The organism is Halobellus rufus, assembly GCF_000739575.1.
Lineage (GTDB): Archaea > Halobacteriota > Halobacteria > Halobacteriales > Haloferacaceae > Haloquadratum > Haloquadratum rufum.
Map to the genome: position 1 here is coordinate 1 of NZ_BBJO01000005.1, position 55,998 is coordinate 55,998.

Annotated in this window: 52 protein-coding genes, 2 tRNA genes and 1 pseudogene (1 of these 55 only partly in view); 23 read left to right on the forward strand and 32 right to left on the reverse strand. The window is 67.1% G+C overall.

Features of this window, described 5'->3' with window-relative positions:
• Positions 1-109 precede the first annotated feature (109 nt).
• Positions 110-185: transfer RNA gene (locus ACP99_RS03265), tRNA-Cys, on the forward strand.
• Between the two features lie 189 nt (positions 186-374).
• Here ACP99_RS03265 and ACP99_RS03270 read toward each other — a convergent pair.
• Positions 375-1,430 (reverse strand): two-component system sensor histidine kinase NtrB, encoded by a 1,056-nt coding sequence (locus tag ACP99_RS03270; protein ID WP_049985232.1) that lies wholly within the window; start codon positions 1,428-1,430, stop codon positions 375-377.
• Between the two features lie 185 nt (positions 1,431-1,615).
• Here ACP99_RS03270 and ACP99_RS03275 point away from each other — a divergent pair, with 185 nt between their 5' ends.
• The 3 genes from ACP99_RS03275 (at position 1,616) to ACP99_RS03280 (ending at position 3,351) form a co-directional block, all read left to right on the forward strand.
• Complete coding sequence (locus ACP99_RS03275) at positions 1,616-2,422, forward strand: hypothetical protein (RefSeq protein ID WP_049985348.1); 807 nt, start codon at positions 1,616-1,618, stop codon at positions 2,420-2,422.
• A gap of 87 nt (positions 2,423-2,509) precedes the next feature.
• On the forward strand, positions 2,510-2,671 hold the full coding sequence (locus ACP99_RS19810; RefSeq protein ID WP_156105584.1) for an HVO_2142 family zinc finger protein: 162 nt from the start codon (positions 2,510-2,512) through the stop codon (positions 2,669-2,671).
• Positions 2,672-2,736: 65 nt separating this feature from the next.
• The gene (locus tag ACP99_RS03280) at positions 2,737-3,351 is read left to right on the forward strand and encodes a VOC family protein (protein ID WP_049985233.1); all 615 of its coding nucleotides are present in this window, start codon (positions 2,737-2,739) and stop codon (positions 3,349-3,351) included.
• Between the two features lie 24 nt (positions 3,352-3,375).
• Here ACP99_RS03280 and ACP99_RS03285 read toward each other — a convergent pair whose 3' ends face one another.
• A complete protein-coding gene (locus tag ACP99_RS03285) occupies positions 3,376-4,416 on the reverse strand; it encodes a zinc-dependent alcohol dehydrogenase family protein (RefSeq protein WP_049985234.1) in 1,041 nt (346 codons plus the stop codon).
• A gap of 147 nt (positions 4,417-4,563) precedes the next feature.
• Between ACP99_RS03285 and ACP99_RS03290 the strand changes: the two genes are divergently transcribed.
• A complete protein-coding gene (locus ACP99_RS03290; protein ID WP_049985235.1) occupies positions 4,564-5,394 on the forward strand; it encodes a DUF7260 family protein in 831 nt (276 codons plus the stop codon).
• Between the two features lie 45 nt (positions 5,395-5,439).
• On the opposite strand, the gene ACP99_RS03295 is transcribed toward ACP99_RS03290, so the two are convergent.
• From ACP99_RS03295 to ACP99_RS03340, 10 genes and pseudogenes are all read right to left on the reverse strand, one after another.
• A complete protein-coding gene (locus ACP99_RS03295) occupies positions 5,440-6,432 on the reverse strand; it encodes a ribonucleotide-diphosphate reductase subunit beta (protein ID WP_049985236.1) in 993 nt (330 codons plus the stop codon).
• An 11-nt stretch (positions 6,433-6,443) separates the two neighbouring features.
• Positions 6,444-8,921: a ribonucleoside-diphosphate reductase subunit alpha gene (locus tag ACP99_RS03300; protein ID WP_049985237.1), complete on the reverse strand. Its 2,478-nt coding sequence runs from the start codon at positions 8,919-8,921 to the stop codon at positions 6,444-6,446.
• Between the two features lie 187 nt (positions 8,922-9,108).
• Positions 9,109-9,570 (reverse strand): annotated as a pseudogene (nrdR, locus tag ACP99_RS03305) (transcriptional regulator NrdR); the annotation flags it as partial.
• Positions 9,571-9,806: 236 nt separating this feature from the next.
• A complete protein-coding gene (locus ACP99_RS03310) occupies positions 9,807-10,037 on the reverse strand; it encodes a DUF7542 family protein (RefSeq protein ID WP_049985238.1) in 231 nt (76 codons plus the stop codon).
• A gap of 55 nt (positions 10,038-10,092) precedes the next feature.
• Positions 10,093-10,386 carry a DUF7552 domain-containing protein gene (locus tag ACP99_RS03315; protein WP_049985239.1) on the reverse strand — a complete coding sequence of 98 codons (294 nt, stop codon included), beginning with the start codon at positions 10,384-10,386 and terminating at the stop codon, positions 10,093-10,095.
• A 31-nt stretch (positions 10,387-10,417) separates the two neighbouring features.
• A complete protein-coding gene (locus tag ACP99_RS03320) occupies positions 10,418-11,287 on the reverse strand; it encodes an ABC transporter ATP-binding protein (protein WP_049985240.1) in 870 nt (289 codons plus the stop codon).
• 31 nt (positions 11,288-11,318) lie between these two features.
• Positions 11,319-12,461, reverse strand: a complete 1,143-nt coding sequence (locus ACP99_RS03325) for a FecCD family ABC transporter permease (RefSeq protein WP_049985241.1) — start codon at positions 12,459-12,461, stop codon at positions 11,319-11,321.
• Positions 12,458-13,513: an FAD-dependent oxidoreductase gene (locus ACP99_RS03330; protein ID WP_049985242.1), complete on the reverse strand. Its 1,056-nt coding sequence runs from the start codon at positions 13,511-13,513 to the stop codon at positions 12,458-12,460. Before ACP99_RS03330 ends, ACP99_RS03325 begins: the two co-directional genes overlap by 4 nt.
• Positions 13,510-14,682 (reverse strand): ABC transporter substrate-binding protein, encoded by a 1,173-nt coding sequence (locus tag ACP99_RS03335; RefSeq protein ID WP_049985243.1) that lies wholly within the window; start codon positions 14,680-14,682, stop codon positions 13,510-13,512. Before ACP99_RS03335 ends, ACP99_RS03330 begins: the two co-directional genes overlap by 4 nt.
• A 1-nt stretch (position 14,683) precedes the next feature.
• Entirely contained in the window at positions 14,684-15,805 is a 1,122-nt protein-coding gene (locus ACP99_RS03340; RefSeq protein ID WP_049985244.1) for an ABC transporter substrate-binding protein, read from the reverse strand.
• 175 nt (positions 15,806-15,980) lie between these two features.
• On the opposite strand from ACP99_RS03340, the gene ACP99_RS03345 reads away from it, so the two are divergent.
• Positions 15,981-17,243: an MgtC/SapB family protein gene (locus ACP99_RS03345; RefSeq protein ID WP_049985349.1), complete on the forward strand. Its 1,263-nt coding sequence runs from the start codon at positions 15,981-15,983 to the stop codon at positions 17,241-17,243.
• A 59-nt stretch (positions 17,244-17,302) separates the two neighbouring features.
• Here the strand turns inward: ACP99_RS03345 and ACP99_RS03350 are convergent, their stop codons facing one another.
• The 11 genes from ACP99_RS03350 to glpK form a co-directional block, all read right to left on the reverse strand.
• Complete coding sequence (locus ACP99_RS03350) at positions 17,303-18,046, reverse strand: glycerophosphodiester phosphodiesterase (RefSeq protein WP_049985245.1); 744 nt, start codon at positions 18,044-18,046, stop codon at positions 17,303-17,305.
• 1 nt (position 18,047) lies between these two features.
• Positions 18,048-19,187, reverse strand: coding sequence for an ABC transporter ATP-binding protein (locus tag ACP99_RS03355; RefSeq protein WP_049985246.1), 1,140 nt, complete (start codon positions 19,185-19,187; stop codon positions 18,048-18,050).
• A 6-nt stretch (positions 19,188-19,193) separates the two neighbouring features.
• The gene (locus tag ACP99_RS03360) at positions 19,194-20,063 is read right to left on the reverse strand and encodes a carbohydrate ABC transporter permease (RefSeq protein WP_049985247.1); all 870 of its coding nucleotides are present in this window, start codon (positions 20,061-20,063) and stop codon (positions 19,194-19,196) included.
• A gap of 106 nt (positions 20,064-20,169) precedes the next feature.
• Positions 20,170-21,060, reverse strand: coding sequence for a carbohydrate ABC transporter permease (locus ACP99_RS03365; RefSeq protein WP_049985248.1), 891 nt, complete (start codon positions 21,058-21,060; stop codon positions 20,170-20,172).
• A gap of 21 nt (positions 21,061-21,081) precedes the next feature.
• Positions 21,082-22,503: an ABC transporter substrate-binding protein gene (locus ACP99_RS03370; RefSeq protein WP_049985249.1), complete on the reverse strand. Its 1,422-nt coding sequence runs from the start codon at positions 22,501-22,503 to the stop codon at positions 21,082-21,084.
• A gap of 569 nt (positions 22,504-23,072) precedes the next feature.
• A complete protein-coding gene (gene phnE, locus ACP99_RS03375; RefSeq protein ID WP_049985250.1) occupies positions 23,073-23,864 on the reverse strand; it encodes a phosphonate ABC transporter, permease protein PhnE in 792 nt (263 codons plus the stop codon).
• Complete coding sequence (gene phnE, locus ACP99_RS03380) at positions 23,861-24,670, reverse strand: phosphonate ABC transporter, permease protein PhnE (protein ID WP_049985251.1); 810 nt, start codon at positions 24,668-24,670, stop codon at positions 23,861-23,863. The genes phnE (ACP99_RS03375) and phnE (ACP99_RS03380) overlap by 4 nt, the downstream gene beginning before the upstream one ends.
• A 2-nt stretch (positions 24,671-24,672) precedes the next feature.
• Positions 24,673-25,503: a phosphonate ABC transporter ATP-binding protein gene (gene phnC, locus ACP99_RS03385; RefSeq protein WP_049985252.1), complete on the reverse strand. Its 831-nt coding sequence runs from the start codon at positions 25,501-25,503 to the stop codon at positions 24,673-24,675.
• A gap of 55 nt (positions 25,504-25,558) precedes the next feature.
• Positions 25,559-26,770, reverse strand: coding sequence for a phosphate/phosphite/phosphonate ABC transporter substrate-binding protein (gene phnD / locus ACP99_RS03390; protein WP_049985253.1), 1,212 nt, complete (start codon positions 26,768-26,770; stop codon positions 25,559-25,561).
• 127 nt (positions 26,771-26,897) lie between these two features.
• Entirely contained in the window at positions 26,898-28,064 is a 1,167-nt protein-coding gene (locus ACP99_RS03395; protein ID WP_049985254.1) for a Cdc6/Cdc18 family protein, read from the reverse strand.
• A 1-nt stretch (position 28,065) separates the two neighbouring features.
• Positions 28,066-29,580 (reverse strand): glycerol kinase GlpK, encoded by a 1,515-nt coding sequence (glpK, locus tag ACP99_RS03400; RefSeq protein ID WP_049985255.1) that lies wholly within the window; start codon positions 29,578-29,580, stop codon positions 28,066-28,068.
• 385 nt (positions 29,581-29,965) lie between these two features.
• Here glpK and ACP99_RS03405 point away from each other — a divergent pair, with 385 nt between their 5' ends.
• From ACP99_RS03405 to ACP99_RS03425, 5 genes are all read left to right on the forward strand, one after another.
• Positions 29,966-30,631 carry an HAD hydrolase family protein gene (locus ACP99_RS03405; protein ID WP_049985256.1) on the forward strand — a complete coding sequence of 222 codons (666 nt, stop codon included), beginning with the start codon at positions 29,966-29,968 and terminating at the stop codon, positions 30,629-30,631.
• A 26-nt stretch (positions 30,632-30,657) separates the two neighbouring features.
• The gene (locus ACP99_RS03410; protein WP_049985257.1) at positions 30,658-31,539 is read left to right on the forward strand and encodes a hypothetical protein; all 882 of its coding nucleotides are present in this window, start codon (positions 30,658-30,660) and stop codon (positions 31,537-31,539) included.
• Between the two features lie 99 nt (positions 31,540-31,638).
• A complete protein-coding gene (locus tag ACP99_RS03415; RefSeq protein WP_049985258.1) occupies positions 31,639-32,820 on the forward strand; it encodes a hypothetical protein in 1,182 nt (393 codons plus the stop codon).
• 14 nt (positions 32,821-32,834) lie between these two features.
• Positions 32,835-33,251, forward strand: a complete 417-nt coding sequence (locus ACP99_RS03420; RefSeq protein ID WP_197052341.1) for a hypothetical protein — start codon at positions 32,835-32,837, stop codon at positions 33,249-33,251.
• A 109-nt stretch (positions 33,252-33,360) separates the two neighbouring features.
• On the forward strand, positions 33,361-36,243 hold the full coding sequence (locus tag ACP99_RS03425; RefSeq protein ID WP_049985260.1) for a hybrid sensor histidine kinase/response regulator: 2,883 nt from the start codon (positions 33,361-33,363) through the stop codon (positions 36,241-36,243).
• An 18-nt stretch (positions 36,244-36,261) separates the two neighbouring features.
• On the opposite strand, the gene ACP99_RS03430 is transcribed toward ACP99_RS03425, so the two are convergent.
• Positions 36,262-36,714, reverse strand: a complete 453-nt coding sequence (locus tag ACP99_RS03430) for a DUF6653 family protein (RefSeq protein ID WP_049985261.1) — start codon at positions 36,712-36,714, stop codon at positions 36,262-36,264.
• 150 nt (positions 36,715-36,864) lie between these two features.
• Between ACP99_RS03430 and ACP99_RS03435 the strand changes: the two genes are divergently transcribed.
• Positions 36,865-37,272: a DUF2267 domain-containing protein gene (locus ACP99_RS03435; protein ID WP_049985262.1), complete on the forward strand. Its 408-nt coding sequence runs from the start codon at positions 36,865-36,867 to the stop codon at positions 37,270-37,272.
• Between the two features lie 224 nt (positions 37,273-37,496).
• Here ACP99_RS03435 and ACP99_RS03440 read toward each other — a convergent pair.
• The 4 genes from ACP99_RS03440 to ACP99_RS03455 form a co-directional block, all read right to left on the reverse strand.
• Positions 37,497-37,569, reverse strand: a tRNA-Arg gene (locus ACP99_RS03440).
• A 66-nt stretch (positions 37,570-37,635) separates the two neighbouring features.
• Positions 37,636-38,223 carry a 2Fe-2S iron-sulfur cluster-binding protein gene (locus ACP99_RS03445; protein ID WP_049985263.1) on the reverse strand — a complete coding sequence of 196 codons (588 nt, stop codon included), beginning with the start codon at positions 38,221-38,223 and terminating at the stop codon, positions 37,636-37,638.
• Positions 38,224-38,513: 290 nt separating this feature from the next.
• Positions 38,514-39,416, reverse strand: a complete 903-nt coding sequence (gene gnd, locus ACP99_RS03450; protein ID WP_049985264.1) for a phosphogluconate dehydrogenase (NAD(+)-dependent, decarboxylating) — start codon at positions 39,414-39,416, stop codon at positions 38,514-38,516.
• A gap of 56 nt (positions 39,417-39,472) precedes the next feature.
• On the reverse strand, positions 39,473-40,360 hold the full coding sequence (locus ACP99_RS03455) for an ATP-grasp domain-containing protein (protein WP_049985265.1): 888 nt from the start codon (positions 40,358-40,360) through the stop codon (positions 39,473-39,475).
• 61 nt (positions 40,361-40,421) lie between these two features.
• Between ACP99_RS03455 and ACP99_RS03460 the strand changes: the two genes are divergently transcribed.
• The 7 genes from ACP99_RS03460 (at position 40,422) to ACP99_RS03490 (ending at position 47,420) form a co-directional block, all read left to right on the forward strand.
• Positions 40,422-41,522 carry an aminopeptidase gene (locus ACP99_RS03460; protein WP_049985266.1) on the forward strand — a complete coding sequence of 367 codons (1,101 nt, stop codon included), beginning with the start codon at positions 40,422-40,424 and terminating at the stop codon, positions 41,520-41,522.
• A gap of 148 nt (positions 41,523-41,670) precedes the next feature.
• Positions 41,671-42,144, forward strand: a complete 474-nt coding sequence (locus ACP99_RS03465; RefSeq protein WP_049985267.1) for a 30S ribosomal protein S6e — start codon at positions 41,671-41,673, stop codon at positions 42,142-42,144.
• Positions 42,145-42,150: 6 nt separating this feature from the next.
• Positions 42,151-42,579, forward strand: coding sequence for a DUF7112 family protein (locus tag ACP99_RS03470; protein ID WP_049985268.1), 429 nt, complete (start codon positions 42,151-42,153; stop codon positions 42,577-42,579).
• A gap of 79 nt (positions 42,580-42,658) precedes the next feature.
• Positions 42,659-44,455 carry an oligoendopeptidase F gene (gene pepF / locus ACP99_RS03475; RefSeq protein WP_049985269.1) on the forward strand — a complete coding sequence of 599 codons (1,797 nt, stop codon included), beginning with the start codon at positions 42,659-42,661 and terminating at the stop codon, positions 44,453-44,455.
• A 207-nt stretch (positions 44,456-44,662) separates the two neighbouring features.
• The gene (locus tag ACP99_RS03480) at positions 44,663-46,060 is read left to right on the forward strand and encodes an FAD-binding oxidoreductase (RefSeq protein ID WP_049985270.1); all 1,398 of its coding nucleotides are present in this window, start codon (positions 44,663-44,665) and stop codon (positions 46,058-46,060) included.
• Positions 46,061-46,147: 87 nt separating this feature from the next.
• Positions 46,148-47,233, forward strand: coding sequence for an aldo/keto reductase (locus ACP99_RS03485; RefSeq protein ID WP_049985271.1), 1,086 nt, complete (start codon positions 46,148-46,150; stop codon positions 47,231-47,233).
• A 1-nt stretch (position 47,234) separates the two neighbouring features.
• Entirely contained in the window at positions 47,235-47,420 is a 186-nt protein-coding gene (locus ACP99_RS03490; protein WP_049985272.1) for a hypothetical protein, read from the forward strand.
• Positions 47,421-47,544: 124 nt separating this feature from the next.
• Here the strand turns inward: ACP99_RS03490 and ACP99_RS03495 are convergent, their stop codons facing one another.
• Complete coding sequence (locus tag ACP99_RS03495; RefSeq protein ID WP_049985273.1) at positions 47,545-49,125, reverse strand: heme-binding protein; 1,581 nt, start codon at positions 49,123-49,125, stop codon at positions 47,545-47,547.
• Between the two features lie 116 nt (positions 49,126-49,241).
• Here ACP99_RS03495 and ACP99_RS03500 point away from each other — a divergent pair, with 116 nt between their 5' ends.
• A complete protein-coding gene (locus ACP99_RS03500) occupies positions 49,242-49,505 on the forward strand; it encodes a HalOD1 output domain-containing protein (protein ID WP_049985274.1) in 264 nt (87 codons plus the stop codon).
• A gap of 13 nt (positions 49,506-49,518) precedes the next feature.
• Here the strand turns inward: ACP99_RS03500 and ACP99_RS03505 are convergent, their stop codons facing one another.
• On the reverse strand, positions 49,519-51,336 hold the full coding sequence (locus tag ACP99_RS03505) for a site-2 protease family protein (RefSeq protein WP_049985275.1): 1,818 nt from the start codon (positions 51,334-51,336) through the stop codon (positions 49,519-49,521).
• Between the two features lie 260 nt (positions 51,337-51,596).
• Here ACP99_RS03505 and ACP99_RS03510 point away from each other — a divergent pair, with 260 nt between their 5' ends.
• Positions 51,597-52,136 carry a hypothetical protein gene (locus ACP99_RS03510; RefSeq protein ID WP_049985276.1) on the forward strand — a complete coding sequence of 180 codons (540 nt, stop codon included), beginning with the start codon at positions 51,597-51,599 and terminating at the stop codon, positions 52,134-52,136.
• Between the two features lie 174 nt (positions 52,137-52,310).
• Here ACP99_RS03510 and lysS read toward each other — a convergent pair whose 3' ends face one another.
• Entirely contained in the window at positions 52,311-53,957 is a 1,647-nt protein-coding gene (lysS, locus tag ACP99_RS03515; RefSeq protein ID WP_049985277.1) for a lysine--tRNA ligase, read from the reverse strand.
• Positions 53,958-53,960: 3 nt separating this feature from the next.
• Positions 53,961-54,680, reverse strand: a complete 720-nt coding sequence (gene pyrH, locus ACP99_RS03520; protein WP_049985278.1) for a UMP kinase — start codon at positions 54,678-54,680, stop codon at positions 53,961-53,963.
• 180 nt (positions 54,681-54,860) lie between these two features.
• On the opposite strand from pyrH, the gene ACP99_RS03525 reads away from it, so the two are divergent.
• Both ACP99_RS03525 and ACP99_RS03530 read left to right on the forward strand, forming a co-directional pair.
• On the forward strand, positions 54,861-55,646 hold the full coding sequence (locus ACP99_RS03525; protein WP_049985279.1) for a molybdopterin synthase: 786 nt from the start codon (positions 54,861-54,863) through the stop codon (positions 55,644-55,646).
• A gap of 300 nt (positions 55,647-55,946) precedes the next feature.
• Positions 55,947-55,998, forward strand: partial view of a DUF7123 family protein gene (locus tag ACP99_RS03530; protein WP_049985350.1) — the start only. The gene runs 218 nt beyond the window's last position; only the first 52 of its 270 coding nucleotides appear in the window; its start codon is at positions 55,947-55,949; the stop codon falls past the right edge of the window.

Genomic DNA, 55,998 nt, shown 5'->3' on the forward strand with positions numbered 1-55,998 from the left:
ACCCACAACACTCCCTACACCCAATCACACGGGCTAACAGCGTACTCCCCTCCTGACGCTCGTAGCGGACCGCTAGGCTTAAACGCCGAAACGGAATAGAACTAACCGCGCCAAGGTGGCAGAGTTCGGCCGAACGCGTCCGCCTGCAGAGCGGATCATCGCCGGTTCAAATCCGGCCCTTGGCTTTTCAGTTTTCGCCGTTTCCGGAGCGTCGAAGCGTGATCTTATCGTAGCGTTTGCAAGTCTTCGCTCACGCGATCGCACGCCAGCGTGCGATCGGATGTGCAACCAGTTGCAAACGCTACTATAGCCGTTGCGTTCTTGTCGGTGCCCCACCGTCTCGGTGGGAGTGAGCACCGAGACAACAGTCAGTGTCAGTCCGCGAGTTCGATGCCTGCGATCTCGAACCGCGCACCGCAGGTCTCGCTCTCGGAGACTGACACCGTCCACCCGTGAGCCTCCACGAGCTGTTTCACGATCGAGAGGCCGTAGCCGGTGCCCGAAGACCGCGTCGAATACCCGTGTTCGAATATCGAATCGGTGATCGAGTCGGGAATCCCGCGACCGTCGTCGGCGACGTAGAACCCGGTTCGGTCGTCGAGCGGTCCAACCGTGATCGTCACGCTCGCTGTCGCCTCGGCGTCAGCGGTCCCGTGTTCCACCGCGTTTCTGAAGAGGTTCTCGAACAGCTCCTCCAACCGACCTTTGTCGGCCGTTACCGTGCCGAGATCGGACTCGACGTGGAGTACGGCTGCGGCAGTTTCGACGTTGTGCCACGCGTCTCGAACGGCTCCTTCGAGATCGACCGGTTCGGTGTCGCCGATGATCCGTCCCTCCCGCGACAGCGCCAGCACGTCGTCGACGAGGTGGTCGATGCGCCCGAGGGCTTCGAGAACCTGCTCCAGTTCGGGTTGCCTCTCGCGTTCGTTCGCTAGTTCGGTGTAGCCTCGCGCCACCGACAGCGGATTTCGAATGTCGTGTGCGAGAATGTCGGCGAACTCGTCGAGCCGTTCTTTCTGGTCTCGGAGTTCGTCCTCGCGTTTTCGGCGCTCGGTCACGTCGCGGATGATCCCGGTGAAGTACTGGTCGCCGTCGTGGGTGTGTTCTCGGAGGCTGATCAGCGTCGGGACTTCGTGGCCGTCTTTGTGTAAGGCCGGCAGTTCGACGCCCTCCCAGTCGATGTTCCGCTCGCCGGTTTCGACGTAGGCCGCGAGCGCAGCGCCGTGGACCGGGCGCAGTCGCTCCGGGATGATCGTCATCTTCGAGCTCCCGATCAGCTCGTCGGGGGCGTATCCCAGAATCGATTCGATCGCGGGGTTCGCGTACACGATCGTGCTCTCCTCGTCGATCGTCAGCATTCCCTCCGCGGCGCTCTCGACCAGCGTCTGGTAGAACTCGTCGGGGCTGGTCGGCAGCGCGTTCGGTTCCATTGATGCTCTGCGGAGGCGTATGTGCCCGGCCCGTAAACACTTGCTGCCGAACGGGCGCGCGGCGTTCGCGTGGCCGTCTAGCGAGTCTGCGTCTCGGGGCCGTGGGCAACGTCGTCGACGCGCCACGGGCCCGTGCGTCCACGAAAACGGTAACCGTTATACGCCACGTGGTCAAACTCGGAGATATGCAACGACGCGCCGCGGCGATTTACGTCGCACTCTTCATCGTTATCGGTGCGGCTTCGTACTCGCTCATCGCGACCGCGCAGACGCCGACTGTCGAGTTCGACAACCCCGAGTACGAACTCGAACAGGGGGACCAGTTACAGGTGGGAGACCGGACCTACACCGTTTCGAGCGTCTCCGAGACGAGCGGTGAACTCCAGTACACCGAGGAGTCGTCGGAGTACACCGCCACGTGGGAGAACGACTCGACGCAGACCGTCGACGACGAGGAGTGGCGAGTGCTCGTCGACGAGGGAGAGGAACCGTCGGGGTTCACCCTCCAAGAGGAGATAAACGAGACGGCGATCCTGCAGGAGGACCCCGACGCCAGTGAGGAGACGGTCGAACAGAACGGCACGCGCTACGTCGTGATCAACGAGTCCGAACTCGTCCCCGCCGATGAGTACTTCCCGGACCCCGAGACCCGCTCGTACGCCGAGGGCGACACCATCGACTACGAGGGCAACGCCACGACCGTCGACTCGGTCACGACCGACGCAGTGCAGTTGACGTGGACCGCGCCGCGGACGAACACGATCTCCGCCGAGTCCGAGGCGAACGTCACGCTGGGCGAGGAGACGTACCTCGCGTACTTCCCCGACGGGTCGACGATGCAGTTGACTCAGAACTTCGAGAGCTACGACCGCCAGACCGCCGAGATCGACCGCGTCCAGACGCAGACGAACGGCCTCTGGGGCGTCAGCATCGTCTCGTTCCTCACGGCCGTCTTCATGATCGGCTTCGCGTACCTCCCCTCGCGGTACTGAACGCCGCAGCGCCGTTCTGTTCCTTTTCTGTACTATCGTTCGTTATGGATCGACAGAGTGATGTACTGCCACGGGTTCCCTCAGCGTATGTCGACTCAGCGGCCGTCGGATATCCAATCGAAGACGTGTCCGGACTGCGGCGAGGAGATGTCGTTCAACGGGATCCAGCCCGCGGGTTACGCGCAGTTCTTCTGTGAGCGGTGTCGCTACCGACGGGACACCTTCGTCGGCAGCGACGTCGACACGTGAGGTCGGGGTCGGAGTGACACGGGTGTCACTCCGATACTTATCCCGGTGGCCGTCCTACGGGGCGTATGAGCGACGAACCTGAAGTCACCGCGGAGCGACCGGACAGCCCGTTCCACACGACCGGCACGGACCACATCACCATCTGGGGCAGCAACGAGGAAGACACGCTCGCGTTCTATCGGGACCTCCTCGGGATGCCGTTGGTCCTGAGACAGCCGAACCTCGACGATCCCTCCCAGACGCACCTGTTCTTCGACACCGGCGACGGCCGGATCCTGACTGTCTTCGTCGGCGACCGCGCCTCGAACCGCGGCCCGCAGCGCGGCGGCACCGGCTCGGTGCACCACCTCTGCTTCAGCATCCCGCCGGAGGACTTCGAGGACGTCGCGAGCGCGCTCGACGACGCCGGCCGCAACTACAACGTCTTCGATCGGGGGATCTTCTTCTCCCTCTACACCCACGACAACAACGGCCTCGTGATCGAACTCTCGACGGACAAGTACGACATCCCCGACGACCGCCGCGGCGAGGTGCTCGCGAAGGCGCAGGAGCTACGCGTCGAAGACGGCGCGGAGTACGCCAAGGACGAACACCTCGCGGCCGCGCTCGAAGCACTCGGACTCGACGCCGAGCCCTACGACCTCCCGGACGCGTCGTCGGGCGTCGGCGGCGTGAACTGACCGGCGGCGTCCCGTCCGGCCGTCCTATTCGACCTCGACGAGCACCTTGATCGCCTCGCGCTCGTCCATCGCGCGGTAGCCCTCGGCGACGTCGTCGAGTCCGACGGTCTTCGTGAAGATCGGCGCGGGGTCGAGCGTCCCCTGCAGCACGTCCGCCATCAACTCCTCCGCGTACGCGCGGACGGGCGCGACCCCGCCGCGGAGCGTGATATTGTCGCCGAAGAAGTCGAAGAGGTCGAGCCCGCCGTCGAGCCCGTGGGGGACGCCCACGTAGCCGACCATTCCGCCGGGCCGACAGACCGCGGCGGCCGTCTCTATCGACGACGCGGCCCCGACGCACTCGAGGACGTGGTTCGCGCCGCCGTTGGTCAGCTCGCGGACGCGCTCTATCGCGTCCTCGCCGCGTTCTGCGACGAGGTCCGTCGCGCCGAACTCGGCGGCGAGTTCGAGGCGGTCCTCGTGGTGACCGACCGCGACGATCCGCTCCGCGCCGAGACGGCGCGCCGCGAGGACGCCGCAGAGCCCCACCGCGCCGTCGCCGACGACGACGCAGGTGTCGCCGGCGTCGACGCCCGCGTTCACCGCCGCGTGGTGGCCCGTTCCCATCACGTCCGTCAGCGGGAGCAGCGAGCGGAGCGTCTCCTCGTCGTCGGCGTGGCGGTCCGGCACGCGGACGAGCGTGCCGTCGGCGTGGGGACAGCGGATCTTCTCGCCCTGTGCGCCGCCGTTGTCGCCGCCCCAGCCGTCGCCGTTCACACAGGAGGTGTGCAGGCCCTTCCGACAGAACTCGCAGGAGCCGCAGCTGATCTTGAACGGCGCGAAGACGCGATCGCCCGGCTCGACCGAGCGGACGTCGTCGCCGACGGTCTCGACGACGCCCATCGGCTCGTGGCCGACCGTCGATCCCGGGTCGCGGTCGCTGTCGCCGCGGTAGAACCACAGGTCGGAGCCGCAGACCGCGGTGTGAGTCACGCGGACGATCGCGTCCGTCGGCGATTCGAGTTCGGGTTCGGGAACCTCTTCGACGCGGACGTCGCGGGGGCCGTGATAGACTGCGGCGCGCATATCGGGAGTGCGTTCGGCGCGAGCAAAAGGCGTGCGGCTTCGCGCGCGTCATAGCGGTCGTCGACGACGTCTCTGACGGCTCCGCTCCCGACTCCATCGACCGGGCGCGGTCGTAATCGTTATAGTTTTTTAGGCATACCTAAAACTATGTCTGAGGTCGAGTCTGCGATTCGAGATCTGACGGCGGCTCGACGCGCCGTTCGCGACGAACTCCGCGAGACCGAGCGCCAGCAGCGCGGGTTCGAGGGGTTCCGCGGCACAGTCGCCGGGATCGACCCCGACCGGGGCGTTCCGAACGGATCGAGCGCCCCGACGGCGACCCCGTCGGCCGGATCCGGACCGGGGTGGTCGACGGGCGCTTCAGCGGCGACAGCGACGGCTGCGACGCCCGACGACCGCTGCCGCCGCGTCCGCGCGGCGTTCGAGGAACTAGTCCTCCCGCACGTCGAGACGGAGACCGGCGGGGTGCCCGCGACGATCGCGGCCGAGTTGAGCGCCGAGGTCGCGGTCGCGCTCGCCGCGGAGGGCGGCGGCAATCAGTTCACCGAGGCGCTTCGCGAGGCCGTTCTCGAACACGTCGACCAGCGGCTCGCGGAGGGTCGGGTGATGCTTCGCGCCCTGACGCGCGAGCGCGACTCCCTCGACGACGCGATCGCGCTGCTGAAACGCGTCGATCGGGAGCTTCCGGCCGTCGACGACTCGGTGGTGCTGCTCTCGACCGACGAGGAACTGTGGGATCGCCGTCGGCGCGTCGCGTCGCTCGAAACCGATCTCGAAGCGGCCCTCCGCGATCGACAGTCCACGCTGGGGGACGTCGTCGCCTCGGAGGTGAAAGCCGGCATCGAACACGACACCGTCGTCGAGTACCTCTTCGGCGAGCGCGACGTCACCTATCCGGCCCTCGACGCGCTCGCTCGCGCGGTCGGCGAGTGCCGCCGCCGGACGGACCGGCTCGATTCGGCGCTCGAAGCGGAGTGAGCCGGTACGATCGTCACCGTCGCGGTCGAGGGCTCGACGGCGACGTCACCACTCCAGCGACCCGCCGCTCTGGTACTCCGTGACCTGCGTCTCGAAGAAGTTCTTCTCCTTGTTCAGGTCGACGGCCTCGCTCATCCACGGGAACGGGTTGTCGGTCCCGTAGCTCTCGTCGAGGTCGAGCTGTCCGAGCCGGCGGTCGGCGACGTGTTCGACGTACTCGACGAACTGCTCGGGTCCCATCCCGAGGACGTCCTCGGGGCAGGCCTCTCGGGCGTACGTCGCTTCGAGGTCGACGGCGGTCTCGATCAGGTCGCGCACCTCCGCGCCGAACTCGTCGGTCCACGCCTCGGGGTGCTCCTTTCGGATCTGGTTGATGAGGTCGACGCCGAAGCCCACGTGCAGCGACTCGTCGCGCATGATGTACTCGAACTGCTGGCCGATGCCGACCATCCGGTTTCGGCGCTTCAGCGCGAGCATCATCGCGAACCCGGCGTAGAAGAACACGCCCTCCATCACGACGTAGAAGCCGACGAGGTCTCTGAGGAGGTCGCGGACGTCCTCGGTGTCCTCCAGTCGGAACTCGGGGTCGTCGATGTTCCGCGTCAGGTCGACGACGAACTGGTCCTTCTCGCGGATCGAGGGGATCCGGTCGTACATCCCGTAGAGGTACTCCGGCTCGAACCCCAGCGAGTCACAGCAGTAGATGAACGTGTCCGTGTGGATCGCCTCCTCGTAGGCCTGTCGCAGGAGGTACTGGCGGCACTCCGGCGCGGTGACGTACTCGTAGATCGCGAGCACGATGTTGTTCGCCGTCAGCGACTCCGCCGTCGAGAAGAAGCCGAGGTTCCACTCGACGAGTTGTCGCTCCGAGTCGGTGAGGTCGTCGCCGTTCCACTGGGTGATGTCCTCCTGCATCGGGATCTCCTCGGGCACCCAGTTGTTGGCGACGCCGTCGCGGTAGTACTCGCGGGCCCAGTCGTAGTCGATCGGCAGGATCTTGTTCGGGTCGTGTTCGGCGTCGTGGTTGAGTAGTGGCATCCTCGATCACCTCACTGACAGGCCTCGCAGGTCGGATCCTCGAACCCGGGGAGGTCGCTGTCGCGGTCGTCGGTCGCGTCGCTTCCGTCCGCCTCGGCGTCGTCCGATCCGTCGCCGCCGGAACCGACGCCTCGACGCTGCGTGCGACCGTACTCGTCCATGTCCAGCGTCGACTTCTCGATCTGTGAGGCCCCGAGCGTCCGGAGGTAGTAGGTCGTCTTGATCCCGAGTTCCCACGCCGTCTTGTAGACGTCGTCGAGCAGCGAGCCGTCGGTGCTCGGGAAGAACACGTTGTGCGAGACCGACTGGTCGATCCACTGCCCGCGGTGGCCGGTCAGGTCGAGCTGGTGTCGGGGGTCGATCTCGAACGCGCTGCGGTACAGCTCCCTGAGGTCCTCTGGGATCTCCTCGATCTCCTGGATCGAGCCGTCGTGGAACTTGATGCGGTCGCGCATCTCCGCGTCCCACAGGCCGCGCTCCTTCAGGTCCGCGACGAGGTGGTCGTTGACGACGGTGAAGTCGCCGCTCATGTTCGACTTGACGTAGAGGTTCGAGTAGATCGGCTCGATCGACGGCGTCGTCCCGTTGATCGTCGAGACGGTCGCCGTCGGCGCGACGGCCATCGTGTTCGAGTTCCGCATCCCGTGTTCGGCGACGTGCTCGCGCACGCGCTCCCAATCGAGCGTCTCGGTCCGATCGGTCGGGATCTCGCGGCCGCGCTCTGCTTCGAGGAGGTCGACGGTGTCCTGCGGGAAGATGTCGCGATCCCACTTGCTCCCCTGGAAGGTCTCGTAGGGCTCGCGCTCTTTCGCCAGCCGCGAGCTGTTGAGGATCGCGTGATAGGAGACGAACTCCTGCCAGCGGTTCGCCCGCTCGATCGCTTCCTCGCCGCCCATCGGCGTGCCGACGTCCATCAGCGCGTCGTGGAACCCCATCACGCCGAGGCCGATCGGGCGGTGGCGCATGTTCGAGCGCTCGGCCCGGTCGGTCGGGTAGAAACAGAGGTCGACGACGTTGTCGAGCATCCGCATCGCCGTCTCGATCGTGTCGGCGAGGGCGTCGCGGTCGAGTTCGGTCGCGGAGACGTGGTTCGCGAGGTTGACGCTGCCGAGGTTACAGACCGCCGTCTCCTCGGCGCTGGTGTTGAGCGTGATCTCCGTACAGAGGTTCGAGGAGTGGACGGTGCCGACGTGGTCCTGCGGCGAGCGGACGTTGCAGGGGTCCTTGAACGTGATCCACGGGTGACCCGTCTCGAAGAGCCGCGTGAGCATCGTCCGCCAGAGATCGGCGGCGTCGACGCGCTCGTACTGCCGAAGCTCGCCGGCGTCGGCCTTCGCCTCGTACTCGCGGTACAGCTCCTCGAACTCCTCGCCGTAGGTGTCGTGGAGTTCGGGCACCTCGTCCGGTGAGAAGAGCGTCCACTGTTCGTCGGCCTCGACGCGCTTCATGAAGAGGTCCGGCACCCACGCCGCGGTGTTCATGTCGTGAGTCCGCCGGCGTTCGTCGCCGGTGTTCCGCCGGAGGTCGAGGAACTCCGGGAAGTCGAGGTGCCACGACGCCAGGTACGCGCAGGCGGCCCCGCGGCGCTTGCCCGAGCGGTTGATCGCGGCGGTGACGTCGTTACTGATCTTCAGGAAGGGGACCGTCCCGGTCGACTCGACGCCCGTGCTCTCGATGAGCGCGCCCGCCGCGCGGAGGTTCGTCCAGTCGTTTCCGAGGCCGCCGCTCCACTTCGAGAGCTGCGCGTGGTGCTTGTAGGAGTCGAAGATGTGTTCGAGGTCGTCTTCGACGGTCGTGAGATAACAGGACGACAGCTGGGGGTGGGTCGTCCCGCTGTGGAACAGCGTCGGCGTCGAGGGCGTGAACAGGAGCCGCGAGAGGACGTCGTAGAACTCGAGGGCCCGCGCTTGGGGGTCGTCCTCCTCGATCGCCAGCCCCATCGCGACCCGCATCCAGAACGCCTGCGGCAGTTCGAGCGGCTCGCCGTCCTGCTCGACTCTGAGGAAGTACCGCTGGGTCAGCGTCGAGGCGGCGAGGTACTCGAACTTCCGGTCGCGCTCCAGCGCCAGCGCCTCCGCCAGCGCGTCGAGGTCGAACCGGCCGTCGACCAAGCGCTCGTCGAGGCGGTCGACGTCGACGCCGCGCTGGACGTTCTCGACGAACGTCTCCCTGTACAGCGACTCGTAATCGACATCGGCACTGTCTTCCAGTTCGATCGGCTCGTGGCCGGTCACCTCGCCGAAGTACCGATCGAAGTGGAGGTCGGCGGCGACGCGCTTGTACGCCGGGTCGCGCTCGATCCGCGCCGTCGTCACGTTGATGAGCGCCTCGTAGACCTCCTCGCGGGAGGCCCCGTCGTAGAGGTCGCGCTCGGCCTCCTGTTGGAGTTCGTCGGCGGTGTCGTCGTCGACGACGTCGGTCTGTCCGCGTCGCGCTCTGTCGAGTATCGATCGTAGCTCTGCGTGTCGTGTCGTTGATGCGCTAGCCATCTGTGAGTGAATCTTGATCCGCGTCGGGATCGAGCGCCGCGCCCGACCCCGACTCGTCGTCTGTTTCGCGTGCGTCTGCAGCGTGGTCTGTGGGCTGTTCGTCCTCTGCCGGCTGTTCGTCCGACTGTCCGTCTCGTTGTCCGCCCGTTCGTTCGTCCGGCTGTCCGCCCGCACTGACTCCGCCGACATCGTCCAGTTCCTCGCCGAGAATCCGATCCAGTTCGTCGAGGAACTCCTCGGGGTCGGAGAACGCCTTGTACACCGAGACGAACCGGACGTAGGCGACGGGGTCGATCTCGCGGAGCCGCTCGGAGACCAGTTCGCCGACGAGCTTCGAGGAGACGATGCGCGTGCCGCGCTCGCGGAGTTCGGCTCGGAGGTCCTCGATCAGCCTGTCGACGTCGGCGTCGCTCACCGGCCGCTTCTCGACGGCGCGCTCGACGCCGTCGCGGACCTTCTCGGGGTCGAACGGCTCGATCGAGCCGTCGCGCTTCTTCACCTGCAGGGTCTCCCACTCGGGTCGCTCGTAGGTCGTGAACCGGAACGAGCAGCGGCTGCACTCGCGACGCCGTCGGACGGTCGTCCCGTCCGCGCCGCTTCTGGTGTCCACCACGCTCGTCCGGTCGTGACCGCAGTCCGGGCAGTCCATCGTTGTCACTCCTCGTCCCTCCAGGCGGATAATCCCACATATCGTGGGTCGATTATCTCGACCGCACTATGTCGTATCTGACGACCCCTGCATAAAACTTACCCAATCAAATTGATGTAATACAAATAAAATTGTATTCAATCACAGTGTACCGGATCACCGTCGGTTCGATCGAGGGCTCTGAATCGACTCCGCGAAAATCAGCTCGGTGCGTAGGACGCCGCGGCCGACCGTCCTCAGTCCAAGTACAGCGGCGAGTCGGCGTTCGTACACTCGGGGCTGCCGCAGACCCCCGCGTCCGCGCCGGCGCGTTCGACGCCCGCCGAGAGGCGGTGGAGCTCCCACGTGGCCTCGTGGCCCGTTTCCGTGCGGTGGTCCTCGATGAACGCCCGCGCGTCCCCGAGCTTCTCGAACGTCTCCGTGCGGTCACACGCCGGGCACGTGACCGTCGCGCGCGTTTCGGGCATTACGTCGTCGTACGCGGCGAACCGTACTCAATCGCACGGTTCGACCCGCGGTTTCTCAGCCGGTGTGTGTCACCGGCGTCGACGGACTCACCGCCTCCCACTCGCGCCTCACCGGACGGTCCTCGACGACGATCAGGTCGTAGTGCGGCAGCGCGGGGTCGTAGCGCCGGAGGGCCGCCCGGTACTCCTCGGCGACTCTCGCGGCGCGCGTCGCCTGCGCGCGGGTCTCGAATCGCCACCCGCCGACGGGGACCGGCCGCTCGCCGGTCCGCCCGCAGACGACGAACGCGCCGTCGCCAGCGAGGGATTCGATTCGGGATCGAAGCGTCGTGAGCGTCGGTTCGGTCATTGTGGGGCTTCCTCTCCGATGGCGTCGACGGCTACTCGTCGAGCGCGCGGTGCGGGGCGATGTGCGGGCCGGTCGGGCTCTCGGCGTCGACGCTGGCGTCGACGCGGAACACGTCCGAGAGCAGCTCCTCGGTGACGACCTCCCGCGGCGGCCCCCAGTCGTAGGGCGCGCCGTCCTTCATCGCGATGAGGTTGTCGGCGAAGCGCGCGGCCTGCCCGATGTCGTGGAGGACGATGCCGACGGTGACGCCGTCCTCGCGGTTGAGTTTCCGGACGACCTCCATCACGCGCAGTTGGTGGTGGAGGTCGAGGTACGTCGTGGGCTCGTCGAGCAGCAGCACGTCGGTCTCCTGGGCGAGCACCATCGCGATCCACGCGAGCTGTTTCTGCCCGCCGCTGAGGTTCGCCATCGACTTCCCGCGGAGGTGCTCGACCCCCGCCAACTCGATCGCGCGCTCGACCGCCCGCCGGTCGTCGTCGCCGACGGACTCGAAGAACCCGCGGTGGGGATAGCGGCCGTGGTACGCGAGTTCCTCGACTGTGAGGCTGGCCGGCGAGTCGTGCTCCTGTGAGAGCAGGCCGAGCCGCCGGGCGAGTTCCTTCGAATCCAGCGACTGCACCTGCTGGCCGTCCAGACGTATCGCGCCGGACTCGGGTGCGAGCTGGTTCGCCATCGCTTTCAGCAGCGTGCTCTTGCCGCTGCCGTTCGGGCCGACCAGCGCGGTCACCTCGCCGGCGGGGAGCAACACCCGCTCGCACTCGACGACCGGTTCCGTCGTCGTCGGATAGCCGATTTCGAGCTCTTCGCCCTGTAGCTCGACGGCGTCGATCGACGGCTCGGTGGAGGCCTCGCCCGATTCCGACTCCGCTTCTCCCCGCTCGAACTGCCCGTTTTCGCGCATCACGTCCCACCTCGCGTGGCTCGACTCCGCGTCATATCTCTCCTAGTGCCTCCTGTTTCCGCATCAGATAGAGGAAGTACGGTCCGCCGACGAGGCCGGTGACGATCCCGACCGGCACCTGCGTGGACGCGCCGAAGAGCAGTTCGAGGCCGAGACGCGCGCCCACGTCGGCGGCGACCATCAGGGCCGGGCCGGCGAAGAGACAGCCGACGATCAGCTTACGGTACTCGCTGCCGACGACGTTGCGGACCATGTGCGGGACGATCAGCCCGACGAAGCCGACGATGCCGGCGACGGCGATGCTCGCGGCCGCGGCGAGGACCGCGACCCCGGAGAGCGCGAACCGGACCTTCTCGACGGACATCCCGAGCGACCGCGCCGTCTGCTCGCCGAGGAGCAGGACGTTCAACTGTCGCGCCCCCAGGAGCGACAGCCCTATCGCGACGACGGTCCACGGCAGCGCCATCCGCACCTGCTCCCAGTCGGTCCCGGTCAGCGAGCCGGTCGTCCACGCGATCGCGGACTGGACCACGCCGATGTCGTCGGCGAAGAAGAACAGTCCCGTCTGCAGGGACTGGAACACCGTGCCGACGATTACGCCCGCGAGGACGAGTCGCACCGGCGAGGTGCCGTTCTTCCACGCGATGGCGTAGACGACGAGGAACGCGGCCGCCCCGCCGAGGGCGGCGACCAGCGGGAGAAGCGCCGACAGCCCGGAGAACACGACGAGCGTGAGCAGGATCAACAGTCCCGCGCCGGAGGAGACGCCGAGGATGAACGGGCTCGCCAGCTCGTTGCGCGTCACGGCCTGGAAGATCGCTCCCGACACGGCGAGGTTCATCCCGACGACGACGGCGACGAACACGCGCGGCAGCCGGATGTTCCAGACGATGAGGCTCCGCTGGTTCATCTCCGGGAGCTCCGCCCCGAAGAGGAACGCCTCCCACGCGCGGAGGTTGAAGAGCACTTGGGGATCGAACACCGCCGCCCACGCCTGCCAGACGGTCATCGAGTACGACCCGAAGCTCACTTGGACGAGTCCGCCGGCGACCACGACCGCGACGCTCGCGAGACAGAGGCTCACGAGCGCGCCGTCGACGCCGTCGAGGAACCGTCCGGTCGTCGCCGTCGGCCCGGATCCGGATTCGGACTCGGAGACGGGTTCGGTGCTCATCGGTCTCCGGCCTCCACCGTCGATTCCGGTTCCGCGTCGATCTCTCGGGCCGCAGCGAGGATGCGCTCGTCGTCGACGTGGTCCAACAGTCGGTCGTCGTCGAGGTGAGCCATCACGCGCTCGTCGTCCAGATGTGCGAGGAGGCGGTCGTGTCCGCGTTGGGTTCGCCGCGCCACCTCCGCCTCGGCGACGTACGCGTCCAGTCGGCGGTCGATATCGCGTTCTCGGAGCGTCGCGTACCGTTCGCTGTCCCCGTCGGCCGCGTCGCCGGCGCGCTCGTCGAACCACTCGCGCAGCCGGTCGCGGTCGGCCCACTCGTCCGGGCGCGAGGCTTCCCGGCGGAGCCAGTCCCAGTGTTCGGCGAGGTCCTCGGGGTACCCCCGCTCCCGGCGCACGTCGGCGATGACCGTTCTGGCCACGCGCGCGCCGTGGCCCGCGGCGACGAGCGCCTGCGTGTCCGCGTGCGTCGACGGCGACGCCACGTACAGGCCGTCGATCGGGGTCGACCCGTCCGGGTTCGGGTAGTCGCGGTCGAAGTGTTCCGTCGTCTCTCCCTCGTACTCGCGCGTCTCGAACATCGCGTCGTCGCCGAGCGGTCGGAGGTAGGCGGCGTCGTATCTGGCGGCGGCGACGACCCGAGCCGTTCTGCGGACTCGCCCGTCCTGCGTCTCGACGACGAACCGGCCCTCGCTTCCGTATTCACCGTCGCTGCCGTCTCCGGCGTCGCTCACGCCGCGCTCGGGGTCACTTCCGACCGTCCCCGCGGTCGTGACCGACTCGACGAGGTCGTCGACGACGTCACAGCCCGCCTCCGCCGCGTGGTCGTGTAGCAGCGCGTAGAACGTCTCCACGTCGATCCCGGCGGGGAAGCCGAGGTAGTTTTCGAGGTACGCACACCGCCGCAGCGAGGAGTTCCCGCGGTCGAAGACGGCGACGTCGAGGCCGTAGCGGGCGAGAAAGACCCCCGCCGCACAGCCGGCGGGACCGCCACCGACGACGACGACGTCGGAGTCTCCCGCGTCGGACCGCTCGGCGACGCCCGTCTCGGTCATCGCTCGATATCTCCCGTAACGACGTCTGCGACCCGCTGCCTGTCGAACAGTTCCTCGTCTTCGAACTCCTCGGGGTACAACCCCTGTGCCGCCTGTTCGAGTTGGAACAGGTGGATGATCGGCCCCTGGTAGGTCAACCCACCGTAGAACACTCGTCCCTCCTCGACCGCGGTGAGCTCGCTCGCGACGTCGTGGGACTCCATGTGCGAGACGACGTTCTCCTCGAAGTACTCCTCGGAGATCTCGCCTTGGATCCGCACGGCGATCGCGTCCGGATCGATCTCCAAGAGCGCCTCGTAGTCGAGCGTCCCGCCGCCGGCCTGCGCGTCGGTGACGCCGGACTTCGCGAGCGCGTCGCCGACTCGCAGGTCCCGCCACTGCTTCGATTGGGTGCCCTCGCCGACGAGGTACGGGTAGAACGACTCCGGCGGCACCTCGGCGGGGTAGAGGACCGCGATGTCGGGCGTCGACTCGGGGAGCCGCGCCCGCACGTCCGTCACCACTTCGTCGTGATAGGCCGCGAACGCCTCGTAGCGCGCCCGCTCGTCGAACAGTTCGGCGAGCTTCTCGAAGGCCTCGTACAGCGTGTAATACTCGTAGTCGTGCCAGTCGTACGCCCGCGTGAAGACGGTGTTGCCGACGAACGGGGCGACTCTCTCGCGGACCTCCTCGACGTCCGCCTGGCTCCACTGGAGGCGGTTTCTCATAAAGTTCGGATCGATCACGTGGACGTCGGCGTCGATCTCGTGGAAGACCTCTTTCCCGGTGCCGCCCTGCCACAGTTCCGTGAGCGACTCGGCGTCGACAGTGACGCCCGGAAGCTCGTCGTAGTGGTGAGTGCCGAACCGCGCGCGGACGCCGATTCCCGCGAGCCCGTCGGCCTGTCCGAGCGCGACGCCCATATCGGCGTAGTCGCCGGTGTAGGGGAGCCACCGCTCGGGGTCGGACTCGAACGCGACCTCGCCGACCGGGGCCATCGTCACGCTGTGGCCGTCGGGCGCGGCGGTCGTCGCTTCCGTGTTCGAATCGGTGTCGCTTCCGGCTTCCGTCGCTGTCGACTCGCCGCGCTCACCGACGCAGCCCGCCAGTAACCCGCCGGTGAGGAGCGCGCCGCCGGTACCCAACAGCCGGCGGCGGGTCGGATCCGGGGCCTCGTCCTCGGACGGCACGTCAGAACTCCCCGCTGACGATCTCGCCGACGCGCTCTCTGTCGAACAGTTCCTCCTCGACGTCGTAGAGCGCCCCCGCGAGCCGCTCGGTCACCACGAGGTTCGTGATCGGCCCCTGATACAGCGGTCCCGCTCGGTGGACGTCGCCGTTCTGGACCGCCGTCAGCTCGCTCGCCACGTCGTGTTCCTCCATGAACGCGACGACCGTCTCGCGGAACTCCGATTCGCTCTTTGCCTCCTGTCCCCGAACGAGGAGCACCTCGGGATCGACCTCCAAGAGCGTCTCGTAGTCGATCTCTCCGCGGCTGCTGTGGAAGTCCTTCACGTCCGTCTCCGCGAGTGCGTCCTTCACGCCGAGGTCGCGGAGGTGCTTGAAGCTCGTCCCCTCGCTCTGCACGTACGGGTAGAACGTCTCCGGCTCGTCCCCTCCCGCCCAGACGACGGCGGCCGACGGTCGGTCGCTGCGCCCCGGGACGATGGTCGCGAGCGCCGACTGGAAGTCCTCGTGAAGCGTCTCGAACGCCGCGAAGCGTTCGGGCTCCTGAAAGACCTCCGAGAGCTTCTCGAAGGCCTCGTACAGCGTGTAATACCGGTAGTCGTCGTGCCACGGGTAGCTCCGCGAGAAGATGCTGTTGCCGAAGATCGGACCGGCCTGGGTTTCGAGTTGGTCGATGTCGGCCTGCTTCCACCCGCCCCGTTCGAGCAGGAAGTTCGGATCGAACACGTGAACGTCGGCGTCGAGTTCGTAGAACTGCTCTTTGCCGACCCCGCCGTCGCCCCAGAGCTGTTCGACGGCGTCGCCGTCGACGCTCACGCCGGGAATCGCGTCGTAGTAGTGCGTGTGGTAGCGACTCGGGAGCCAGACGGCCATCGGCGGCTCCTGACCGAGCGCGACTCCCATATCCGCCCAACTGCCGTTGTTCGCGACCCACGTTTCCGGGACCGACTCGAAGGAGACCTCCCCGACCGGCTCGATCTCGACCGTGTATTCGCCGCCGCCGTCCGACGGCGCAGCGAGTCCGGCCGATCCGCCGGTACATCCGGCGAGGAGCCCGGTGACCGCCACTCCCGCGCCGTACTGAAGCAGACTGCGCCGCGAAACGCTGCCGTCTCGGTTTGCCATACGATTTAGGCCACCCTAAACAATAAAATCCCTTTCGAAGTTTCGGCGAGCCTAACTCCCGGTGTCGACACGGAAGAATTAAGCCCAACGACTATATAGGCTACATAGAGAAAATAGTAGTATATACCCATATGTTCTATCTGCTTCCACACCGACCGACCGGGGGGATACGATGATGCAGATCGGTCCCGAGAGCGTGCCGATCAACGTCGACGTGTTGAACCTGTTCATCGCCGGCGCGCTGGGGATGCTGCTCGGCTTAGAGCGCGAGTGGTCGAACAAGTCCGCGGGGATTCGGACCTTCACCCTGACGAGCCTCGTCGGCGTCGCGGCGGCGACGCTCGGACAGACCGTCCTGCTGGCGCTCGGCGGCCTGTTGGTCCTGACGCAGGGGATCCTCCTCGGGGCGCGCGGCATCCTCGTGGAACTCCGCGGGGAGGACAGCGAGGAGGGCGGGCTCGCGTTGACGACGTCGACGTCGCTGTTGGTGGCCTACGTCGTCGGCGTGCTCGTGGGGATGGACTTCATCCTCGTCGGCGTCGTCATCGCGATCACGTCGTCGTTCCTGCTGGTCCTCCGCCGGGAGCTCCACTCCTTCGCCAACCGGCTCTCTCACCAGGAGGTCCGCGGCGCGGCGGAGTTCGCGATCATCGCCTTCGTCGTCTACCCGCTCTTGCCGACGGGCACGTACGGCCCGTGGGACGCGATCGACCCGCAGCTCATCTGGATGCTGGTCATCGCGGTCAGCGCGATCGGCTTCGCGAACTACGCGATTATGCAGCGCTACGGCGGTCGCGGTATGCTCATCACGGGGTTCTTCGGGGGATTGGTCAACTCGACGGCCGTCATCGGCGAGATCGCCAACCGGGCGAAGGCCAACACGGGGATCCTCGACCTCGCGGTGGCGACGATCCTCGTCGCCGACGCCGCGATGGCCGTCCGCAACCTCATCATCGTCGTCGCGTTCGTGCCCGAATCGGCGCTCAGCGTCGGGCTCCCGCTCGGGCTGATCGCCGTCGGCGGCGTGGCCCTCACCGGCTACGAGCGAAACTGGACCGGCGACATCGAACTCGACCTCGACTCGCCGTTCAGCAGCGCGAACGCACTGACGTTCGGCGGGCTCTTCCTGGCGGTGCTCGTGGTCACCGCGGGCGCACAGCAGATGTTCGGCACCGCCGGGTTCCTCGTGACGAGTTTCCTCAGCGGTCTCCTCTCCAGCGGGACGACGACGACGACGGCCGTCTCGCTCGCCAGCACCGGTCAGATCACCCCGGCCGTCGCCGCGCAGGGCGTGCTGGCGGGGACGCTCGCGAGCATCTTCGTCAAAGTCTGGCTCGCGGTCGGCATCAACCGCAAGCTCCTCGCGCCGGTCACGACCCGCTCGACGTACCTCGCGCTCTTGGGACTCGCGGGCGTTCTCGCGGTCCAGGTCCTCTAGGGACGCTTCTCGGCGACTCTCGACGCGACGGAAAACGATCGATCGGCGCGGGATCGCCCCTACGCTTCTCTGCAGAGCGTCGCCAGTTCGCAGTCGTCGATCACGACGCCGTCGACGCCGCGGGCGCTCAGTTCTCGGACCGTCTCCGCGTCGGCGGCCGTCCACGAGTTGACCGCGAACCCGCGGTCGTGAGCGCGCGCGACCACGTCGGTGTCGAGACAGAGGTCCACGGCGGGGTGGACGTACCCACAGCCGAGATCCGCGGCGACGTCGAGCGCCGCGTCGACGTCGAAGTCGGTCTCGCCTCCGTCGCTCGCGGTCTCGTCTTCGGACTCCTCGGACCCGTCGTCGCCCGCCCCGTCGTAGAACAGAAAGGCGATCGACGGCGCGCCCGCGTCGCGGGCGTCGGCGACGTCGTCGGGGTAAAACGAGGAGACGATCACCTCGTGGTCGTAGTCCGCCGCGACCTCGACGGCCTCGGCGGCGACGTCTCGGCCCTTCAGTTCGAGGTTCAGCCCGACGCTCGGGGGGACGACCTCGAAGGCGTCGACCAACCGCGGGACGGGCTCGCCGCTCCCGAGCACCGAGACCGCTTTCAGCGCGTCGTAGTCGGTCTCGGCGACCTCGCCGGTGGCGTCGGTGACGCGGTCGAGCGTCTCGTCGTGGAAGACGACCAACTCGCCGGAGCCGCACCGCCGGACGTCGAGTTCGATCATGTCCACCGCCGCGCTGGCAGCGCGGAACGCGCGGAGGGTGTTCTCCGGGTACTGCGTCAGGCAGCCGCGGTGTGCGATCGCCTGCACGTCAGTGCTCCGCGCGGGTTTCGACGTCCTCGGCCGTGCGCTCGCGCGGGGAGGAGTGATAGATCGCGTCACCGGACTCGTCGAACACGTGGAGGCGCTCCTCGTCGACGCCGAGTTCGATGACGTCGCCCGCGTTGATCTCGCTGCGCGCCTCGGCCTTGACGTGTATCTCGTCGTCGCCGATCAGACAGTGCAGCAACAGCGACTCACCGAGCGGCTCGGTCACGGACACTTCGGCCTCGAAGGTCCACCGCTCGCCGTCGACGTTCCGCGCCAGCGAGACGTCCTCCGGACGGACGCCGAGGGACGCCCCGCCGGAGTGCCCCGCGAGGTCCCCCGCGTCCGGGAGCGGCAGATCGAACGCCTCGTGGCGCGCGGAGACGCCGTCGCCGTCCCCGTGGAGTTCGATGGGGACCACGTTCATCGCCGGGCTGCCGATGAACTCCGCGACGAAGCGGGTCGCCGGGTAGTCATAGAGCACCTGCGGCGGATCGACCTGCTCGATCTGCCCGTCGTTCAGCACCGCCACCCGGTCGCCGAGCGTCATCGCCTCCGTCTGATCGTGCGTGACGTACAGCGTCGTCGCGTCGATCTCCCGGTGGAGCTGCAACAGCTCCGCGCGCATCTGCACTCGGAGCTTCGCGTCGAGGTTGCTCAGCGGCTCGTCGAGGAGGAACACGTCCGGCTCCCTGACGATGGCGCGCCCGATCGCGACCCGCTGGCGCTCCCCGCCCGAGAGCTCCTTCGGCTTGCGTTCGAGCAGTTCGGGGATGTCGAGGATCTCCGCCGCCTCGCGTACGCGCTCGTCGATCTCGTCGTCGGTGTAGTCGCTGACGGACTTCATTCCGAACTTCATGTTCTCCGCGCCCGTCATGTGCGGGTAGAGCGCGTAGTTCTGGAACACCATCGCGATGCTCCGCTCTTTCGGCGCGAGTTCGTTGACGCGACGCTCCCCGATCCGGAGCTCGCCGCTCGTGATGCTCTCGAGCCCGGCGATCATGCGGAGCGTGGTCGATTTACCGCAGCCGGAGGGTCCGACGAAGACGAGGAACTCCCCGCTGTCGATGTCGAGCGAGATGTCGTCGACCGCCGTTACGTCGTCGAACTGTTTCGTGAGACCGTCGATGTGAATGTCAGACATATTCTGTCACTTCTGTTGGATGGCGAGCGTTTCGAGGAGCGGTTTGTGCAGCACGATGAGCACGGCCAGCGGCGGCAGGAGCGCGATCACCGCACCGGCCATGATGATTCCCCAACGGGTGAGCCCCGACTGCGAGGCCGCTTGGAGGAATCGAAGTCCGACCTGCACCACCTGCTTGCTCTGATCGGTCATAATGATGAGCGGCCAGAGGTACTGGTTCCACGCGTAGATGAAGGTGATCACCGAGACGCCCGCGATCATCCCCTTCGACATCGGAATCAGCACCTTCCAGAGGAACGTCAACGGCCCGACGCCGTCGAGGTGAGCGTTCTCCACGAGCGACGCGGGAATCGCCATGAAGTGCTGTCGGAACAGGAAGACCGCCGTCGCGCTCGCGATGTACGGTCCGGTGATCGCCATCAGCGTGTTCCCCCACCCGAGCCGCGCCATCAGATCGAACAGGGGGACGATCCGAACCGGCACCGGCAGCAGGAGGGTGAGCAGGATGAACATGAAGACGGCTCGCTCGTAGGGGAACCGGTAGTAGACGAGCGCCAGCGCGGCGAACAGCGACAGCGTCACCTTGCCGACGACGATGATGATCGACATCACCACCGAGTTGATCATGTACTGCCCGAAGTTGTACTCGCCGAGCACCGTCCCGTAGTTCGAGAGCCCCTCGCTCCCGATTCCGACGTTGGTGACCTGGTACACCTCGGTCGTGTTCTGAGTGCTCATAATCAGCGCCAACAGCAGCGGCAGTCCCATCAGGAAGATCGACAGGACGAGCCCGCCGTGGATGACCGCCTGCTCGGCGTCGACGTCCTCGGGGAGGAGTCGCGCGAGAGTCGATTCGGACGTTGAGCTCGTTGCCATCTCTCAGACACCTCCGGTGGAGACGTTCGGCGTTGGCTCTGCTCTTCGCCCCGATCGGGACTGCCCTCCCCGCCGCCGACTCGACTGTGTGTTTCCGTTCATCGTTTCACGCATAGGTCGTGTAGCTCTCCGATAGCCGCAACTGGACGTACATCAGTATCGCCACGATGGCGAACAGGACGACCGACTCCGCGGAGGCGAGCCCGAGGTTGCTGAACTCGAACGCGTCGCGGTACAGTTTGAAGATCAGCAGGTTCGTCGCCTCGTTCGGTCCGCCGCTGGTCATCAAGTCCACCAGCGGGAACGTCTGGAAGAACGCGTAGATGGTGTTCATCACGACGAGGAAGACGAGCGTCGGCGACATCAGGGGGACGTACACCCGATACAGCATCTTGAGGTGTCCCACGCCGTCTAACTTCGCCGATTCGGTCAGCGTCTCGGGGATGTTGTTCAGCGCGGCGACCATGAAGATGATGTTGTAGCCCAGTTGCTTCCAGATGGCGACGAGGGCCACGATCGCGAACGCCTGCGGGCCGTTCGTGAACCACTCCAGCGAGGTCCCGGTGAGGCTCTCCAGCACGAAGGTGATGATCCCCAGCGACGGGTGCAGGAGGAACAACAGCACCGACGCGGCGACGGCCGTGGGGAGCGCGTACGGCCAGATCGCCGCGATCAGGTACGTCGACGATCCCACGTCGACCTGGAAGAGGAGATACGCCACGAACAGCGACGCCGCGAGCGTCCCGATGACGACGACCGCGGCGAAGGCGACCGAGATAGCGAAGCTCCAGTGGTACGCCGACGAGGTGAAGAGCGAGACGTAGTTGTCCAGCCCCACGAACGTCTTGCGCGTTCCCAGGAGAATCGTCTGCTGGAGGCTCAACCTGAAGGTCTCTACCCCCGGGTAGTACAGAAAGGCGATCAATACGGCAAACGTCGGAAGCAGCAGCAGAAACGCCTGCCACCGCGACTCGTATGGTTTCGTAAATTCCGGCATACTCTCGAAGTGGGTGGCCGCTTACGAGACTCGGTCGTTGTAGTTCTGCAGCGCCTCGTCGACGTCGCTCTTGATCTCTGAAAGCCCGTCGGAGACGCTCGGTCCGCCGTCTTGGATCATACTCACGTACCCCTCCTCGATGATCGTTCGGACTTCCGGGAACGGACCCATCAGCGCACCGCTGGTGGCGGGCGTGCTCTCGGTCTCGTTGAGCTGATCGATCGCCGTCCGGAAGGCCGGGTTCTCCTCGTAGAAGCCCTCGTCCTCCAGTTGCGTGATCGACTCTTCGCGCACGGGGAAGTAGCCGGTGCCCGTGTGCCACTGCGCCTGCTGTTCGGGCTGGGTCATAAACAGGAGCAGTTCGGCCGCGGCCTGCTGCTGTTCGTCGGAGAGCCCGCGGGGGACCCAAAGCGACGCCCCGCCGATCGGGATCCCGGTGCGTTCTCCGCCCGGTGCCGGGAGGTACGCCGTGTCGAGTTCGAACCCGTTGTCGGCCGCGCCCTGCTGCATCGGCGCGATGCTCGACGTCGAGTAGATGATCATCCCGGTCTCCTGGGTGAGGAACGCCTGCTGGGCCTCTCCCCACGCCTCGATTCCGGGATTCAGGTACTGGTCCTGCTCGTAGAGGTCGACCCACCACTCGAAGATGTTCTGTGCGGCCTCGCTGTCGAGGTTCGACTCCGTCGCGCGTCCGCCCCGGCCGTTGTCGTTGTTGACGAGCGTGGTGTTCTGATGCCCGAACCACGACTCGACGAACCACGAGTGATTCGGGAACGTCATCCCGGTCTCGACGACGCCCTCGCTAGTGAGGGTGTTCGCCGCGTCCGTGATGCCCTGGTACGTCGTCGGCGGGGAGTCGGGATCCAACCCGGCCTCCTCGAACGCGTCCCGGTTGTACATCATGATCGCGTTGCTGGAGTTGAACGGCATCGAGTTCAGCTTCCCGTCGACGCGATAGAAGTCGAGCACCGGGTCGAGGAAGTTGTCGAAGTCGATCCGGTCGCTCGGGATGATGTCTTCGACCGGAACGAACGCCTGACTGTCGATGGCCAGTTGGGTCCCGATCTCGAAGATCTGCGAGAGCGCCGGCGGGTTCCCGGAGCTCACCGCTTGCGTCGTCGCGTTGAGGTTGTCCCGGTAGCTGTTCCGCGAGGTCGTCTCGACGGTGATCCCGTCGCTCTGCTCCTCGAAGCTGTCGACGATGTCGTCGATCCGCTGGGCGAGGTCGCCGCCCATCGCGTGCCAGAATTGGATGGTGACCGAATCGCTACCGGAGTCCCCGGCGGTCGTCCCGCCGGAGTCGCCGCCGCTGTCGCCACCGCTGTCGCCGCCGCCGTCTCCGGACCCGTCGCCGCCGTTCTGACTCGAACAGCCGGCCAGTCCCGCGATGGTCGCAGCGCCCGCGCCTTTGATGAACGTCCGCCTGGATCGTGTCAGTTTCATATGTACTCGAATGAGGATTATTTTTTACCCACATAATTCTTTGGTACGTTCTATATATACCGCTCCGTTGAGAGACCGAACCGCGCTTCGAGATGTGGAGCGTGACGTCGGAGCAGTGCCGGTATTCGGTACTCTCTGCTTCTGATTGGCGGTTTCGCGCACGTGAGCGCGAACGTAAAATCCCCGAACTGTTCTGGGTCAGGGACGTCTCGAACAATATTTAAAAGTTCGACTATACGAGATTACGTGGTTGTCGTTCTCGTCGTAAATTTCCAGTTCTCACCGCGTAAAGGCGCCTCAAACGGCCATACAGATGTATCTTAGCCACTCCTCGTACTAGCCCCTCCAGTGCTCACCTATGCTACGGCGGTCGAACTGTTCTATATAGGCGAACTGTCGGTGCTGAAAGAGTGAACGCCGCGGTGCACGACCACGGGAGCGGCCGACACGAGCTATCAACCAGTTGATTATTTGTGTGTCGGTCGTCGCCGTCTGCACGCTCAGAGTCGAGTACGCGCCTCGACTCGAACGGGCACCGTCTGGCGGTCGAAAAAAGAGGACGTTCGCCGTCAGCGGGCCTTCCGGCGCAGGTACGCCGACGTGACCTCACTGAAGATGACGATGCCGAGAATCGCGAGCAGGATCGTCAGTACCTGCTGCCAGGCGAAGAAGTTGATCGACGTGTTGAGTTCGACGCCGATCCCGCCGGCGCCGACGAAGCCGATGATGGTCGACGCGCGGACGTTGATGTCCCACCGGTACGTCGAGACGCCGATGAAGGCGGGTTTCACCTGCGGTGCGATCCCGTAGATGGCTGCTTCGATCGAGTTCGCGCCCGTCGCCTTGACCGCCTCGACTTGACCCGGATCGATCTCCTCGATCGCTTCCGCGATGAGCTTCGAGCAGAACCCGACCGAGCGGACGGCGATAGCGAGCGTCCCGGCGAGTGCGCCGGAACCGAAGACGATGACGAAGACGAGCGCCCAGATGATGACGTTCACCGACCGGGAGGCCGAGATGATGAACTTCCCGATCACGAAACCGAGCCGGTTCGGCGTCGTGTTCTCCGCGCCGAGTAGCGCGACCGGGATCGCCATCAGCACCGCCAGCGCCGTGCCGAGGATCGCGATGTGGATCGTCTCGATCATCGGTGAGATGATCTGACCGGTGTACGCCACGTTCGGGGGGTACATCCGGTTGATGAGATCCATGAACTCCGTGGGCGCGGTGCCGACGTAGCCGTAGTTGATCTGGAGGAGCCGCCACGAGATGGCCGCGGCCACCAGCGTGATCAGACCGAAGAGGTACCGGACCATCCGCTGCCGCGGCGTCCGTCGCTCCCACGTTCGGTAATCGGTCATTGTATCCGCCCCCTGACGTAGGTGCTGATGAACTCACCGATCATGACGATGGCGATGATCGCGAGGATGATCGTCAGGAAGAAGTCGTAGTCGTACTGGTCGAAGGAGCTCAGGAGCGTCGATCCGATGCCGCCCGCACCGACGATGCCGACGATCGTACTGTGACGAATGTTGATGTCCCAGCGGTAGATCGTCAGGCCGACGACGCGCGGCATCACCTGCGGGACGACGCCGAACAGCATCGTCTCGGTCTGGTTCGCGCCGGTCGCCTCGACGGCCTCTTTTTGCCCGGCGTCGATGTCTTCGATCTCTTCGGCGAGCAGTTTCGCGAAGAACCCGATGGTCTTGTACGAGAGGGCGATCACGCCCGCAAGCGCGCCGATTCCGACCGCCTTGACGGCGATGATCGCGATGATGAGTTCGTGAAACGCCCTCGAGACGGTGATGATCCCCCGACCCAGTACGTACACCGGCCGAGGTGCGATGTTCTCGGCGGCCATAAAGGCCACCGGGATGGAGATGATCACGCCGACGATCGTCGCGATGATCGACATCGCGATCGATTCGGTCAGGCCCTCGATCAGGAGGTCAGTCTTGAACGGCGTGAACTCCGGCGGGAACATCCCGGTGATGAGCCCGACCGCCGAGTCCCACCCCGCGGCCATCCGGGCGGGCGAGATCCGCATATTCCACGCGCTCCACAGGAGGAACACGGCGATGACCGCGTACACCGCCCACTTCACGTAGTGGTTGTAGAACGCCGTCGGCCGCTGCCACGTCCGGCGGTCTGGTTGTTCTGTCGCCATCGTTATCCTCGGCGCATAGCGCCTTCTTGCGTGGCCGAGTCGGAGGCGCTCGAACCGTCGTCCGAGGGCGATTTCACCGCGCTCTCGTCGGGGATCTCCTCACCGCGGTAGATCTGCCCGCGGGCGGTCTCGTCGAGGTCCTCGGGCGTTCCCTCGAAGACCTTTTCGCCGTCGCGGAGGCCGACGATCTGATCGGAGTACTCCTCCGCGAGGTCGACCTCGTGGATGTTGATCAGCACCGGGATGTCGTCCTCGTCGGCGATCTCGACGAGCAGATCCATCACCGCGCGCGACGTCTCGGGGTCGAGACTGCTCGTCGGTTCGTCGACGAGCAGGATCTTCGGGCGCTGGAGAATCGCCCGTGCGATGCCGACGCGCTGACGCTGTCCGCCGGACAGCTCGTCGGCCCGGTTGTTCTCGTGTCCCTCGAGGCCGACGCGTTCGAGCACCTCGTACGCCCGCTCGATGTCGTCGCCGTCGAACTTCCGTCGGAACGCGTTCCACGTGCTGACGTATCCGAGCCGTCCCGACAGGACGTTCTCCATCACGGTGAGCCGCTCGATGAGGTTGTACTCTTGGAAGATCATCCCCATATCTCGGCGAGCGTTCCGGAGTTCCTTGCCGGACAGGCCGGTGATCTCTAAGCCATCGAGTTCGACGGTGCCGCCCGTCGGCTCCGTGAGTCGGTTGATGCATCGGATGAACGTACTCTTTCCCGCGCCGCTGGGGCCGATCACCGCGACCGTCTCGTTACCGGTCACGTCGAGTGAGACGCCTTTGAGAGCCTCGTCGCCGGAGGGGTACGTTTTCTGTAAGTCGGTTACTGAGAGCATATCTAATGTGTCGTAGCTGGTTGTTGATAAAGAAACGAAGGGAGACGGGCGTCGACTACCCTTCGATGTTGCCCGTCTGGTACTCGGTGTCGAGCGACTCCTGGATCTGGAGGATGATGTCCCAGACCGTCGCGTAGTCGATCTCGACCCACGTGCCGCGGCCCTCGAACTCCTCGGCGATGGAGGTGTCGCTGTAGTCGTAATCGAGGAACGCGCGGCGGACGCCCTCTTGGATGTCCGGATGGAGCGTGTGGACGTACGAGAAGGCGGTCGTCGGGAACGGCTCGGAGGCCCAGATGGTCTTGATCTGGGACGGGTCAAGCTGGTCGTCGCGAGCGACGCGGGCGTAACACGTCGAACACACCGGTGCCGCCTCGTAATCGCCGTTGGCGACGCCGAGGGAACTCTGTTGGTGGCCACCGGAGTAGCTCACTTCGTAGTCCTCTTCGGGCACGACGCCCTGGTTGGCGAACAGCGCGCGCGGTGCGAGGTTGCCGGAGTTCGAGGACGGGTCGGCGTGCGCGACGTTCTGCTTCGGCTCACCCTTGAGGTCCTCGAGTGCGCCGATGTCCTCGTTGTCGACCTGCGTGATGAGCCACAGCCGGTAGCCGAACGAGCCCTCGCCGCTACCGTCGATCTGGACGGAGAACGGGACGGCCCCGGCGATGTTGACCGCGAACGGGACGGTCCCCGTCGAGAAGCCTGCGAGGTGGAGCCGCTCGGAGCGCATCGACTCGACCTGCGCCGCGTAGGAGTCGAGCGTCGCGTACTCGACGCTCTTGCCGGTCTCCTCCTCGATGTTGTTCAGAAGCGGCTCCAGCGTGTTCTCGTACACCGTCGGGTCCTCGGTCGGGACCAGCGAGAACTGCAGCGTGTCGGGGTCGAGCCACTCGCTCTCGTCTTCGGGCGTCTCCGGCACCGGATCGCCGTAGCGGGGCTCGTCGCGGGGGTTCTCCTGCATCCGTTCGAGGTCGGCCATCGCGCCGGTCTCGAATCCGGCCTCGAGAAGCGTGCTGGTCAGCTGCGGGAACTCGGGGTCCGTCGGATCGAACTCCGGGTACGTCGACGGATCGACGTGATCGGGGGCGTCGTCACCGCCGTCACCACTGTCGCCGCCGGAGTCTCCCCCGGAGTCGCCACCGCTGTCGCCGCCGGAGTCTCCCCCGGAGTCGCCACCGCTGTCGCCGCCGCCGCTACACCCCGCGACACCCGCGAGTGCGGCGGCTCCAATTCCACTGACGAACTTCCGTCTATCAACCTGGCGCATAACCGGAGGATCGATAGTGATAGAACTTAATTCTTTGGATGCGCCAGGTAGGCAGTATTCATATAATTATTTCTCATCGATGCACCGGGCGCATATTAGCTCCCGTCTACGGGCCTCCCCGTCTCGCTCACCGCGCGTCGTAGAGCTTTCTGAACGCGCGGGTCGGGAACCGCGGTTCCACGCGGCTCGGGGGACGCCCCTTCCCGGAGGTGTTCCCGTGCGGCACCCGCTCGACGATTCCCGCCTCGGCGAGTTGGTACAGGAACCGCTTGACGGTGCTCGCCGACAGCGACACCGTTTCGACGGCGGCGATCGTCGCCGCCGCCGTCGTCACCGACTGTCGGCTGTCGTCGTCGAGATCGATCAGCGCCCGCAACACCGTCTGTTTGTTCGCCGGGAGCGAGAAGATCCGCCCGAGCGAGACCGCCGGCCTGGGGACCGAGTCGATCCCCGCTTCGATGTCGGCCTCGCGGAGGCGGTTGTTCCCGTCGGACATCGCGACGTCCGCCGCCCCCAAGAGCGCCGCCAGGGCGTCGTGGGCGTCGCCCTCGGCCCACTCTGCGATCCGCCTCGCCCCCGCGTGATTCAGCGACTCTCCGGGAACGCCCCCGTTCGCACGCGTCATCAGGAGGTCGATCAGCACCTGCTCTTGATACCGGCCGATCTCGAAGTGGGCGGTCTCGTCGACTGGACCCGCGGGCTCCGGCGCGTTCCGGCCGATTGCGAGCCACGAAATGCCCTCCAGCGGCGCGAGCGAGTCGAGCAACCACTCGATGCCGTTCGACTCGGTCTCGCCGAGGTGATCGACGGCCGCGACGACGCCCGAGGGCTGCCGCGCCAGCGCGTCCTCCAGCCGCTCGAACATCCAGTCGGTACCGACCCCCTGATCGGGGATCGAGTCCTCGGTCAACCCGTCGAGGAGGTCGCGGTACAACGCGAACTGCGTGCTCGCCTCCCGGGCGTCGACGTACACGAACGTCGGGACGTCTCGCATCTGCACCCGCGTCGCGGTGTGGATCACCGCGCCCGGTTGCAGCGACAGCGACGCCAGCCGATCGAACAGCACGGAGACGACCGCCGATTTCCCCGATCCCTTCGGCCCGTACACGCAGCCGTTGGGGGGAAGCTCCCCGCGGAACGCGGGGTCCAGATGATCGAGCAGCCGCTCCACGAACGGGCCCCGACCGACGGGGTCTTCGACGTGTGCGACCGGGCTGAGCCGGTCGTAGTCGACGATCAGGCGGCGATCCGTCTGGACGCGCTGGCGACGCCTGATTCGCGAATCGATGTCCATGTTACTGCGTTTGCTCCCAGTCCATCGCTCGGGTTACCGCGTCGGTCCATCGCCGGTACTTGTTCGCGGCGGTCTCCGCGTCGGTCTGCGGTTCGAACCGCCGGCTCCGCTGCGTCACGTCCCGGCTCTCGGCCATCGACTCCCAGTATCCGACCGCGAGCCCCGCGGCGTACGCGGCCCCGAGGGCGTTCGTCGCATCGACCGCCGGCCGCACCACCGTCCGCTGGGTCAGGTCCGCCTGCAACTGACAGAAGTAGTCGTTCCTCGTCGCCGCGCCGTCGACGCGGAGTTCCGCGAGCGGCTCGCCGAGGTCGTCCTCGACCGCCCCGACGACGTCGCGGACGCGATAGCCGATCGACTCCAGCGTCGCCAGCAACACGTGCTCGCGGCGGGTCTCCCGCGTCAACCCGAGTACCGTTCCCCGCGCGCCTTCGTTCCAGTGCGGCGCGAAGAGCCCAGAAAAGGCCGGGACCACGTAGACCCCGTCCGAGGAGTCGACGCGCTGGACCGCCGAGGCGATCTCGGCGACGTCGGTGAGAAGCGAGACGTCCTGCAGCCACTCCAGCGCCGATCCCGCCTCGAACACCGGGCCTTCGAGGGCGTAGCGGGCGTCCTCGCCGGCGCGCTGGAACCCGACGGTCTCCAGCAGCCCGTGTTCGGAACGGACCCGCTCTCGGCCCGTACTCGCCAGCAGGAACGACCCGGACCCGTAGGTGTTCTTCGCCGTCCCCCGCTCGAAGCAGGCCTGCCCGAACAGCGACGCCTGCTGGTCGCCGACCGCGGCGGTGACCGGGACGGCGGCCCCCAGAAACCCGTCCGGGTCGGTCTCGCCGTAGGCGTCGGGATCGCTCGACGGACAGACCGTCGGCAGCACCTCGGTCGGGACGTCGAAGGCGTCACACAGCCGTTCGCTCCACGACAGCGAGTCGATGTCGAACAGCAACGTCCGCGAGGCGTTGGTGACGTCGGTGACGTGCCGACCGGTCAGGTTGTAGAGCAGCCAGCTGTCGATCGTGCCGAACCGGAGTTCGCCCGCTTCGGCCCGCCGCTGGAGGTGCCGGGAGCCGTCGCCGCCGCGTTCGAGCAGCCACAGCAGCTTCGCCGCCGAGAAGTACGGATCGGGTCGGAGACCGGTGACCTGGCGGATCAGCGCGTCCTTCTCGGCGACGACGTCCTCGAACCGCTCGGTCGTTCGCCGGTCCCGCCAGCCGATCGCGACGTCCACGGGCTCGCCGGTCGCGGCGTCCCACAGGAGCGCGGTCTCGCGCTGGTTGGCGACGCCGATCGCGGCCAGTTGTTCGGCGTCGATCCCGACGTTCCGAAGCCCGTCTCTGACGACCGATTTCGTGCACGCCCAGATGCTCTCGGGGTCCTGCTCCATCCGGTCCGGCTCGGGAGTCGACTGCTCGTGTTGGGCGTAGGCGCGGCCGACGGGGGCCCCGTCGCGGTCGAAGACGATGAACCGCGTTCCGGTGGTGCCCTGGTCGATCGCACCGATGTATGCGTTGGTCGTCATTGGGTTCTCGACACGAAGCGGCCGTCTCCCGACAGCAGCTGTGCGTTGGTATATCACGGGCTGAGATAAATCGTTCGCACGCCGCCCGAGAGGCCCGTCTCTCGCGGCCCGCTGGAGTGGTGCGGTTTCCTCTTCGGGCTACCGCAGTCATTTCAACTCGTTTATTTCTTTACTATCGATCCCAGATCGGATGTGAAAATATATGCCCCGTGACCACACAGACCGTGGTACCGATGACCTCTCGACTTCCGCACGCTTCGCTCCGCCGTCCGCGCGGGCATACAGGCCGCCGCCGAACGGCAGCGTTGGAGAGTGTGCCCGCCGCGGGTCGGCGCGAGCGCGAGACCGACGTCGCTGTGACCGAACCCGGGTCCGTGAGTAACCGATGAGCCGTCCCCTCGCGCTCGACATCGACGGCACGATGACTCGTCCCGACGGCGGGATCGACGAGCGCCTGTTCGGACCCCTGCGGGAGTGGGAGGAGCCGGTCGTCGTCGCCACCGGGAAGTCCTTCGCCTACCCCGTGGCGCTGTGCACCTTCGTCGGCATCCCCGAGCGCGTGATCGCCGAGAACGGCGGCGTCGTCCTCGTCGACGGCGACCTCACCGTCGACGGCGACGCGTCGGCCGCGCGGGCGGTCGCCGCGGACCTGCGTGACCGGGGCTACCCCGGCGGCTGGCCCGACCCGGATATGCACAACCGCTGGCGCGAGACCGAACTCTCGGTGACCCGCGAGGTCCCGCGGGACCTGCTGGAGGACCTCGCGGCCGAGTACGGACAGACGATCGTCGACTCCGGCTACGCCTACCACGTCAAATCGCCCGCGGTGGACAAGGCGACGGGGCTGCGCCGGGCCTGCGAACTGCTGGAGCGCGACCCCGAGGAGTTCGTCGCGATCGGCGACTCCGCGAACGACGCCGAGCTTTTCGACCTCGCCGGGCACGCGGTGGCCGTCGCGAACGCCGACGAGACGGCGCTCGCGCGCGCGGACACCAGAACCGAGGGATCGTTCGCCGACGGCGTCCTCGAAGCGCTCGAATCGGTGGCCTGATTGTCGATGCCGCCGACGCTGTACCGATGAGCGACCGACTCAGACTCCGCCGCCCCGAGCACACCGGCGAGAACCGCTGCGGCGCGTGTACGGCCGTCAACGTCGTCGCGCTCGCGGCGCTGGTCGTCCTGCTCGGTCTGTGGCGGCCGCTTCTCGCCGCCGCGGTCGCACTCGTCGGCGGCGTCGCCGTCTGGCTCCGCGGGTACCTGTTCCCGTACACGCCGCGGTTCGCCCCGCGTCTCGTGACGCGGCTCCCCCCGCGGCTCGCCCGGTGGTTCGACGGCCACGAGCGCCGTTCGGACTCGCTCGGCGACGTGCGGGCCGGCGGAGGTGGCGACCGTGCCGACGAGCGCGACGGCAACGCTGTCGGCGACGGCGACCCCCTTGCCGCCACGACAGAACCCACCCCCGACGAGGTCTTCGAGGCGCTCGTCTCGGCGTCGGTCGTCGCCGTCGACGACGACAGACTGGAACCGACCGCGTCTTTCGCGTCGTCGTGGCGCGCGGAGATGACGTCGCTGGCCGACCTGTCCGACGCGGCTCTCGCCGATGCCGTCGCCGACGGCGTCGCCACCGCCGAGTCCGCGCGCGTCGAGCGCGCCGGGTCGGACGTCTTCGTCGTCGTCACCGGCGGCGACGGGGGCGTCACGTGGCTCCGGCGGCCGGTCGCGCTCGCCGAGGTCGGCGCGGTGCGTGCGCTCGCCGACACCGGCGTCCCCGACAGGCTCCGCCCGGCCGCGGCCCACGCGCTGTGTGCCTTTCTGGACGCGTGTCCGGACTGCGGCGAGGAACTCGTCGAGAGCGCGCCCGAGGACTGCTGCGGGCACACGCTCCCCGACCTCGACGGGGCCCCGCCGGCGGTGCTGGCGTGTGAGGCCTGCGGCGTCGTCTTTCAGGAGTTCGAGTAGGGGGTTCCGGCCCGAGCGGGTCACGATGTCCGGCGTGGTAGGGCCCGTCTCTCCTCGGGGAGTCAACATTGATGGTCCGAACCGGTCAATCCCACGGCAATGGCGTTCGGGCTCGCCCCGTCGGTCCTGCGGTCGCCGAGAGTCTGGGTCGGCGGCACCGCGGCCGCTGACCTGCTGGCTCGGTTCCCCGGCGACGTCGTCGTCCCGCTGCTCTCGCTCGCCGGCGGCACCGTCGGTTCGACGTCCGTCGCGGCGGCGACGACGTGGCTGCTCTTCGCGACGGTGTTCTACACGTTTGCGCCGCTGGTCTACACGTACCTCGAACAGTTGCCGTCGGGTGAACGGGGCTTCAGGCTGCTCTTTGCCACCTCGGCGGTGAGCGCGGGACTCGTCTTCGAGGTCGCGGAGGGTACTCGGCTCACGGCCGGCATCGCGGTGCTGATGGTCGCGAGCGCGGGCGCGCTGCTCTGGTACCTGAGCCGCGTCCGGGAGTGGTCGCTGTTCGACCCGGAGGGGCGGGGCGTCGAGGTCCTCCAACTCGTCTCGCCGCACCGGGACGTCTCCGAGGAACTCCGCGCCGACTTCGCCCGCGAGGGCCTCCTCGGCCTCGTCGGGCGCGTCGTCTACCTCGCCGCGGTCGGCCTTCTCTTGGTCTTTCCCGTGTTTCTCGCCGGCGTCGTCTCGCAGTTGTTCGTCTACGCGTACCCGCTCCCGGACTTGCTGTTTCTCGGTTGGGCGGTCGTGGCCGCCGTCTCACCGCGGCTGACGGTCGGCCCGAGTCGCGAGCAGGTTCTCGACGTCGGGTTCGACTTGGAGCGGTACCTTCTGGACTCGCTGGAGAACGCCTCCAGAAGCGTTCAGGGGCTCTTTCTGACGACGTTCGTCGTCCTCGGCGCGTTCGTCGCCGCGGGGTATCTCTTCTTCGCGGTGACGCTGGGATCCCAGTTGGTCGGCCCGGTTTCGGCGCTCCTCGACGGACCGGTACTCGGGCTCGGCCCCGACGCGTGGGTCACGATCTGGAACCTGGTCGGGCTGACCGCGATGCTCGGACTCGCCGGTGTCTCCTTCCTCTGGCTGTGGATCCGCGAACTCCAGCGGCTCCCGCACTTCCTCGACGCCTGGGAGAACCGCTCGATGGCCGACGGCGAGCCGATCGCGCGCCCCGCCGGGTTCGTCGCCCTGCCGCTCGTGGCGGTGTTCGCCTCGGCCGCCTACGCCTTGTCGTGCCCGCTCCGGGGACGTCGCTGGCCGAATACGCGTTCGCGCTCTGCTGGCCGATAGTCGTCGGCCTCGGTGTGTGGGTCGCCGACAACTCCGAGCGGTCGCAGCCGCTGACGCACGAGAACCTCTGGATCCCCGTCGGCCTGTACGTCGAGACCGCGTCGATCTGGTTCCTCGCGCGGACGTTCACCGTCGCGAGCGCGAATGAACCTCCGTCGGTGCGGACGATTTTCGGACCCGCGACCCTCCCGGTCGTTCTGGCGTTCGTCACCGCGTTCCCGACGCTCCTCCCCTACGTGTCGAGATACGAGGACCGGGACGTCGAGGGTCGGAGCTACGCGCTCGTTTGGTTCCTGCTCGGGGTCGCGGGGCTCGCCGCCCTCACCGCTCGGCTCGCGACGGACCCCGTTCGGTTCCAACTGCGGTTGCTGGCCGTCGCGGCGTTCCTCGGGAGCCTCGCGCTGGCGCTGGTCAGGTGGCGTGACCTGTGAACGTCTCGCCCGTCCGTGAGAACGAGAACCGGGAAGAATCTCTCCAGTTGACACGACAGCCACCGCTTAAGTTGTCGCCGGGCAAGTCGCTGACAACGAGCGCACCCGTATGACCGACACCGACGACCAGATAGACGTCCTTCACGTCGACGACGACGCCGCGTTCACCGAACTAGCGGCGACCTTCCTCGAACGTGTCGCGCCGCGGCTCTCGGTCCGCTCGGCGACGAGCGTCGCGGAAGCGCAGACGCTCCTGACTGAGCACGACGTCGACTGCGTCGTCTCGGACTACGATATGCCCGGACAGACCGGAATCGAGTTCCTCGAAGCGGTTCGCGACGCGCACCCGGAGTTGCCGTTCATCCTCTACACCGGGAAGGGCTCCGAGGAGGTCGCGAGCGAGGCGATCTCGGCGGGCGTGACCGACTACCTCCAGAAGGGGATGGAATCCGAGCAGTACGAACTGCTCGCGAACCGGATCTGCAACGCCGTCGACGCCCGCCAGTCCCGCGAGTTGTTGTCCGAGCGGACCCGGCGGCTGGAGACGCTCATCGACACCCTCCCGGGGATGGTCTACCGGTGTCGGAACGCCCCCGACTGGCCGATGGAGACGGTCGAGGGCGAGGTCGAGCCGCTCAGCGGCTACACGGCCGAGGAACTCGAGCGCAACGAGGTGAAGTGGGGCGAAGACGTCATCCATCCCGACGCCCGCGAGCGGACGTGGGAGGCCGTCCAAGAGGGGCTCTCGGCGGACCGGACGTTCGAGATCACCTACCGAATACGGACCCGCGACGGAGACACCCGGTGGGTGTGGGAACGGGGCCGCGGCGTGTACGAGGGGGACGAACTGGTCGCGATCGAGGGGTTCATCACCGACGTCACCGAGCGGAAAGAGCGGGAGGCGCGCCTCGAACGGACGACCAGCCGGATGGAGGCGCTCTTCGAGAACTCCCCGGACATGATCGACGTCCACACCGGAGACGGGACGATCGTCGAGGTGAACCAGCGGTTTTGTGAGGTCTTCGACCGGTCCAGAGAGGAACTGATCGGCAAGAAGGTGTGGGAACTGGACGCCGAGAGCGATCCCGACGAACTCCGCGAGGTCTGGGACGGGATGGACGTCGGCGACCGCATCGAGGTGCAGACCTCGTTCCGTCGCGTCGACGGCGAACCCTTCCCCGTGCGAGTCCACCTGACTCGCATCCAATCGGACGGGCCGGAACGCCGGTTCCTCGTCGTCTCGCGCGACGTCTCCGAGCAGGTCGAACGCGAGGAGGAACTCCGGCGCTACGAGCGGATGGTGAACACGATGCAGGAGGCCGCCTGCATCTACGACGCCGAGGGCCGCTTCGAGGTGGTCAACGAGGCCCTGACCGAGATTTACGGAACCCCGGCCGAGGAGCTTGAGGGGCGGCCCAGCAAACTCATCGCCCACATTCGGGCTGATGCCGACGGGGACCCCTACGGGGAACTGTTCGACGGCGAGCGCGACGAACTCCGCGGCGAGGCCGAACTGTCGTTCTCCGACTACGGCTCGGTCGTCATCGAGTACCGACTGACCCCGCTGCGGGTCGACGGGGACGTCGACGGCGTCGTCGGGGTGACCCGAGACGTCACTGATCGCCGCAGAAGCGAACGGCGGTTCGAGCGGATGCGCGAACTGCTCGACCGGACCGAGCGCATCGCCGACGTCGGCGGGTGGGAACTCGACCCCGACACGAAGGACGTCTTCTGGACGGAGAACCTCTACGACCTGTTCGGCGTCGACCGCGACACCGCTCCCACGTTGGAGACCGCACTCGACGTGTACCACGACGCGGACCGCGCCGTCGTCGCTGACGCGGTCGAGTCGGCGCTCGAAGACGGCGAGCCCTTCGACGTGGAGGTGCAGTTCCACCGCGGCGAAGACGAGCGAGGGTGGCTCCGCATTCAGGGGGTTCCGACCGTCGAAGACGGCGAGGTCCGAACGCTGCGCGGTGCCGTCCAGGACGTCACCGAGCAGAAGGAGCGCGAACGCGACCTCGAACAGGCCCGCAAGCAGGCCGACGAACTGTTCCACGGGATGAACGACTCTGCGTGGGTGATCGACCGCGACGAGCGGTTTCGGGCGGTCAACGACGCCGCGGTGGAGGCGCTCGGCTACTCCCGATCGGAACTGCTCTCGATGGGGCCGCACGACATCGACGACGGTCTCGACGGCGGCGAGATCTCTCGGCTGATCCAAGAGATGCCCGAGGACGAGGTGCAGGTCTTCGAGACGGTTCACCAGACCAAAGGCGGCGAGCGGATCCCCGTCGAGATCAGTTCGAGTCTCATCACCTACGACGGGGAGACGATGGTGCTGAGCACCGCGCGAGACATCTCCGACCGGAAACAACGAGAGCAGCAACTCGCCGAGTTCGCCTCGGTCGTGAGCCACGATCTGCGGAACCCGCTCAACGTCGCCCAGGGGCGACTCGAACTCGCCCGCGAGGAGTGCGACAGCGAGCACCTCGCAGACGTCGCGCGGACGCACGAGCGGATGAACGCGCTGATCGACGACCTCCTCACGCTCGCGAAGTACGGCAGCCAGGAGACGACGCTGGAACGGATCGAGCTGTCGGCGTTCGTCGAGCGCTGCTGGCGGAACGTCGCGACCGCCGGTGCGACCGTCGAGGCGACCGTCGATCGAACCGTTCGGGCCGACCGGCCTCGGCTCCAACAGCTCTTCGAGAACCTGTTCCGAAATTCGGTCGAACACGGGGGTCAAGATGTCACCGTCACCGTCGGGGCCCTCGACGACGGCTTCTACGTCGAGGACGACGGTCCCGGTATTCCGCCGGACGAACGGTCGAAGGTGTTCGAGATGGGCTATTCGACGATCCGGGACGGCACCGGGTTCGGCCTGAACATCGTCGAGCAGGTCGCCGACGAACACGACTGGCGCATCGACGTCACCGAGAGCGCGTCGGGCGGTGCCAGATTCGAGATCCGCGGCGTCGAGTTCGAGTGACCGGTGACTGGTCTCCGCCTACGCGCCGTCCGACGAGGCCTCGACGGCGGCGTCGTAGCGTCGCACCAGCACGCGTAGCCACCAGAACTTCAGCCCTAGCGAAGCGACCGTCCCGACGGCGGCACCGACCGGTCGCTGTCGATACGCGGCGTAGAGCGCATAACAGAAGCCGAGGGCCCCCGCCGCGTTGCAGACGTTCGGGTAGTCGAGACCGACGGTCCGTCGCCCCTCCTCGCGAATCCACCACCGCTCGGCGAGGACCGCTCGCGTCATCCACGCGTCGTCGGATTCGGGCGGACTGAAGAGGACCGGGTTCAGAATCGTCCAGCCGAGGGCGGCGATCAGCAGTCGCCAGTTCCGCCGGTAGAGGGCGTAGACGAGCACCGGCCCCGTGGGAACTCGCGACCAGCCGCTCTTGGGGTTCGAGTGACGGTTCCAGAGGATCGCTTCCGCGCGCTCTCGGAGTGACATCGGTGGTGGTGGTACGGCTCCCGAGAGGATATACTTCGGTGCTGTGAGGCCCGTCACGCCTCTCGTGGTCCACATACTTCGTCGTTTGTTGCACCTAGTTCGACGAAGAACATCGTTATGCGCTGACACGCGGTATCCCTATGTGGAGCAATGAATTTTGACGAGTTCACCGGCGAGGTGCAGAACCGACTCGAACTCCCGGGGACGGGCGAGACGGTCCGGGCGATCAGAGCGACGCTGATGACGCTGGGCCAGCGGATCCCGGCGGGCAACGCCGAGGACTTGGCCGCCTCGTTGCCGATGGAGATCAAGTGGTACCTGACCGGTGCGGTCCACGAGCACGGAGAGCGGTTCGACTGGTCGGAGTTCGTCTCCCGCGTCAGCGAGATCGAGGGCGTAGAGCCCTCGGATGCGGCCTACCACGCCCAGGTAATTATGGATCTCGTGGGGTCTCTCGTCCCGCCGTCGGACCTCCAGCAACTCCGCGATCAACTCCCGGAGAGTCAAGACGACGAGAACTGGCGTAAGCTGTTCGCCGTCGTCGACGCCGATGCGTAGGCTGTCTCTCGGGACGAGGTGGCGATCGGAACCGATCAGCGTTCATCTCTCGGATACGTGTCCGCTGTCCTTTGCTGTGATCTCTGTAGGGACGGATCCGACGGAGATTCGGTACGAAGCGAGACAGAGTTCGTTCACAGCTAAACTCCACAGAACGGACCCGACGGGACTCCCACGAGCGGAGCGAGTGGGAGGTCGTCGGGGGAGTGAGGCCGAAGGCCGAACGGACCCGACGGGATTTGAACCCGCGACATCCTGGTCCGGAACCAGGGACTCTGTCCACTGAGCTACGGGCCCTCGAAAACGCCTAGACCGGCCGATCGTATAACGATTGTGAACCGGCAGAAGAGGAAAACCGCCGTCTCAGGGCGCTTCGCCCGTCTCGATCGCGAAGTCAGCGCGGGGGTAGGCGACGCAGGTCAGGGTGTACCCGTCGTCGAGTTCGGCGTCGTCGAGCATCTGCTGGTTGTCGTGGACGACGTAGTCTTCGGAATTCCCGCCGGAGGTGATCTGGCCCGCACAGGAGACGCACTGGCCCTGTCGGCAGGCGTACGGGAGGTCCCAACCGTGGTCTTCGCCCTGTTCGAGGACGGTCTGGTTGTTCGCGAGTTCGATCGTCTCGCCCTGTTTGACGAACTCGACGTCGAAGTACTCGATCTCGTCCTCGGGGATGTCGGCGGGGCTCGATCCGCCCTCGTCGCCGCCCTCTTCGAGTTCGGCACCTTCCTCGCCGCCGGCGACCGCGCCTGCCGCGACGCCGCCGCCACCGATGGATCGGTTCATCGGCTCGGGGAAGTCAGTCTCCGGCACGGTGCGCGCCCGGTGTTCGAGCACGTCCTGCGAGATGTCTCCGGTGGGCGCCCACCCGGTGCCGCGCGCGTAGTGCAGCGACACCGCGAGGAGGGTGAGGGCCACCCCGAGACCCAGCCCCACGAAGTTGATTTCGACCATTATCGGCGGCTACGGAGTCGGGGGTTAAGGAAATTGTGATTGCCGCGGCCGTACTGCGTTACTTCTAGCGGTACGGGTACTGCCTGAAACGTGGCGATTTCGGAAGCCCCCGCGGCGCTCGCTGCCTGCGACTCGCTGTGCTCCTCGTCGCTCGCTCGCCTCGCTCCTGCGGTGCTTACTTCGTCTCGGCTACCGAGCGCCGCGGCCCCTTCCAGTCCCGCCCGTAGCGGTTGTCAAGCCCTCGTCGAAGGAGTAATACCGGGGATCGTCGTCGAGCGGATCCGTGTCAGCTACTCCTCGCGCCGCTGGACCTCGTGACGGCCGAAGCCGTAGCGCAGGCGGTTCGCGAGCCGCCGGCCGAAGCGGCCGTCGTCGGCGCGGCTGCCGAACCGCTCGGCGAGCGCCTGATAGATCAGCGGCACCGGAACCTCCTGTTCGAGCGCCTCTTGGACGGTCCACGTACCCGTCGAGCCGCCGGCGACGTGGTCTGCCACGTCGCCGAGTTCGTTGCCCTCCTCGGCGAACGCCTCCTCGCAGAGTTCCAGCAGCCACGAGCGGATGACCGCGCCGTTGTTCCACGTGCGCGCGACGGATTCGAGATCGAGGTCGTAGCGGCCGTTCGCGAGCAGTTCGAAGCCCTCCCCGTAGGCCTGCATCAGCGCGTACTCGACGCCGTTGTGGATCATCTTCACGTAGTGACCCGATCCGCTCGGTCCCATCCGGTCGTGGCCGCGGTTGCCGGTCGCGACGGCGTCGAAGACCGGCGTCATCGCCTCGTAGGCCCACCGCGGGCCGCCGATCATCAGCGAGAAGCCGAGTTCCGCGCCCGCGGGGCCGCCGGAGGTGCCGCAGTCGAGGTAGGCCGCGTCGGTCGCGTCCGCGCGTCGAACCGAGGCCTCGAAGTGGGAGTTGCCGCCGTCGACGACGACGTCGTCGGGGCCGAGGTGCGGTTCGAGTTCGTCCAGCGTCGCGTCGACCGCGTCCCCGGCGGGGACCATCAGCCAGATCCGCTTGTCGGCACCGAGCCGGTCGGTGAGGTCCTCGAGGTCCTCGGCGGGAGTCGCGCCCGCGTCGGCGGCGGTCGCGACCGCTTCCGCGTCGAGGTCGAACGCTACCACGTCGTGGTCCGCCTCCAGCACGCGGTCGACGACTATCTGTCCCATCCGGCCGAGGCCGATGACGCCCAGTTTCATACTCGCAACTCCGCGGGTGAGGTGGTAGTGGTTGTGGTTTGTGGCAGCCGGAATAACTACAGCCGATCGAGGAGCGCGTCCGCGAGCCGCGATCCAGCGTCGTCGTCGACCCGGAAGAACAGCTCCGGCTCGATGAGTTCGACTTCGAGCAGCCGGAACCCGGCTGTTTCTCCCCCGGCGTCTGTGGTGATCCCATCGACGCGGGCGTACAGCGGGACGTCCCCGCCCAGTTCGCTCGTCACCGCGTCGACGACCTCGCCTCCGTAGGACCGAAGCGATTCGCTCGGGTCCGGGGCGTCGACGCTGCCGCCGTGATCCTCCTGTACGCGGAAGTCGCCCGATTTGGGGCGCTTGAGAACCGAATGGCTGTACTCGCCGTCGAAGAAGATCAGCGACCACTCGCCGTCGGTGATCCCGTCGGCGAACTCCTGGACGAGCACGTCGCCGTCGGCGAGGAGCTCCTCGAACCACGGCTGCTCGCCGGGCGCGTCCTCGCGCGAGATCCGATTCGTCCGGAACGCCCCCGCGCTCACCGCGGGCTTGACGACGGCCTCGTCCCACCCGCGGCGTTCGAAGATCTCCGCGAGCGAGTCGTCTCGGCCGCGAGCGACGTACTCCGTCGGAAGCGTGTCGACGCCGCGCGCTTCGAGGTCCCGCAAATAGAACTTGTGGCGGTTCCACCGCAGCGTCTCGGGCGTGTTCAGCACCGCCGTCGGCGCGGCGTCGAGCCGATCGACCCACGCGGCGAACGCCTCCGGATGACGGTAGTAGTCCCAGATCGTTCTGACGAGCACCGCGTCGAACTCGCCCCACGCGACCGACTCGTCGGACCAGATCTCGGGGGTCGCCTCGACGCCACGCTCGCGGAGCGCGGCCAGAAACGAGGCGTCGTCGTCGACGAGGTCGGGCAGGTCGGGGGCGGTCGCCAGCGCGATGGATGTCACGCACGGGGCTCGGCCGCGTCGGGCGATAAGCGTTTTTGACCGCGGCCGACGAGGGGAGGGTATGGACGACCGCATTCACGAGCACGCCGAGACGCTCGTCGACTGGAGCGCGCGCATCGAACCGGGGGACGACGTCGTCCTCAGCGTCGCGGAGGGCGCACACGACCTCGCCGTCGCCGTCGCGGAGGCGCTCGGCGACCGCGGCGCGAACGTCGTGACCACGTACGCCTCCGACGAGATCTCGCGCGCGTACCTCCGTGCGCACGCAGGCGATTTCGAGACTCCGGCGCACGAACTCGCGCTCTACGAGCGGGCCGATTCGGTGCTCTTCCTCGGCGGCGGTCGCAACACGTTCGCGACCGCGGACGTCGACGGCGAGACCCGACAGGCGGCCGCCCGCGCGAACCAGCCCGTCAAGGAGGCGCGGATGGCGACGGACTGGGTGTCGACAGTCCACCCGACGCGCTCGCTGGCCCAGCAGGCCGGGATGTCCTACGAGGCGTACCAAGATTTCGTCTACGACGCGGTCCTCCGCGACTGGGAGTCACTCGCCGAGGAGATGGCGGAATTGAAGGATGTCCTCGACGAGGGAAGCGACGTCCGCCTCGTCGGCGAGGACACCGACCTGACGATGTCGATAGAGGGCCGGACCGCGGTCAACTCCGCGGCGTCAGTCGCCTACGACTCGCACAACCTCCCGTCCGGGGAGGTGTTCACCGCGCCGTACGCCACCGAGGGCGAGGTCGTCTTCGACGTCCCGATGACCATCTCCGGCGCGCGCGTCGGGGGCGTGTGGCTCCGATTCGAGGACGGCCGCGTCACGGACTTCAGCGCCGAGAGCGGCGAGGAGACCATCGCCGACCTGCTCGACACCGACGAGGGGGCGCGTCGGCTGGGAGAACTCGGCATCGGGATGAACCGCGGCATCGACCGCGTCACGGACAACATCCTCTTCGACGAGAAGATGGGCGATACGGTTCACCTCGCGCTCGGGCGCGCGTACGACGCCTGTCTCCCCGAGGGCGAGGCGGGGAACGACTCGGCGGTCCACGTCGACCTCATCACCGACGTCAGCGAGAACTCGCGTCTGGAAGTCGACGGCGAAGTCGTCCAGCGAAACGGTCGGTTCCGCTGGGAAGACGGCTTCGAGTCCGGCGTCTGATCGTCCGCCGACACCGAGTGGGCGGCAGAGCGACGCCGACAGGCCGCGCCGACCGCGACCCGAATCCGAGTCGTCGACCGCCTGTGGCCGCCTTCCAGCGGGAATCGCTTTCGACGTACTTTTTATCGGCGGCCGTCTCCTCCCGTCTATGGCTGAATTCAAGGTCGTCGTCTCCGACGAGACCGGACACACAGAGCAGTTCGAGGTCGACGGACAGGACGCGAACCGATTCATCGGTCGCGAACTCGGCGACGAGGTCGACGGCGGTTCCGTCGGGCTCGACGGACAGACGCTGGAGCTCACCGGTGGCTCCGACGAGGCCGGCCGCCCGATGCGCGCCGACGTCGCCGGCGCGAACCTGAAGGAACTCCTCCTCGAGGGCGGCGTGGGGTACAAGCCCTCGCGCGACGGCGAGCGGAAGCGCATCACGGTCCGCGGCCGCCAGATCTCGGACGCGACCGCGCAGGTCAACGCGTCGCTCGTCGACGGCACCATCGCGGACGACGAGGAAGCGGAAGCCGACGAAGACGAAGCGGACGCTGAGGCTGACGAGACTGACGCGGACGAGGAAGACGAGGAAGCGGACGCTGACGCCGACGCCGACGAGGACGACGAAGAGTAAACGTCCGTGTCCGAACGCATCCCGAGCGATCACGGTTCCGTGCGGAGCCTCCGCGCGTCGCTCGCTCGGAGCGGCGGCACCAGACGGCCCTGTCTCCGGCTCCCCGACGAGGTCGACGTCGAGGGGGGAGATCCCGTTCGACTGTTGCTCGACGGCGTGACGACGCACGCCCGAGTCGTTTCCGACGCCAACGGGCTGCTTCTCCGCGGATCGTACGACAATCAGCGGTTGGCTCGCGAACCCGGCGAGGGCGAAAACAGGCTCGTCGAGTGGTGTGAGACGCACGACCGCGGTCCCGGTGACGCCGTCGAACTCGACGAGCTCGACCCGGGATTCTGTTACGGCCTGCGCGAACCCGGCGAGCGCGTCGTCTACGACGTGCCGCGCCGTCCGAACCAGTCGCTCTCGGACATCGCCTCGAAGCTCGGCGAGTGACGCAATCGGCGGCCCCGGCCGTCGTCTCCGAACTCGCCGGGTGAGTAACTCTTACCACTACCCCGCGGCTCTCTCCGCTATGAGTCAGGTTCCCGAGCGGAGCGAGATCGACGTCGAGGACACGTGGGACCTCACGAGCATCTACGCCGACGACGAGGCGTGGGAGGACGCCTACGAGTCGGTGAAAGAGCGGATCGACGAGCTCCGAGCCTACGAGGGCCGCGCGACGGAGAGTCCCGAGACCCTGCTGGAGCTACTGGAACTCCAGGAGGAACTCCTCCGCGAGGTCTCGAAGGTCAGCAGCTACGCGAACCTTCGGAGCACCGAAGACACCCGAAACCAGGAGTATCAGGCGATGAACGCGAAGGCGGAGTCGCTCGCGTCGGCGACGCAGTCGGCGGTGAGCTACCTCGAACCCGAACTCCAGCAACTCGACGAGGACGACGTCGAGTCGTTCGTCGAACGCGAACCGGCGCTCGCGGAGTACGAGCACTACTTCGACGACGTCCTGCGGATGAAACCGCACACGCGGTCGGCGGAGGTCGAGGAAGTGCTGGCGGAACTGGGTGAGGTCGCGGGCGCGTCCTCCGACATCTACGGGATGCTCTCGAACGCGGATATGACGTTCCCGACGGTCGAGCGCCCCGACGGCGAGGCCGTGGAGATCACGCAGGGCAACTTCACCAAGCTGCAGAAACACCCCGATCGAGGCTTCCGCCGGGAGGTCTACGAGCGGTTCTACGACGAGTGGGCCGAGGTCCGCAACGCGGTCGGCACGTCGCTGAAGAACAGCGTCCGAAAGGACGTGAAGTACGCCCGAGCGCGGAACTACGAGACCGCTCGCGCGGCGGCGCTCGACGGCCCGAACGTCCCGGTCGAGGTGTACGACACGCTGATCGACACCGTCCACGACAACCTCGAGAGCCTCCACCGCCACGCGGACCTGAAGCGCGAGGCGCTCGGCGTCGACGAACTCCGGATGTGGGACCTGTATATGTCGCTGACCGGCGACGAAGGCCCCGAGATCCCCTACGAACGGGCGACGGAGTACATCGTCGAGGCGGTGGCACCGCTCGGGGAGGCCTACCAAGAGCGCGTCGCCGAGGGACTCGACTCCCGCTGGGTCGACGTCTACGAGAACCGCGGCAAGCGCTCCGGCGCGTTCTCCGCGGGCACCTACGACACCCAGCCGTTCATCCTGATGAACTACCAAGACGACATCTCGTCGATGTTCACGCTGGCGCACGAACTCGGGCACTCGCTGCACTCCGAACTCGCGAAGGACGCCCAGCCCTGGCAGTACGCCGACTACACGATCTTCGTCGCGGAGGTCGCCTCGACGGTCAACGAGACGCTGCTGACGCATCACCTCCTCGAAACGGTCGACGACGACGAACTCCGGATGCACGTCCTCGACGAGTACCTCGAACGCTTCCGCTCGACGCTCTTCCGCCAGACGATGTTCGCGGACTTCGAGCAGCGGATTCACGAGGTCGCCGAGGCCGACGGCGCGCTCACGCCCGATCGGTTCGACGAGACCTACCGCGAGCTCAAAGCGCAGTTCTACGAGCCCGCGGCGGTCGACGGCCGGATCGACCGCGAGTGGATGCGGATCCCGCACTTCTACTACAACTACTACGTCTACCAGTACGCGACGGGCATCTCCGCCGCCGTCGCGATCGTCGAGCGGATCCTCGAAGACGGCGAGGACGCCGCCGCAGCGTACCGGGACGCGCTCGCGCTCGGCGGTTCCGAGTACCCCATCGACGTGCTCGAAACAGCCGGCGTGGAGATGACGTCTCCGGAGCCGATCGAATCCGCCATCGGCGTCTACGACGAGTATCTCGATCGGATGGCCGACCTGCTCGACCAGTAACGGCAGGCCGACCCGCCGGGGAGTGCTTCAGCTCGGTGTAACAGGGGCGGACAGTCGGCACCGTCTCACACCTGCGCCGACGTGCCGAACAACCGCGACCCGGCGCAGGGCCGTCGTCAAATCACGTCGGTGGTGGCCGCGCCTTCGGATATAAACCCTCGTCGGCGAGGACCCAAACGGTAAGCGACTCCGTTGCCGACGTTCGGTATGGACGCGAACCGTCGAGCGCGGGCGCTCGCAGCGCGGCTCCCGCTCGGAACGCTCTCCCGGCGACTCGGTGGCACGGTCGTCGCGCCCGACGACGACGCCTACGCCGACGCGCGGCGGGTCTGGAACGGACTGGTAAACGAGTACCCGACCGCGATCGCGTACTGCGAGTCCGTCACCGACGTCCGCGAGTCGGTCTCGTTCGCCCGCGAGCACGAAATCCCCACCGCGGTCCGCAGCGGCGGCCACAGCGTCTCCGGCGCGTCCGTCGTCTCCGGCGGCCTCGTCGTCGACTGCTCGCGGATGGAGTGGGTCCGCGTCGATCCCGACGATCGGGTCGCCCGCGTCGGACCGGGGGCGACGTGGGCCACTTTTGACCGCGCGACGCAGTCGTTCGGGCTCGCGACGCCGGGGGGCGTCGTCTCCGACACCGGCGTCGCCGGGCTCACGCTGGGCGGCGGGACCGGCTATCTCACGCCGAAACACGGGTTCACCGCCGACAACCTCCGCGCGGTCGACGTCGTCACCGGACGCGGCGAGCGCGTGACGGCGACCGCCGACCGCAATCCGGCGCTGTTCTGGGCGGCCCGCGGGGGCGGCACGCCCGGGGTCGTCACCGCCTTCGAGTTCGACCTGCACCCGCTCGATCACGACGTCTGCTTCTTCGAGTCGTGGCTGCCCGCCGAGTCCGCCGCCGACGCGCTTCGGACGTACCGCCGGTACCAGCGGGACGCCCCGGAGGAGTCCTGCGTGTCGCCGTACTTCGCTCGCGTCCCCGAGAGCGAGGACGTAGATTTCTCTGCCGACCGCCGCGGCGACCTCGCGCTCGTGCTCTCGGGCGTGTACACGGGCGACCCCGAACGTGTGCGAGAGGAGTTCGAGCCGTTCCTCGACCGCGAGGACGCGTTCGCCGCGTCCGTCGAGACGATGGCCTACGTCGACCTCCAGTCGGCGATGGACCACGATTTCCCGGCCGGTCGCCGCTACTACTGGAAGTCGGTGCCGCTCGCCGATTTCGACGACGAGGCGATCGGGGCGCTTCGGGCGTCGGCCGCGGAGGCTCCCTCGGCCCTCTCGACCGTCGTCGTCTGGCCGATGCACGGCGCGATCGAGCGCGTTCCCGAATCGGCGACGCCGTTGGCCGGCCGCGACGCCGACGTCGTCGTGAACGTCGAGGCCGCGTGGGACGACCCGGCCGCGACCCCGGAGAACGTCGAGTGGGTCCGCGAGACCTGTCGTCGCTTCCGCGATCTGACGCCGAGCCACGGGACGCTCCCGAACTTCGCGGGCGGGCGGGAGGCCACCGCCGCCGACGTCTACGGGCGCGACGCGGAGCGATTGCGGACCGTCCGCGAACGATACGACCCGGACGGCGTCTTCGCGTACGAACGGGCGTAACCGGGGCGGGGTCGACGCCGAGCGGAGCGCTTCTCGCTCGCCGAGAGGAGGCGACACTCTCAATAAAACGCCGCCCAACGTTCGACTATGAACTTCCAGACGCTGGGCGACTCCGACGTCGAAGTGAGCGAAGTCGGATTCGGCGCGTGGGTCGTCGGCACCGACTGGTGGGGCGACCGCACGCGCGAGGACTCGATCGAGCTGATCCACCACGCGATCGACGAGGGGATCACCTACTTCGACACCGGCGACGTCTACGGCCACGGCGACAGCGAGGAACTCCTCGGCGAGGCGCTCGCCGACTACCGAGACGAGGTGACCGTCGCGACGAAGGTCGGCTACGACTTCTACAACCACCCGCAGGCCGGCCACGGCGAACTTCCGAAAGAGATCACCGGCGAGTGGATCCGCTCTGCGACCGAGAAGAGCCTCGACCGACTCGATATGGAGTACGTCGACGTCCTGCAACTGCACAACGCGAACGTCGACGAGGTCGACGCCGACGTGCTCGAAGCGCTGGACGAACTGAAAGAGGAGGGGCTGATCCGCGCCGTCGGCTGGGCGCTCGGCCCGTCGATCGGCTGGCTCGCCGAGGGCGATATGGCGATCGAAGAGGAGTTCGACTCGGTGCAACTGGTCTGGAACCTCTTCGAGCAGGAGGTCGGCAACCACTTCCTCGACACCATCGAGCGCACGGGTTCGTCGACCAGCCTGATCCCGCGCGTCCCGCACTCTTCGGGCCTCTTAAACGAGCAGGTGACGCCCGAGACCGGCCACGACCTCGACGACCACCGCGGATTCCGACCCGACGCGTGGTACGAGACTGGCTGGGAGAAGATCGAGACGCTCCGCTTCCTCGAACGGGACGGCGAGCGGACGATGGGACAGGCGGCCATCGCGTACCTCCTCAGCCACGACGCGGTCGCGAGCGTGACGCCGACGTTCCACACCAAGGAGGACATCACCGAGTGGGCCGCCGCCAGCGACGTCCCGAAGCTCTCCGACGAGGAACTGGCCCGCGTCGCCGACCTCTACGAGACGAACTTCGAGATCGACTGCGAGGACGGGATGGACGAACTCCGCTCCTCCGTCGGCGGCGAGGACATCCGCGCGGCCGGCATCGACAAGCGGGCGACCGCGGGCCCGCGGAACTCGGCGTCCTCCGACGACTGACGTGGCGTTCGAGTCCTCGATCTCGCGAACGGCGGCGTTCGTCGCGATAACCGTACTCGCCCACCTCGCGCTGACCGCCTGGGTCCGTCGCGACGCCCGGGCGCGCGGCCTCGACCCCTCACCGTGGGATCTGCTGACCCTCGCGACTGGCGTCGTCGGCGCGCTCGTCTACCGCCGCCGTCGGTGACGCGGGTGCCGGCAGCCGCTCAGTTTTGACAACCCCTTCGTTTCGCTTCGAAACCGACTCACAGCGTCGCGTCTGACGCTGCAGTCGCAGACGCGTCAGACGATTTAAAAAAGACCGCCGGATCTCACGCCAGGAAGACGTGTCGCGGCCGGTCCGCGAGGACGTCGCGGCCCCACTGGACCGTCTCGCTGAACTCCTCGGAGCGGAAGAACTCCATCGCGTGCTCGCGGGCGTCCCACTGACTGGCGATGAACATGTCGTTCTCGTCTTCGACGTTCATCATCAGGTCGGTGTCCTGGTGGCCCTCCATCTCGTCGAGGAGGTCGCCCACGGTCGCGAACGTGTCGACGAAGTCGCCGTGGTGCTCGGGCTTGACCGTGTAGAACATCCCCATCGTACCGAACCCGGACTCCTCGCCCGCCCGGGAGACGATCTCGGGGAGTTCAGAGAGGAACCCGGCGGCGGTCTCGGCCGCCGACTGGGTCTCCCAGATGCTCACCACGGCGCTCCGGTCGCGGTTTTCCGCCTCGTAGACGGCGGTTTTGACGTGGGTTCCGTAGTGATCGAAGTTCGCGCGGAGCCCCTGGACCTCCTCGAAGAGGTCGTCCGTGTCGGCCTCCGAGTAGAGGACCGTCGCGTAGACGTCCTCGCCGTGGGGCTGTCCGGCGTAGATGTCCATATCGGCCAGTTCCGCGCGGATGCTGCCTTCGTCGTCGCTGTCATCCGATTGAGTCCCCCCTTCGCCGTGCGGCGAGTCGCCGTGTGCGCTCCCGCCGCCGTGGCCACCGTGTCCGCGTGCGCCCCCGCCGTGAGCGGCGTCGCCGTGCGCGTGGCCGTGTGCTTCGCCGTGCGCGTCGCCGTCGCCGTGCGGGTGTCCGCCCTCGTGTGCGCCTTCGGCGTGCGGATGGCCCGCGTCGCCGCGTTCGCTCGTCGGGACGCCGTCGCCCGCGAGATACGCGCCGAGGTCAGTCGGCGGGAAGCGGCGACCGACGTAGAACTGCCCGAACTCGCCGTACTTCGAGGAGACCTCGTCGAAGCGCATGTCGTAGACGATGTCTTTGATGTGCGTCGGATCGTCCGAGAACAGCGTCACGCCCCACTCGTAGTCGTCGAAGCCGACCGAAGAGGCGATGACTTGCTTGATCTTGCCGGCGTACTCCTTGCCGGTCTCGGCGTGCGTCTCCATCATCTCCGCGCGCTCCTCGAACGAGAGGTCGTACCAGTTGTGCTCCTCGCCGCGACGCTTCGACATTGGGTAGAAGGAGACGTACTCGTCTTCGGGAATCTCCGGAGTCTTCTTGCCCTCCATGTAGCGACGCAGCCCCTCGTCCGCCGACTCGGGGTCCTCGAAGTAGTCGGGGCTGGTGTAGCCCGAAATCTCGGTGACGGAGACGTAGGAGGTCGGCTGGTCGGTGAAGCCCGCCAGCGCCGTTTGCTCGAACTGCCGCTCGGCGCGCGAGAGGTCGTCAAGGGTGGGCCGGAAGTGGACGACGAGCAGGTCGGCCTTGTGGCCGAGCACCGAGAAGACCGCGGAGTCGCCCTCGTCGGCGTCGGCGACGTCCTCGTGGCGAGTGAGGTACTCGGTCCCTTCTCGGATCGCGCGTTCGCGTTCGCGCTCGGGCGCGTCGCGCCACGCGTCCCAGTCGACGGTCCGGAAGTCGTGCAGCACGAACCAGCCCTCGTCGGTTGGTGGGGCCTCTGGCATACGCCGACGTTAGCGCGCCACCCGTATGGACGTTGCGAGTCGATCCGCCGACGGTGCCGGTCGTTCACTGTCACCTCCTGACACACATTTAAGTAACCGCTCTACGTGGTACCGTTATGCCGCAGACGCGCAGTTCTGTCGCTGACCAAGTCGTTCGAAAGGTCGCCTCAGTCACCGGTACCGACGAGGTCGACCTCCCACCGCTGTACGACGTCATCGATCCCGACGCGCTAGTGCGGGTCGTCGAGACGATGTCCAGCGGTGAGATCACGTTCTCCTACGTCGATTGCGACGTCACCGTCGACAGCGACGGGTCGGTCCGCGTCGCCGACGAGTTCGTCCGCGGGTCCGCGTCGGGCACCGCCGTCGGAAACTCCTGATCGCGCCGCGGCCTCACCCGAGGAGCGTCGGACCGAAGAGCAGCAACAACAGCGACAGCAGCATCGTCACGCCGATGCTCGTCGTGATCGTGCTCACCACGCGGTTGCGGTTCGAGACGGGCAGCCGCGAGACGACCGCCTCGACGCTCGTCCGGAGGATCCGACCCCCGTCGAGCGGGTAGCCCGGAATGCAGTTGAACAGGCCGAGTTGGAGGTTGATCCAGCCCATCCAGAAGGAGACGTTCGCGAGGACGAACACCCCGGTTCCGAGGAAGCCCAGCGGTCCGCCGACGCTGTAGAAGTTGAACACGTTCGCGGTGAACCCGGGGAAGTTCGGAATCCCGAGCACCAACGAGGCGAGCGGCAGCACCAGCGAGACGTACACCGCCGCGAGCGGCGAGTCGCCGACCGCACCCGACAGCCCGACCGCGTCGGGACCGCCATCGCCGCCGAGCAGTTCGAGGTACGTGCCCGCCGGGTACGACTGCACCCCGAAGTCGGTCAGGAGCAGCCCGCTCGTCCCCGGGAAGATGTTGACGCCGAGGAAGCCGCTGCCGTCCCGCGGGTTCTCGCCGAGCGTCACCTCGTAGGTCTCGATCTCGCCGTCGTGATAGGCCTCGACGGCCACCGTCTCGCCCGGTTCGGTCCCGTCGAGCGCGCGGGTGAGTTCGGTCGACGAGACAACGCGCTCGCCGTCGATCGCGGTCACGACCACGCCCGGATCGGTCGGTGCGCCCGACGCCGCGAGCGGTCCGTCGTCGGCGATCCGCGTGAGGTACGCGCCGACCGGGACGGTCACGGTCCCGCGCTCGGTCTCCAGTTCGGCGAACCGGTCCTCGCCGACGGCCGAGGCGAACCCGGTGCGCGTGTAGACGGGCGTCCCGTTGACGGCCGTGACGGAGATCGGCTCCTCCTCCTCCGCGACGCTGAGGTTCGCGGGGTTGCCCGCGACGGACCCGGTCACGACGAGCGACCGCTCGACGTCGACCGCCCGTGACTCTCTCCCCGCGGCGCTCTCGCCGCCGTCGAGTTCGACCGTGACCGTCCGCTCGTCGGTCGAGAGCAGCGCGTCGTCCAGCGTGCTCTCGTTACCGACGGGTGCGCCGCCGACGGCGGTGATCCGGTCGCCCTGCGCGATTCCCGCCTCCGCGGCGGGCGATCCGCCGTACGCGCCCTGGACGGCCATCCCGGGCGCGACGCCGACGCTCGCGATCACCGGGCCGAAGAGCAGCGCGAACGCGAGGAACGTCACGAAGAAGTTGTTCGTCACGCCGGCGGCGAACATCCGCGTCCGTCCGCCGCGGCTCGCCTCCCGCTGGCTCTCCTCGTCCGGTTGGACGAACGCGCCGAGCGGAACGATCGTGAACAGGAAGACGCCCATCGACTCGATGTCGATCCCCTCGACGCGACAGAGGATGCCGTGTCCGCCCTCGTGGACGACGAGGCCGACCAGCAGTCCGAAGACGATCTCGGGGGCCACAGAGAGCGGGAGGAAGTCGTTGACGCCGGGGATGACGAGGAAGTTCTGCGGCTGATTCACCGACGAGGGCGCGGGCGGGTTCCTCGCGATCGCGATTCCCTGGACGAGGAGGAAGAAGAACATCCCCGCCATGATCACGAGCGCCGCGCCGACGCCGAGGTTGCTCCACGCCCGCCAGAACCGCTTCGGGGTCGCGATCCAGTCGATGAACTCGCGCCCGCGCTTGGTGTGTACCGTCGTGAACGGGCCCTGTACGCGGACCGAGTCGGGCAGCAGTCCGCGCTGTGAGAGGTACAACGCGGCCGCCGAGTACGCGGCGAGGCCGACGAGCACCCACAGAAGCGTATTCATTGAGAGGAGCAAAGAGATGAGCGCCAAAAGGTGTTCCTCATCCACCTTTTTACTGCGTCGGGTGCGCCTGACGGCGCACCCTCCTTGCAAAAAGCTGGACCAAAAAGGGTCCGCTCGGCTCGCATCCGCGAGCCTCGCGGTGCGATCACTGGTGGTTTCCGCCTCCGCGACAGCACCGCTCCGCACCACCTCCGCGACGGCGACGTACTGGCCTCCTTCGGTGCGAACCGTTTTAACCGATTCCGCAGAAAAGCCCCTCAATGTTCGAGAGCCGCTCCTACGAGGTCCGCCAGAAGCTCGCGATCGGGAACAAATACCGCGTCTACGAGGGCGACACGCCGATCCTCGAATCCGCCCAGAAGAAACTCCGCCTGAAGGAGGACTTCCGCTTCACGGACCCGGACTCCGGCGAGGAGCTGTTTCGAGTCAAAGCCGACAGTATGCTCGACATCTCGGCGGCCTACGACATCGTCGACTCCCGGACCGACGAACCGGTCGGTTCGGTGAAGCGCGAGGCGATCTCGTTTTTCAAACACGAGTACACGCTTTTAGACCCCGACGGGAACGTCGTCGCCACGATCCGCGAGGACAGCGTCCCGCTGGCGATCGCCCGCCGCCTGTTGACGACGTTGATCCCTTTCTCCTACGAGATCGTCACGCCCGACGGCCGCAGCGTCGGGCAGGCGAAGGGCGCGTTCTCGCTCCGCGACAAGTACTCGATCGAACTCCGCGGCGACGACCTCGACCCCCGACTCGCCGTCGTCGGCGTCGTCGTCATCGACGCGATCGAAGAAAACTAACCCACCTTTTTCCGGCGGAGGGGTCCTGTGGACCCCTCCGCGCAAAAACCTGGAGCGAAAAAGGCCGCTCGGCTCGCATCCGCGAGCCTCGCGGTACGATTGCTGGCGAATTCCGCGGCGGCGACAGCCCCGCTTCCGCGACGGCACCGCTCCGCCCCGCTCCGCAACGCGCCGCTACGACTCGCGGCGCAGTCTGGCGACGACGAACTCGGTGTCGAGTTCGCCGAGGAACTCTCCCAGTCTGGGGCCCTGCGGCTGATCGAAGAAGAGCAGATAGCCCGCCTGGAAGAAGTCGCCGACCTCGATCCCGTGGTCTCTGGCGGTCTCGTACATCTCGCCTTGGATCTCCTCGCCGTCGTGACCCGCCTCGACGAAGTCCGCGAGGTCGTCGAGCGCGGCGGCGACGTCGGCGTCGAGATCGACGTCCGGGAGGTCCTCCTGAAGCCGGTAGTTGTACGCGTTGTCCTCGCGGACCGCCCACGCGCGCGCTCGATCGACCCGTTCGAGCGCCTCCTCGATCGCCCACTCGGGCGTCTCGTCGTCGAAGTACCCCTCGTTTCGGGCCATCTCGATCCGCAGGTCGCGGTCGTCGGTCATCCCGAGGACCGCAGCGAAGGTGTAGGGCAGGCGGACGCGGTCCTCGCGGACTTCCTCGACGACGAACGGGTACGCCCGCTCGGCGAACGCGGTGAGCGCCTCGTCGTCGACGTCGCCGAAGTACGCCCGCTCGAAGCGGTCGAAGTCGTCGACGAGTTGGTCCAGCCGAGAGACGTCGAGGTCCCGTGCCTTCCGCGGGTTCAGCGCGAAGAAGTACTTCAGGACCTCCGGTTCGAGCAGGTCGAGCATCTCCGCGACCGTGACGATGTTTCCGGCCGACGACGAGAGCGCCTCGCCGTTGAGCGTGAACCACTCGTAGACCATCGGAACGGGCGGTTCGACCCCGAGGACGTTGCGCGCGATGTCCTCGCCGGAGGGCCACGACCCCTCGGCGTGGTCCTTCCCGAACGGCTCGAAGTCGACGCCCAACACCTGCCACTGCGCGGGCCACTCGAAGCGCCACGGGAGCTTCCCGTCGCGGAACGTCGCGGTCCCCTCGTGGCCGCAGCCCTCGATGGTGTTGTCGCCGACGGTCATATCCGTGCAGACGTACTCGACGGTTCGGGCCTCGACGTCGACGGCGGTGACCGTCTCGGTGATCTTCCCGCAGTTCTCACAGACCGGGTTGAACGGGACGTAGTCGTCGTCGACCTTCGATTGGTACTTCGAGAGCACCTCGCGGGCGTTCTCGACGTCGTCGAGGACGTGCGCTACGACGTCGTCGAACTCGCCCGACTCGTACATCTCGGTGTTCGAGAGCATCTCGACCGGGATTCCGAGCCGGTCGGCGTCGGCTTTCAAGAGCGCGGCGAAGTGCGCCGCGTACGATTCGGACTCGCCGAACGGGTCGGGGATGTCGGTGTAGGGCTTGCCGAGGTTCCGACCGAGCGCGCCCGCGTCGACGTCGCCGAGGCCGACGATGTTGCCGTCGACGTCCGCGAGCTTTCGGGGGAGCTTCCGCAGCGGGTCGCGGTCGTCGCTGGTGAACACCTGCCGGACCTCGTGGCCGCGTTCGCGCAGGACGGCGGCGACGAAGTACCCGCGCATAATCTCGTTGAAGTTGCCGAGGTGGGCGACGCCCGAGGGAGAGACGCCGCCCTTGATGACGATCGGTTCCTCGGGGTCTCGCGCCTCGATCTCGTCGGCGACCTCGTCGGCCCAGAACGCGCGGCGCGCCTCGTCGCTGTCGTCGCGGTCGTCACCGAAAGTTGCGTCCCCGGACATCGATTACCCCTGCGCCCAGTAGGTCGGCTCGCCCTCGACGCCGTCCGGCACGACGTCGGTCCCGTCGTGCTCACCGCGGAGGACGGCGCTCTCGATCCGCTTCGGATCGGTGCCGTCGAGGACGATCGTACGCATCTCCGAGCGCTCGATGAGCTTCGCGGCCAGGAGATCGACCGGCGCGGACGCGCCCGCGTCGCGGCTCATCGGCGCGATCACGTCGACGAGTTCGCGGCCGGTGAGCGTCCCGTACTTCTCGGCGCTCGGATCGGTGCTGGGGTCGGCGCTGTAGACGCCGTCGACGCTCGTCGCGTACACGAGGAGGTCCGCGTCGACGTACTCGGCCAGCGCGGCGGCGACGGCGTCGGTCGTCTGTCCGGGCATCACGCCGCCCATCACGGAGACGTCGCCGCGGCGGATCGCGTCCCCGGCGTCCTCGTAGTCTCGCGCGACTTTCGGATCGACGTTCGCGCCGAGCGAGGCGATGAGCAGCCGGGCGTTGATCCGGGTCACGTCGATCCCGATCTGGTCCAACTGGACCTCGTTCGCGCCGAGCTCTCGGGCCGTCCCGATGTAATCGCGGGCGACGCCGCCGCCGCCGACGACCGCACCGATCTCACAGCCCTCCTCTACGAGCGTCTCGACCACCGCTGCGTGTCCCTCGACGCGTCCGGCGTCGAGGTCCGGGGCGAGAACGCTCCCCCCGATAGAAACGACGACTCTCATTGCTCCGTCGTTGCCGCGAACCGGGCTTAAGGGTTGTCAACCGCGAACGGCGACGGGGGCGCTCGGACCGGACGAGCGGCCGCTCGGCGGCCCGATCACCTCGGAGAGAGGACTGCTGTGGTGGCCTCCCGGCTGTCACAGCCGACAGTATCAAGCCGGTCGACGCCCCGATTTCGGAGTATGCAACTACTCGGTGTCGTCGGCCCCGAGGCGCGATCGCTCTGCGAGCAGCTCTCCGCGCATCTGGACGGGCGCGTCGCTATCGTCGAGCGCCTCTCCCGCGGCGGAGTGAGCCCGCCGGACAGCGACGTCGATACAGTCTACGAACTCGACCCCGACGGTGCGTGGGCGGCCTCGGGAGCGGACCGCACGCTCGACGACGTACTCGACGATTTGGCGGCGACGTACGATCACGCCCTCCTCGTCGGATTCCCCGACGCCGACGCGCCGACTGTCGCCCTCGGCGACGCCGGCGTCGAGGAGCCGACGATCGAGGCCGAGACCGCCGACGCCGTCGACGTCGGCGAGGCGGTCGACGCCCTCGCGGCGGCGGAACCGCACGTCACGCTCGAAACGCTCGTCGAGCGGGTGAAGGCGTCACCGCGGGCGGCACATGCGGGCGCGATCGCGACCTTCACGGGCCGCGTTCGAACCAAAGACGGCGAGGGCGATCCCGAGACGCTCAGCCTGACCTTCGAGAAGTACGAGGGCGTCGCCGAGGAGCGGCTCCGCTCGATCGAGTCGGAACTGATGGAGCGCGACGGCGTCGAGGAGGTCGCGATGTTCCACCGGACGGGGACGATCGAGTCGGGCGAGGACATCGTCTTCGTCGTCGTGCTCGCTGGGCACCGCGAGGAAGCGTTCGAGACCGTCTCCGACGGGATCGACCGACTGAAAGACGAGGTCCCGATCTTCAAGCACGAGACCACCGTCGAAGAGGACTTCTGGGTCCACGACAGGTCCTGATCGGCGACCGTCTTCGAGTCTCTCCCCTCCGAGGACCGGCCGGAAACCTGTATTTTTCACCACCAGGACGGTGAAACAATCTCTCAGACTGCCGTTTTACTGATCCCGCAGCGGTTTTATATTCGAGAATAAATAGAACGAAATAAATTCTCACAGAGCAGGATAAAATTTCTAAAGGTCGAAAAGAGCACAGTGAAAATTCGTTTTTATCGCCAAAATCGCTAAATAGAGCCGAATTGCACCTAACGTTCCTCCGTTTATATACTCCCCCGGCGACAAAGCGTGAGTGAGGTCACACAGATGAGCGCAACCGCGACACCCTCCACCGAACCCGTCAGCGACGAGATGTCCA

Coding starts and splice junctions, on each gene's coding strand:
- ACP99_RS03270 (WP_049985232.1), bottom strand. CDS start 1,430: ATGGAACCGAACGCGCTGCCGACCAGCCCCGACGAGTTCTACCAGACG.
- ACP99_RS03275 (WP_049985348.1), top strand. CDS start 1,616: ATGCAACGACGCGCCGCGGCGATTTACGTCGCACTCTTCATCGTTATC.
- ACP99_RS19810 (WP_156105584.1), top strand. CDS start 2,510: ATGTCGACTCAGCGGCCGTCGGATATCCAATCGAAGACGTGTCCGGAC.
- ACP99_RS03280 (WP_049985233.1), top strand. CDS start 2,737: ATGAGCGACGAACCTGAAGTCACCGCGGAGCGACCGGACAGCCCGTTC.
- ACP99_RS03285 (WP_049985234.1), bottom strand. CDS start 4,416: ATGCGCGCCGCAGTCTATCACGGCCCCCGCGACGTCCGCGTCGAAGAG.
- ACP99_RS03290 (WP_049985235.1), top strand. CDS start 4,564: ATGTCTGAGGTCGAGTCTGCGATTCGAGATCTGACGGCGGCTCGACGC.
- ACP99_RS03295 (WP_049985236.1), bottom strand. CDS start 6,432: ATGCCACTACTCAACCACGACGCCGAACACGACCCGAACAAGATCCTG.
- ACP99_RS03300 (WP_049985237.1), bottom strand. CDS start 8,921: ATGGCTAGCGCATCAACGACACGACACGCAGAGCTACGATCGATACTC.
- ACP99_RS03310 (WP_049985238.1), bottom strand. CDS start 10,037: ATGCCCGAAACGCGCGCGACGGTCACGTGCCCGGCGTGTGACCGCACG.
- ACP99_RS03315 (WP_049985239.1), bottom strand. CDS start 10,386: ATGACCGAACCGACGCTCACGACGCTTCGATCCCGAATCGAATCCCTC.
- ACP99_RS03320 (WP_049985240.1), bottom strand. CDS start 11,287: ATGCGCGAAAACGGGCAGTTCGAGCGGGGAGAAGCGGAGTCGGAATCG.
- ACP99_RS03325 (WP_049985241.1), bottom strand. CDS start 12,461: ATGAGCACCGAACCCGTCTCCGAGTCCGAATCCGGATCCGGGCCGACG.
- ACP99_RS03330 (WP_049985242.1), bottom strand. CDS start 13,513: ATGACCGAGACGGGCGTCGCCGAGCGGTCCGACGCGGGAGACTCCGAC.
- ACP99_RS03340 (WP_049985244.1), bottom strand. CDS start 15,805: ATGGCAAACCGAGACGGCAGCGTTTCGCGGCGCAGTCTGCTTCAGTAC.
- ACP99_RS03345 (WP_049985349.1), top strand. CDS start 15,981: ATGCAGATCGGTCCCGAGAGCGTGCCGATCAACGTCGACGTGTTGAAC.
- ACP99_RS03355 (WP_049985246.1), bottom strand. CDS start 19,187: ATGTCTGACATTCACATCGACGGTCTCACGAAACAGTTCGACGACGTA.
- ACP99_RS03360 (WP_049985247.1), bottom strand. CDS start 20,063: ATGGCAACGAGCTCAACGTCCGAATCGACTCTCGCGCGACTCCTCCCC.
- ACP99_RS03365 (WP_049985248.1), bottom strand. CDS start 21,060: ATGCCGGAATTTACGAAACCATACGAGTCGCGGTGGCAGGCGTTTCTG.
- ACP99_RS03370 (WP_049985249.1), bottom strand. CDS start 22,503: ATGAAACTGACACGATCCAGGCGGACGTTCATCAAAGGCGCGGGCGCT.
- phnE (WP_049985250.1), bottom strand. CDS start 23,864: ATGACCGATTACCGAACGTGGGAGCGACGGACGCCGCGGCAGCGGATG.
- phnE (WP_049985251.1), bottom strand. CDS start 24,670: ATGGCGACAGAACAACCAGACCGCCGGACGTGGCAGCGGCCGACGGCG.
- phnC (WP_049985252.1), bottom strand. CDS start 25,503: ATGCTCTCAGTAACCGACTTACAGAAAACGTACCCCTCCGGCGACGAG.
- phnD (WP_049985253.1), bottom strand. CDS start 26,770: ATGCGCCAGGTTGATAGACGGAAGTTCGTCAGTGGAATTGGAGCCGCC.
- ACP99_RS03395 (WP_049985254.1), bottom strand. CDS start 28,064: ATGGACATCGATTCGCGAATCAGGCGTCGCCAGCGCGTCCAGACGGAT.
- glpK (WP_049985255.1), bottom strand. CDS start 29,580: ATGACGACCAACGCATACATCGGTGCGATCGACCAGGGCACCACCGGA.
- ACP99_RS03405 (WP_049985256.1), top strand. CDS start 29,966: ATGAGCCGTCCCCTCGCGCTCGACATCGACGGCACGATGACTCGTCCC.
- ACP99_RS03410 (WP_049985257.1), top strand. CDS start 30,658: ATGAGCGACCGACTCAGACTCCGCCGCCCCGAGCACACCGGCGAGAAC.
- ACP99_RS03415 (WP_049985258.1), top strand. CDS start 31,639: ATGGCGTTCGGGCTCGCCCCGTCGGTCCTGCGGTCGCCGAGAGTCTGG.
- ACP99_RS03425 (WP_049985260.1), top strand. CDS start 33,361: ATGACCGACACCGACGACCAGATAGACGTCCTTCACGTCGACGACGAC.
- ACP99_RS03430 (WP_049985261.1), bottom strand. CDS start 36,714: ATGTCACTCCGAGAGCGCGCGGAAGCGATCCTCTGGAACCGTCACTCG.
- ACP99_RS03435 (WP_049985262.1), top strand. CDS start 36,865: ATGAATTTTGACGAGTTCACCGGCGAGGTGCAGAACCGACTCGAACTC.
- ACP99_RS03445 (WP_049985263.1), bottom strand. CDS start 38,223: ATGGTCGAAATCAACTTCGTGGGGCTGGGTCTCGGGGTGGCCCTCACC.
- gnd (WP_049985264.1), bottom strand. CDS start 39,416: ATGAAACTGGGCGTCATCGGCCTCGGCCGGATGGGACAGATAGTCGTC.
- ACP99_RS03460 (WP_049985266.1), top strand. CDS start 40,422: ATGGACGACCGCATTCACGAGCACGCCGAGACGCTCGTCGACTGGAGC.
- ACP99_RS03465 (WP_049985267.1), top strand. CDS start 41,671: ATGGCTGAATTCAAGGTCGTCGTCTCCGACGAGACCGGACACACAGAG.
- pepF (WP_049985269.1), top strand. CDS start 42,659: ATGAGTCAGGTTCCCGAGCGGAGCGAGATCGACGTCGAGGACACGTGG.
- ACP99_RS03480 (WP_049985270.1), top strand. CDS start 44,663: ATGGACGCGAACCGTCGAGCGCGGGCGCTCGCAGCGCGGCTCCCGCTC.
- ACP99_RS03485 (WP_049985271.1), top strand. CDS start 46,148: ATGAACTTCCAGACGCTGGGCGACTCCGACGTCGAAGTGAGCGAAGTC.
- ACP99_RS03495 (WP_049985273.1), bottom strand. CDS start 49,125: ATGCCAGAGGCCCCACCAACCGACGAGGGCTGGTTCGTGCTGCACGAC.
- ACP99_RS03500 (WP_049985274.1), top strand. CDS start 49,242: ATGCCGCAGACGCGCAGTTCTGTCGCTGACCAAGTCGTTCGAAAGGTC.
- ACP99_RS03505 (WP_049985275.1), bottom strand. CDS start 51,336: ATGAATACGCTTCTGTGGGTGCTCGTCGGCCTCGCCGCGTACTCGGCG.
- ACP99_RS03510 (WP_049985276.1), top strand. CDS start 51,597: ATGTTCGAGAGCCGCTCCTACGAGGTCCGCCAGAAGCTCGCGATCGGG.
- lysS (WP_049985277.1), bottom strand. CDS start 53,957: ATGTCCGGGGACGCAACTTTCGGTGACGACCGCGACGACAGCGACGAG.
- pyrH (WP_049985278.1), bottom strand. CDS start 54,680: ATGAGAGTCGTCGTTTCTATCGGGGGGAGCGTTCTCGCCCCGGACCTC.
- ACP99_RS03525 (WP_049985279.1), top strand. CDS start 54,861: ATGCAACTACTCGGTGTCGTCGGCCCCGAGGCGCGATCGCTCTGCGAG.